Here is a 57,671-nt window from a genome sequence, read left to right on the forward strand (position 1 = left end):
ATGCAAAGAGCATAATGGGGATTATGAGCTTAGCAATCGGAACTGGCAGCATAATAACAATTACAACAGAAGGTTCAGATGCAGAAGGGGCTTTAGAAGCATTAGCTGCATATGTACAATAAAACTGCTATCGCATATGTGCGATAGCTTTTTTGTTTTTTGCTGTTTGCTGGGCAGTAAGATCCCGACCTCAAAATTCAGCGGAAGCAAGAAGTCAGGTGGGGGTATGTAGGGGGGCGTGCTTGTCGAGAATTGTCGGTAAGTCGATATGTTGTGTCGAACCGTCGATATAATTAAAAAATCGCCGATATAATTTGAGTTACGGTCGATATATTTGAAAAATCGCTGATATATCCAGGTAGGTACCGGGAGGGGTATATTCGTGCGGAAATCTAACCAGAAAAAAGCGCCCTGTAATAGGGCGCTTCCGCTTTTTGTTATATCCAGCTCCAGCGGCTAGAATGTTCGGTGGCTTCGCTTCTTCCGCCGAGGTAAAAAGCACCTCTTTGTCAGAAGCTCCATCCTCCTCACATTCTGAACGAGCCGCTTCCGCTTTTAGTTATTAACGATTTGTAAAGATTTTATCGATTAAGCCGTATTCTAGAGCTCTTTCTGCTGTCATGAAGTTGTCGCGGTCTGTGTCGCGTTGTAGAACTTCAAGTGGTTGACCTGTACGGTCAGCAAGAATTTGGTTTAATTTTTCACGTAAGAATAGGATACGTTTTGCAGCGATTTCGATTTCAGTCGCTTGACCTTGTGCACCGCCAAGTGGTTGGTGGATCATTACTTCACTGTTAGGAAGCGCGAAACGTTTTCCTTTTTCACCTGCTGCTAGTAAGAATGCACCCATAGATGCCGCCATACCGATACAGATTGTTGATACTTGCGGTTTAATAAACTGCATTGTATCGTAGATTGCCATACCTGCTGTGATAGAACCACCAGGGCTGTTAATGTAGATATGAATATCTTTTTCTGGATCTTGAGATTCCAAGAATAAAAGCTGGGAAACGATTGAGTTTGCTACGTTGTCATCAATTGCACTACCAAGCATAATGATGCGGTCTTTTAATAGTCGAGAGTAAATATCGTAAGCGCGTTCTCCACGATTTGTTTGTTCAATTACTGTAGGAATTAAATTCATCTGTTATTTCCTCCTTCTAAAGCTTTCTTAGTCTTATAATACAATTATGGTCAATAAAGGTCAAACGAAACCACTTTAAATCAAAAAAATATGTAGTTGTACCAAGAATTATTCGCTATGTTTTTGAAATTCCCTGCTTATGTATCTTCAACATCTTAACCGAATTAAATAAATTTAAACGTTATGAAAGCTTTAGAAAAAAAGAAAAGAACGCTATTTTACTGAAGCGTTCTTTCGATATTTATGGGCAGTAAGACTCCCGCCTCAAAATTCGGCTGGAGCAAAGAAGTTAGGTGGGAGATTAACTGCCCGTAAATGCCCGATTGGTGAGGGCTAATAATATGCCCCCCACTGATTAAAGTTTTACTTTATTCTTTTAAAAGATAGGTTACTTTATTTAAAATCTTTTCAACTTGTTTCGCGTTTTTACTGTACATTTCACTTGCTGATTTCGATTTTGTTTCTAAAGAAAATAATTCAAGATCAGCATGACATTTTTTTAAAGATGCCAATAGTAAAGGTTTGTTTTGAGGAGAAGGCATTTGAAGTTTATCATTATAAATGTCGATAGTCAGTTGCCCATACGAATCAACTTGACCAAGAAAGACGTTTTCGATAACGACACCGAGTTTTTCTAGTTCTGAATGTAACCAAGCGCGGTTATGTCCGCTAGAGGAAAGTGGTTCATCTAGTACATTTCCATCCATAATAACGGTTTGTGGTTCTTTTTCATTCGGGACTTTTAAACTGATGTCTTTCGCTGTAAGTGGTTGACGATCTTTCTTCAATAATACATTTAACTCCCCGCTAGGTTCTAGTACGGCAAATTCTACATCAGCTATGTTGAATGCACTTTTTCCTCGGAGAAGCTCGAGCAATTCGTCGCTTGTATACTTTTCTTTCTTTAAGTTATCTTCAAGTATTTTTCCATCTTTTATTAATACGGTAGATTTCCCTTCAAAAAAATCTCGAGCTGTTTTGTTCTTTAAGGAGAGGATTCCTGTGAAAAAAGGTACCACAGCAAAAATGAGTATCGCAAAGACGCCGTGGAAAAATTTTGAATCGAGCCCTGTAGATACTTGGGCAGCAATATCACCAATTGTCATTCCAGCTATGTATTCGAAAAAGGAGAGCTGGGAGATTTGTCTTTTCCCTAGCCATTTTGTAATAGCAAATAGCATGATTAGTATGAATACAGAGCGGAGAATGACGAGTGTCCATTCGGGTAGGTGAGACATAGTCAATTTCCTCCAGTTTACTTAAAACCCTTTATATTGAGGTTCTTCACGTTCTAATAGTGAAACTCTATCTTTTAGATCAGTGATGACACTGTCCATTTCTAACATGCATTCATGAAAGACGCGTTTTGATTCTTCATCTGCGGAATTTAAAGAAAGGGAGCTTAAACTTGCTTGAGCGCCCCTTAAACTAGCAAGACACGTTTTTACGCTAGCGATAACAGTCATACAAACACCTCTTATCCTTTTGGTTTAAATAGTAATGCACCGATGAAGCCGAAAATGATAGCTGCTGATACACCAGCGCTCGTTACTTTAAACATGCCAGTAATGACGCCAACGATTCCGTGCTTTGCAGCTTCTTCCATCGCGCCATGAACGAGGGCGTTTCCGAAACTTGTAATCGGTACAGTTGCTCCAGCCCCAGCGAAATCAATTAATGGTTCATATAGATTGAATCCATCTAATATAGCCCCAGCGACAACGAGTGTTGCCATTGTATGGGCAGGAGTAAGTTTACCCACATCAAACATAAGTTGACCAATTACACATATAAGTCCACCGATGACAAAAGCCCAGAAAAAAATCATTGTGTTGCACCTCCAAATTCAATCGAAACGGCGTGAGCGATACATGGAATCGTTTCTTCTTGTTGGAATGTAATCGGAGATAGTAAAGCGCCTGTCGCAACGACAAGTATTTTATTAAATTCTCCTCTTTTCATTCGATTTAATAAATGCCCGTACACGACTGTTGCTGAACAGCCTGGGCCACTTCCGCCGGCTATTACAGGTTGACCTTCTCTGTAAATGAGTAGTCCGCAATCTTGAAATTGTTCATTTGTTACTTTTGTCCCATGTTTATGTAGTAAGTCATAAGCAATTTCGCGTCCAACATGTCCGAGGTCGCCTGTTACGATTAAATCGTAGTGAGACGCATCGAGATTTCTTTCTCTTAAATGAGCTTCAATTGTATCGACAGCAGCGGGAGCCATCGCGCCTCCCATGTTAAATGGATCCGTTAATCCCATATCAACAACTCGCCCGATTGTTGCAGATGTTACCCTAGGGCCATGTCCAGTATCGCTCAAAATAGCGGCTCCTGCTCCGGTAACTGTCCACTGGGCGGTAGGAGGTTTTTGGCCCCCATATTCAGTTGGATAGCGGAATTGTTTTTCTACGGCAGTATTATGGCTTGAAGCACCAGTTAATAAATATTTCGCGCCTTTCGCATTTACGATACTTGCACCAAGTGCTAAGCCTTCCATAGAAGTAGAGCAGGCACCGAATAAACCAAGATAAGGCGTGCCAAGTGTGCGGCATGCAAAGCTAGTAGGTGTAATTTGGTTAATTAAATCTCCAGCGAGAACGAATTGAATATCATCTTTCCGAAGTTTCGCTTTTTCTGTAGCACGGCTACAAGCTTCTTCAAACAAAATTTTATGTGCTTTTTCATAGGAATCTTGTCCGAGCCATAAATCTTCATGAAGGGTATCGAAGTCTTCAGGGATTTTTCCCTTTGCCTCAAATGGGCCACCGACTACACCTGTTGAGATGATAACTGGTTTGTTTTCGAATACCCATGTTCGGTGTCCTTGTAACATTTATAGCCCTCCCCATTGAAAGAGAATCGTTTTAATAAGAGCGATGACAAAAGCTGAAAATACGCCAAATAAGATAACCGATCCTGCTAGTTTAAACATGTTACCACCAACACCGAGAACGAATCCTTCTGTACGGTGTTCAATACATGCGGCAATAACAGAGTTTCCAAATCCAGTAACGGGAACAGCGGTACCAGCACCAGCAAATTGCCCAAGGCGATCGTAGACGCCAAACCCCGTTAGTAGCATAGAGATAAAAATAAGAGTTGCAACTGTAGGATTCCCGGCAGAGCGTTCAGTGAAATCAAAATAAGTAATATAAAAGGTAGAAATTAGTTGGCCTATTAGACAAATTAATCCCCCGACGAAAAAAGCTTTTATACAATTTTTTAAGACGGGGCGCTTTGGTTCGCGTTCTTGCGCGAATTTTTTATATTCCTGTTGCACAGGTGTTAAATTTTTATCTTTACTAGACATTTGAATCCTTCCTTCTCTTTTAGAAAGCTTAAATATTAGATCCCATTTCTGATTGGATGAGTTTCAATTGATCTTTAATGCCATCCTTGCTTACTTCCTTTTTCTTAATCTTGTTTTCAAGATCTTTTATAAGCATAAAAATCTTTTTGTCTGTACTTACACGAATATCGAAAGTAGGGTTTTCATCACTTAGCTTCTTTTTTAATTTACTTCGCAATGGCTTTAAACCAAATCTTTCGTGATGTTCAGGTTTGACGGCTATGTAAAGATCTAAATTCGTATTCACTGCGGTAGCTTCTATAATTCCCTCCATAGCGAGAGCCTTTTTTTTAGCTTCTTGCGATATAGATTGATTAAAGGATTCTGTACTCATTTTTGTTAACTTAGGACCCTTGTCTTCTTCCGTTCGTTTAGCTTCTTCTTTTTTTACCTTTTTATCTAATGGGCTATTATCACATCCGGTAAGTGAACCGAATAGGAGCATAAATAACGCGGTTATGATTCCGAGTTTTCGCATTATAATCATTCCATTTCTATTGCAGTATGTAATGTGATAGAAAAAGGATGACTGCAAATCATCCCTTTTCTATTTCGCTATATAAGCGATTTGTTATTGCTGTGAGTATTGCGGTTCTTCTTGTTGGACTTCTTCAACGCGCGGGTTTAAAGAATCGATAATTGTTTGAGTTTGCTGCGCAGCTGTTTGGAAAAGTTGCTTTGCTTGTTGGTTATCCGTATCAAGAGCGAATCCCTCTAAGCTAGCTTGTGCACTTTTTAATCCAGAAACAGTTTGCTTTAGTTTTGTAATTACAGTCATTGAATGAAGCCCCCTTTGGAATATCAATTCAAAAGTTATAATTTGTGAATTGGGGTGAATTTATGATTGGAAAATTTAGGGGAGAGCGATTTACTTATATACTCTTAGCTAAGGGGTATAAAGGATTAAGGGGATATTTTTATTGATTTAGATGGATTTTATTGCTATTATTATGAGAAGAAAATGAAGTGTTTTTTATAATCATGCGCCCATAGCTCAGTCGGATAGAGCGGTGGTTTCCGGTACCACGTCTGCCGGGGGTTCGAATCCCTCTGGGCGCGTAAAAAGGTCTGAACTTACAAATGTAAGTTCAGACCTTTTTTTATTATACCTTGTTATATCTGGTGATAAGATTTACTATTAGTATGTGGTAATAATTTTGTGCGTTATTATTTTCTTTCAATATTATTCGTTTTTCGGTTGTAAGATGTAAATCTGATTAATACATATAAATTAATAATATTTTGGAATGGGTGTCTGTGATAGCATTCTCCTTTTACCAAACTTATTGTACAATAGAAACAAGGGGGAGATTAGTTTGAAGGCAAGTCTTTTACAAGAACAAAGCTTACGTTTGGCAATGACACAAGAGTTAAGGCAAGCGATTACAATGCTCCAGTATAATGTACAAGAATTATCGGAGTTTTTGTATGAGCAATCGTTAGAGAATCCCCTTATTGAGTTAGGTGGTTTTGAGAGGGAGAAGAAAAAGAGCTCTAACACAAGTAAAAGTACCGGCAAACAAGTCGAGAATCAAATGGAAATCTACAGTGTGGATTCTACAACGATTCAGCAACATTTATTAAATCAAATACAGTATTATAAAATAGATGAGGAAGAGCGAAAAGCGGCTTCTTTCATTATTATGAACATGGATGGAAATGGCTATTTACAAGAAACGAATGAAGAGTTAGCAGAGCTTCTTTCCGCACCAATGGATGTAGTAGACCGTTCTGTGGAGCTTGTCCAATCACTTGAGCCAGCAGGGGTAGGGGCACGTGATATTCAGGAATGTCTAACCTTGCAATTGAAGCGCTTACAAAGACGGAATGGTTTAGCTGAGGAAGTTATAGAGGAGCAATTTGCTTATTTCGTGAAGAAAGATTGGCGAAAGCTCGTTCAAGTGTTGAAGTGTAGTAATGAGGAATTACAGGATGCGGTAAATTGTATAACGTCATTACAACCAAAACCAGGTCTTGCATTTTCTTCCGATAAACCACTTTATATCGTGCCTGATATGGCTGTGAAAAAAGATGGGGATCATCTCGTTTTACAGATGAATGAGAGAAATATGCCGAGAATTGAAATTCACTCTGAGTATAGTGCGCTTCTAAATAATAGTGAAAGTGAAGTTGCTTCTTACGTATCCGAGAAGTATCAGCATGTACAATGGATTATGCGCAGTTTGAAACAAAGAAAACAAACACTCTTACAAGTAATGGGCATTATAATGGAAAAACAACGTGATTTCTTCTGGAAAGGTCCAGAATATTTAAAACCACTTGCTTTAAAAGAGGTAGCAGAAGAGCTAAGTGTGCATGAATCTACAATTAGTCGTGCAACGCGTAATAAATATGTGCAAACGCCACATGGCTTGTTTGAAATGAAAGCATTCTTTAGTACAGCTGTTTCGACGACGGAGGATGAAGCTATTTCGACGAAGCGGGTGAAACAATTGATTCAAACACTTGTGGAAGCGGAGAATAAGAAAAAGCCACTTTCGGATCAAAAGATTTCAAAATTGTTAGAAGAAGAGCATGAAATCGTTATTTCTCGAAGAACAGTTGCGAAATATAGAGAACAAATGCATATTCCAGCTTCGTCTCTAAGAAAAACAATTGGATAGGTGAAAAAGATGAAAGTTGTACTATATACAAAAAAAGATTGTGGTCTTTGCGTGAAGGCGAAACAAGTTTTAAAGGAAGTACAATGTGAATATTCTTTTCAAATTGAGGAAATAGATATATATGAAGATAATGACCTTTTAGAAAAATATCACTTAATGATTCCGGTTGTAGAAATAGGCGGAAAACAGGTGGAATATGGGAACATTCACAAAGGTTTCATAATAAACTATATAAACAATTCAGTTAAGAGTTGAATAAGTTTCTATCTCCTGTTACAATAATACACGTAGCAGGGATTATTTTTTTAACTTATGTGGGACACAAAATGTCACTACGGGACATAAAATGACCACGAAGAAAATTGAACCAATGTAGTGAGGAGAAAAGATATGCGCTCATGGATTCAGAACACAAAAAAATTATTACCTGATCTGCTACCTGTTATGCAAACGAGAATGCAAGTACTTCAGTACATTAGGCTTATGCAGCCGATTGGAAGAAGAAACTTATCAGCAAGTCTCGGTATGACAGAACGAGTATTGCGAAGTGAAGTTCAAGTTTTGAAAGAACAAAACTTAGTTCACGTCGCTTCTTCTGGAATGACTTTGACAGAAGAAGGAACAACTTTAGTTCTTGCTTTGGAAGACTTTATGAAAGAAATTTCCGGGTTAAAGGTTTTAGAGAAACAACTTAAGGAAACATTAGACTTGGATGAAGTTTTCGTTGTCCCTGGTGATAGTGATGAATCACCTTGGGTCAAACTGGAGATGGGCCGTGCTTGTGTGACTTGTATAAAAGACCGTTTGACAGCGAATAATATCGTTGCTGTGGCTGGAGGAACTACGCTAGCTGCTGTTGCGGACATGATGCAGCTTGATTGCAAAGATTTACATATGCTATTTGTCCCAGCTCGTGGTGGAATTGGAGAAGGTGTTGAATTAGAAGCCAATACCATTTGTGCCAAGATGGCGCAAAATACGATGAGTAATTATCGCTTATTGTATGTTCCGGACCATGTAAGTAGCGAAGCATATGCGTCTATTGTGACAGAGCCTTCCGTGAAAGAAGTTCTTGAGTTGATTCGATCTTCCAATATCGTCATTCATGGAATAGGTGATGCGTTAACAATGGCACGTCGCAGAAATACTTCAGAAGCAGATTGGTTAAAGATTCAGGCAGGCGAAGCAGTGGGCGAAGCTTTCGGTTACTACTTTAATGAACAAGGCAATGTTGTTCATAAAGTAAGAACAGTTGGTATGCAACTAGAAGATTTACAAAATGTATCTCACGTTGTTGCAGTCGCTGGAGGTTCTTCAAAGGCAAAGGCAATACAGGCTGTAATTAAGCAAGGGCACACTTCAATTCTAATTACAGATGAAGGTGCAGCAAAACAATTAACAAAGGGTATTACCCTTTAATATAATCCCCCAAGGAGGAAATTCAAATGACTAAAATTGGTATTAATGGATTTGGACGTATCGGACGTAACGTATTCCGCGCAGCTCTTAACAACTCTGAGGTAGAAGTAGTAGCAATCAACGACTTAACAGATGCTAAAACATTAGCTCACCTTTTAAAATATGACACAGTTCACGGAACTTTAAATGCAGAAGTATCTGCTAACGAAAACAGCATCGTTGTTAACGGTAAAGAAATTAAAGTTATCGCTGAGCGTGACCCAGCTCAATTACCATGGAGCGACTACGGAGTAGAAGTAGTAGTAGAATCTACTGGCCGTTTCACTAAAAAATCAGACGCTGAAAAACACTTAGGTGGATCAGTTAAGAAAGTTATCATCTCAGCTCCAGCTTCTGACGAAGATATCACTGTAGTTATGGGTGTTAACCACGAACAATACGATGCAGCTAACCACAACGTAGTATCTAACGCTTCTTGTACTACAAACTGTCTAGCTCCATTCGCTAAAGTATTAAACGAAAAATTCGGCGTAAAACGCGGAATGATGACAACAATTCACTCTTACACTAACGACCAACAAATCTTAGACTTACCACACAAAGATTTACGTCGTGCTCGTGCAGCAGCTGAAAACATGATTCCAACATCTACTGGTGCTGCTAAAGCTGTAGCATTAGTATTACCAGAACTTAAAGGAAAATTAAACGGTGGAGCTGTACGTGTTCCAACTGCTAACGTTTCTCTTGTTGACTTAGTTGTTGAACTTGACAAAGAAGTAACAGTTGAAGAAGTAAACGCAGCATTCAAAGCAGCAGCTGAAGGCGAATTAAAAGGTATCCTTGGATACAGCGAAGAGCCATTAGTATCTATCGACTATAACGGATGTACAGCTTCTTCTACAATCGATGCATTATCTACAATGGTAATGGAAGGTAACATGGTTAAAGTACTTTCTTGGTACGATAACGAAACTGGTTACTCTAACCGCGTAGTAGACTTAGCAGCATACATGACTTCTAAAGGTCTTTAATTCTTAATAATATAAGTAATCAATGACAAAACGAGGGAGAGGGTTTGTTCCCTCTCTCTCTTCTTTAATTTTAGAAGCAAATGTGTTAAGCTTTTGAATGGGTTTTGTCAATCCTAACTAGTAGTCGGAGGGAAATCCAATGAACAAAAAATCAATTCGTGATGTAGATTTAAAAGGTAAGCGTGTATTTTGCCGCGTTGATTTCAACGTACCTATGAAAGAAGGCAAAATTACAGATGAAACTCGTATCCGTGCAGCTCTTCCTACAATTCAATATTTAGTAGAGCAAGGTGCGAAAGTTATTTTAGCAAGCCACTTAGGTCGTCCAAAAGGTCAAGCAGTAGAAGAATTACGTCTTACTCCAGTAGCAGCACGTTTAGGCGAGCTTCTTGGTAAAGATGTTAAGAAAGCGGACGAAGCATTCGGACCAGTTGCACAAGAAATGGTTGCAGCAATGAACGAAGGCGACGTATTAGTTCTTGAAAACGTACGTTTCTATGCGGGCGAAGAAAAGAACGATGCAGAACTTGCGAAACAATTTGCAGCTCTTGCTGATATCTTCGTAAACGATGCATTCGGTGCAGCTCACCGTGCTCACGCTTCTACAGCAGGAATCGCAGACTATCTACCAGCAGTATCTGGTTTATTAATGGAAAAAGAGTTAGATGTATTAGGTAAAGCACTTTCTAACCCAGAACGTCCATTCACAGCTATCATCGGTGGTGCGAAAGTAAAAGATAAAATCGGTGTAATTCGTCATCTATTAGACAAAGTAGATAACTTAATCATCGGTGGTGGACTTGCTTACACATTCGTTAAAGCTTTAGGTCATGAAATTGGTCAATCTCTATGTGAAGACGACAAGATTGAACTAGCTAAAGAATTTATGCAACTTGCAAAAGAAAAAGGCGTAAACTTCTATATGCCAGTTGATGTTGTAATCACTGAGGAATTCTCTGAAACTGCAACGACTCAAATCGTTGGTATCGACTCTATTCCTTCTACATGGGAAGGCGTGGATATCGGTCCTAAAACATGTGAAATTTATGCAGATGTAATTAAAAACTCTAAGCTTGTTGTATGGAATGGACCAATGGGTGTATTCGAAATGACTCCATTCGCAGAAGGTACAAAAGCAGTAGGACAAGCATTAGCAGATGCAGAAGATACATACTCTGTTATCGGCGGTGGTGACTCTGCAGCAGCTGTTGAAAAATTCGGTATGGCTGATAAAATGAGCCACATTTCTACTGGCGGCGGTGCGTCATTAGAATTCATGGAAGGTAAAGAACTTCCAGGTGTAGTTTGTCTTAACGACAAATAAGTAGCAGCCAAAGAAAAAGGACGGTGCAAAGCATGCGTAAACCAATTATCGCAGGTAACTGGAAAATGAATAAAACTCTATCTGAAGCAGTTAGCTTCGTAGAGGAAGTTAAAGGTCAAATCCCAGCAGCTTCAGCTGTTGATGCAGTAGTTTGCTCTCCAGCTCTATTTTTAGAGCGTCTTGTAGCAGCAACTGAAGGAACTGACTTACAAGTAGGTGCACAAAACATGCACTTCGAAAAAAATGGTGCATTCACTGGCGAAATTAGCCCAGTAGCACTTAGCGACTTAAAAGTAGGCTACGTAGTACTTGGCCACTCTGAGCGTCGTGAAATGTTTGCTGAAACAGATGAGTCAGTAAACAAAAAGACTCTTGCAGCATTTGAACATGGTTTAACACCAATCGTTTGTTGTGGTGAGACTTTAGAAGAGCGCGAAAGCGGAAAAACATTTGATCTAGTAGCAGGTCAAGTGACAAAAGCACTTGCAGGTTTAACAGAAGAGCAAGTTAAAGCAACTGTTATCGCTTATGAGCCAATCTGGGCTATCGGTACAGGTAAATCTTCTTCTTCTGCAGATGCAAACGAAGTATGTGCGCACATCCGTAAAGTTGTTGCAGAAGCTGTTTCTCCAGAAGCTGCAGAAGCTGTTCGTATTCAATACGGCGGTAGCGTAAAACCAGAAAACATTAAAGAGTATATGGCACAATCTGACATCGACGGCGCTTTAGTTGGCGGTGCTAGCTTAGAGCCTGCTTCGTTCTTAGGTCTTCTGGGGGCGGTAAAATGAGAAAGCCAACAGCTTTAATCATTCTTGATGGTTTCGGACTACGTGAAGAAACTTACGGGAATGCTGTAGCACAAGCTAAGAAACCTAATTTTGATGGTTACTGGAACAAATTCCCTCACACAACGCTTACAGCTTGTGGTGAGGCAGTAGGTCTTCCAGAAGGTCAAATGGGTAACTCTGAGGTTGGTCACTTAAACATCGGTGCTGGCCGCGTAGTATATCAAAGCTTAACACGTGTAAACGTTGCAATTCGTGAAGGTGAGTTCGACAAGAACGAAACATTCCAAAATGCAATTAAAAGCGTAAAAGAAAAAGGTACTGCTCTTCATTTATTCGGTTTACTTTCTGATGGTGGTGTGCACAGTCACATGAACCACATGTTTGCTCTTCTTCGCTTAGCAGCAAAAGAAGGCGTGGAGAAAGTTTATATCCATGCATTCTTAGATGGCCGCGATGTTGGACCACAAACAGCAAAAGGTTATATCGATGCAACAAATGAAGTAATTAAAGAAACAGGAGTAGGACAATTCGCGACTATCTCTGGTCGTTATTACTCCATGGACCGTGACAAGCGTTGGGATCGCGTAGAAAAATGTTACCGTGCTATGGTGAATGGTGAAGGCCCTACTTATAAATCAGCAGAAGAGTGTATAGAAGACTCTTATGCAAATGGTATCTACGATGAATTCGTATTGCCGTCTGTAATTGTTAACGAAGATGACACGCCAGTTGCAACAATCAATAATGATGATGCAGTTATCTTCTATAACTTCCGTCCAGACCGTGCAATTCAAATTGCTCGTGTATTTACAAACGAAGACTTCCGTGAGTTTGATCGTGGTGAAAAAGTACCTCACATTCCTGAATTCGTTTGTATGACACATTTCAGTGAAACTGTAGATGGTTACGTGGCATTCAAGCCAATGAACCTTGATAACACTTTAGGTGAAGTTGTTGCGCAAGCGGGATTAAAGCAACTTCGCATCGCGGAAACTGAAAAGTATCCGCACGTTACATTCTTCTTTAGCGGTGGTCGTGAGGCTGAATTCCCAGGAGAAGAGCGCATTTTAATTAACTCACCGAAGGTTGCAACGTATGATTTGAAACCTGAAATGAGCATTTACGAAGTAACGGACGCTTTAGTAAATGAAATCGAAAATGATAAACATGATGTTATCATTCTTAACTTTGCGAACTGTGATATGGTTGGCCATTCTGGGATGATGGAACCAACAATTAAAGCAGTAGAAGCAACTGACGAATGTTTAGGAAAAGTTGTAGAAGCGATTCTTGCAAAAGATGGTGTAGCACTTATTACTGCTGACCATGGTAATGCTGATCAGGAGTTAACTGCTGATGGTGGACCAATGACAGCTCATACAACTAACCCGGTTCCTTTCATCGTTACAAAAAATGATGTAGAGCTTCGTGAAGGTGGTATTTTGGGAGATATCGCTCCAACAATGCTTACACTTTTAAATGTGGAACAACCGAAAGAAATGACAGGTAAAACAATCATTAAATAATTTGCTTATATAAAAAGGAGAGAATTTATTATGTCAACAATTATTGATGTTTATGCTCGCGAAGTCCTTGACTCTCGTGGTAACCCAACTGTAGAAGTTGAAGTTTACACAGAAAGCGGCGCTTTCGGACGCGCTATCGTACCAAGTGGTGCATCTACTGGTGAGCACGAAGCAGTAGAATTACGTGACGGTGACAAATCTCGTTACCTTGGTAAAGGTGTTATGAACGCAGTAAACAACGTTAACGAAGCAATCGCTCCAGAAATCGTTGGTTTCGACGTAACTGACCAAGCTGGTATCGACCGTGCTATGATCGAATTAGATGGCACTCCAAACAAAGGTAAACTAGGCGCTAACGCTATCCTTGGTGTATCTATGGCAGTAGCTCACGCAGCAGCTGACTTCGTAGGTCTTCCATTATACCGTTACCTTGGTGGATTCAATGCAAAACAATTACCAACTCCAATGATGAACATCATCAACGGTGGTTCTCACGCTGATAACAACGTAGACTTCCAAGAGTTCATGATCTTACCAGTTGGTGCTCCAACATTCAAAGAATCAATCCGTATGGGTGCTGAAGTATTCCATGCACTTAAAGCTGTATTACATGACAAAGGTCTTAACACTGCAGTAGGTGACGAAGGTGGATTCGCTCCAAACCTTGGTTCTAACCGTGAAGCTCTAGAAGTAATCATCGAAGCTATCGAAAAAGCTGGTTACAAAGCTGGCGAGAACGTATTCTTAGGAATGGACGTTGCTTCTTCTGAGTTCTACAACAAAGAAACTGGTAAATATGACCTTGCAGGCGAAGGCCGTACTGGCTTAACTTCTGCAGAAATGGTTGATTTCTACGAAGAGCTTTGCAAAGACTTCCCAATCATCTCTATCGAAGATGGTTTAGACGAAAACGACTGGGATGGTCACAAATTATTAACTGAGCGTATCGGTGATAAAGTACAATTAGTTGGTGACGACTTATTCGTAACTAACACTCAAAAACTTGCTGAAGGTATCGAAAAAGGTATCTCTAACTCAATCTTAATTAAAGTTAACCAAATTGGTACTTTAACTGAGACTTTCGAAGCTATCGAAATGGCTAAACGTGCTGGTTACACAGCAGTTGTATCTCACCGTTCTGGTGAAACTGAAGATGCTACAATCGCTGACATCGCAGTTGCAACTAATGCTGGCCAAATCAAAACTGGTTCTATGAGCCGTACTGACCGTATTGCTAAGTACAACCAATTATTACGCATCGAAGACGAACTAGGCGAAATCGCTGTTTACGATGGTTTAAAATCTTTCTACAATATCAAACGATAATTGTAGAAAATAACGACAGACCGTGAGAAATCACGGTCTGTTTTTTTTGCTAAAATTTTTCACCTGTCATAAGCGACATAAAATGTTTAAAGAAGCGGTTATAATCAAAATCAATTGCGATTTGATGACTCGGCAAATCAATAAATGGCTTTGGCTGCACTAAAGAGCGAAATTCTCCTATAGTTGCTCCCTGTGCATAAGATTCTGTCATGACAACAATCGGTGACTGGTGATAAGTGAACATAGAGTTATCAAATAAAGCGAGTATTGGTATTGTGTCATGAAATGGGCTTCCCTTTAAATGCGGCAGGGTACCTTTATAATATCCGTAGTAATAGTGATCGAAAAGAGGTTTGACGAGGGGGGCTTTGCCTTTTGCTTCAATGTATTTAGCCATGTCAGGTGTAACGATGGAATACTGCGTTACATTTAACGGGTATATGTACATGTTAGATGCGGATTGTAATACAATGTTAGCCGCGATTGGATCGCCATAAAAATTTGCTTCCGATATTGGAGTAACATTACCTGGATGTAAAAAGGAACCGCCCATTATGTAATAAGACTGGATTTGCTGCATTAAGTTTTTACATAAAATAAATAAAATAGCTAGGGAAGTAAGGCGCCCTAAACTAACGATGACTAGTTCGTCTTTATATTGTTCAATAAGAGGAATAACTTCAAAGAAATTCTCCATTTCTCCGTTTTGTAACTTTTCATTTGGGATGATTGGTCCTAATCCTTCTTTACCGTGAACATCGGTAAAAAAAGCGGGCGGACTTCCATTGAGAGGACGTTCTGAACCACCAAATATTTTTATATCTCGATTTTTTGATTTCTGTTTAAGAAAATGAGCATTTTGTACGGCCATTTCTTTTGGGACATTGCCGTAATCAGCGACAATCCCAACGATTTCAATTTCATCGATAAAGAATGCGAGTAGGAGGGCTATCGTATCGTCGATTCCAGGATCACAAAAAATGAGAACTTTTTTAGACATATGTTCACCACCTATTCTTATATGTATGTGTGCGAGAGGGAAGGTAGAATATAAACAAAAGGATTTGTTTTATTAAAATAGTAACGTTTAAAATTCAGAAAATATAAACTTTACATAATAGGTCAAGGTTTTTGACGTAAAATTTGTTCGGAAACGTAGTCATATCAAGGGTGTAAGCGCATAATGTGATGCATTTTTGCTGTCAAGTTGATAAATTGCAGCTTTTTACAATTTATACTATGATAAAGATATTAATAGAAGATCGTATAAATATGAGGGATGATGAACATGAAATTTACAAAGATTCTTGTCCAAATTGCTGCTCTTTATGTGCTTTATATGGTTGGAAATTGGGTGCAAGAGATGGTGAATCTTCCGATTCCAGGAAGTTTGATTGGGATGTTTCTCTTACTTGTTTTACTTAGCCTAAAAGTACTTCCAGTGAAATGGTTTGATTTAGGAGCAGAAACACTCGTTGCTATTATGCCGTTTTTATTAATTCCGCCAACGCTCGGCCTAATGAATTACGGTGCTTTTTTGATGAATAAAGGAATTTCTCTTTTTATTACAATTATAGCGAGTACATTTTTAATTATTATTGCCGCAGGACATACAGGACAATATCTTGCGAATAGAAAGGAAAAAGAGACACAATGAGCCAAATATTAATCGGAATTGGTTGGGTTCTTTTTACGATGCTATTATATCAATTATCTAAAAAAATCTATAAATTATTTCCAACACCATTTACTATTCCAATGCTTGTAGCGACGGGGTTAATGGCTTTCTTATTTATAGTACTTGATATACCTTATCAAAATTATATGGAAAGCGGTGGTGGTTGGATTGCGGAATTACTTGGACCAGGTGTTGTAGCATTCGCAATCCCGCTCTATAAACAACGCCATGTTCTGCAAAAATACGTTGTACCAATTGCTGGCGGTGTAATTGTTGGAACGACAGTTGCGATTGCAAGTGATATGGTTATCGCAACACTTATGGGAACAGATAAAAGCTTAATTTTATCTTCTTTACCAAAGTCAGTGACAATGCCAGTTGCGATGAGTGTATCAGAACAAGTGGGTGGTGTCCCGTCCTTAACAGCGGCTTTCGTCGTTATCGCAGGGATTACTGGAACGATTACGGGACCAATTTTGTTAAAATGGAGCCGCGTTACAAACTCGGTTGGTAAAGGGATTGGCTTTGGATGTGCGTCTCATATTATGGGTGTTATGAGAGCGATGAAAAATAATGAGCATGAAGGTGTTATTGGATCGGTAACAATGACATTAACAGCAATTTTAACATGTGTGCTCGGACCATTATTTGCAATGATGTTTATGTAATAGAAGAAAAGCGAGAGCGACCCTATAGCTCTCGCTTTTCTATAGGATTTGTGCTACAGTTAAAATAACTGAATCTTTGTAGGAGGTACGCCAAGTGCATACGTTATTATCCGTTTTACTTATTATTGTATCGATTTTAATAATTGTTATGGTACTTATGCAGTCTAGTAATAGCTCAGGCCTTTCAGGTGCTATTTCAGGCGGTGCAGAGCAATTATTTGGTAAGCAAAAAGCACGTGGGATTGAAGCGGTATTAAACCGTATTACAGTTGTTTTAGCTGTATTGTTCTTTACACTAACAATTGCTGTTACGTACTTAAACTTATAAAATTAAAAGAAGAAGCGTTAGCGGATTATGCTAATGGTTCTTCTTTTTTTAATTTGTTATTCGAAAAAAGTTTCTAATTAGATTATAGAATTATAAATATGGTACACTAAGAATAGAAAGAATACGACTAGATTACAGAAGAGAAAGAGGAGAAGTACATGATGAAATTAGCATCTCCAAAACCATTTACATTTGAAGGTGGAGACCGCGCTGTTTTATTATTACATGGATTCACAGGGAACTCAGCTGACGTACGCATGCTTGGACGTTTTTTAGAGAAGAAAGGCTATACTTGTCATGCGCCAATTTATAAAGGACACGGTGTACCACCAGAGCAGCTTGTTCATACAGGTCCTGAAGATTGGTGGAAAGATGTAATGAATGCCTACCAGCATTTAAAAGATCAAGGTTACGAGAAAATAGCTGCGGTTGGATTATCATTAGGTGGAGTATTTTCATTAAAACTTGCTTATACATTACCGATTTTAGGTGTTGTACCAATGTGTGCACCTATGTACATTAAAAGTGAAGAAATTATGTACCAAGGTATATTGGCATATGCCCGCGAATATAAAAAGCGTGAACAAAAATCATCAGAGCGAATTGAGCAGGAAATGTTCGAATTTAAACAGACACCGATGAATACATTAAAAGCATTACAAGAGTTGATTCGTGACGTACGCAATAATGTTGATATGATTTATGCTCCAACATTCGTTGTACAAGCACGCCATGATGAGATGATCAATACAGATAGTGCTAACATTATTTATAACGGTGTAGAATCTACGTTAAAAGACATTAAATGGTATGAAGACTCTACGCATGTCATTACACTTGATAAAGAACGTGATGTGCTACATGAGGATGTATATAACTTCTTGGAGCAACTAGATTGGTAAGGTCTAGTTGCCTCTTTTTTTCATAAGGGAATTTATTAGCCCGATTGGTGTGGGCTAATAATCAGTGGGGGATGGATACCCCACTGATGAAAGTTTCACTTTATGAAAACTGTAAAAAAATCATTGGGAGATGATTGAAGTTTCACTTTATACATCCCCCATCTTTCGGATACACTAAATAATATAAGGGTTTAAAGGAGGTATTTTTGCTTGGAAGAAATCATACAAGAACATATTGATAAGTTGTTATTATTTATGAGAGAAGAAGCGTATAAACCGTTAACGATACAAGAATTAGAAGCTGCATTTGGAATCAAAGGCTCTGAGGGCTTTAAAGATTTCGTAAAGGCACTTGTAATGATGGAGGAAAAGGGGCTTGTTATTCGCACACGTAGTAATCGCTACGGTCTTCCGGAAAAAATGAACTTAGTGCGCGGGAAACTAATTGGGCACGCACGTGGTTTTGCGTTCGTTGTTCCAGAAGAGAAGAAAACCGGAGATGATGATCTTTTCATCCCGCCCACGGAATTAAATGGCGCACTTCATGGTGATACAGTATTAGCGCGTGTTAGCTCACAATCAAGTGGATCACGCCAAGAAGGCGCGATTGTTCGTATTTTAGAGCGTGGAACGAAGGAACTAGTTGGTACATATACAGAATCGAAGAACTTTGGGTTTGTTATCCCTGATAATAAACGCTGGACAAGTGACATTTTCATCTTGAAAAGTGCATCTATGGGCGCTGTAGAAGGCCATAAAGTAGTTGTGAAAATTACGAGCTATCCAGAGAACCGTTTAAGTGCGGAAGGTGAAGTTATTCAAATTCTAGGTCATAAAAATGATCCGGGAGTAGATATTTTATCTGTTATTCATAAACATCATTTACCTTTAGCGTTCCCTGAAGAAGTGATGGAGCATGCAAACAGTGTACCAGAAACGATTTCAGAAGAAGATTTAAAAGATCGCCGTGATTTACGTGACCAAATGATTGTTACAATTGACGGTGCCGACGCGAAAGATTTAGATGACGCTGTTACAGTGACGAAGCTTGAGAACGGTAATTACAAGCTGGGTGTTCATATTGCGGATGTAAGTCATTACGTTCAAGAAGGTTCTCCGATTGATGTTGAAGCAGCGGAAAGAGCGACGAGTGTATATCTTGTTGACCGTGTAATTCCGATGATTCCGCATCGTCTATCTAACGGTATTTGCTCATTAAATCCGAAAGTAGACCGTCTGACACTATCTTGTGAAATGGAAATCAACAATTTAGGTGATGTTGTAAAGCATGAGATTTTCCAAAGTGTTATTAAAACGACAGAGCGTATGACGTATGCTGACGTAAGAAGCATTTTAGAAGATGAGGACGAAGAGTTAATTAAGCGCTATGAGCCGCTAGTGCCGATGTTTAAAGAGATGGGCCAATTGGCACAAATTTTACGTGAAAAACGTATGCGCCGCGGTGCAATTGACTTTGACTTTAAAGAGGCGAAAGTACTAGTAGATGAAGAAGGAAAACCGACTGATGTTGTAATGCGTGATCGTTCTGTATCAGAGAAGTTAATTGAAGAGTTTATGCTTGTTGCGAACGAAACAGTAGCAGAGCACTTCCACTGGATGAACGTACCATTCATGTACCGTGTCCATGAAGATCCGAAAGAAGATAAGCTTGAGCGTTTCTTCGAGTTTGTAACGAACTTCGGATACGCAGTAAAAGGTCGTGCGAATGAAATACATCCACGTGCGTTGCAGCAAATTCTTGAAATGGTTCAAGGGCAACCAGAAGAAGTAGTAATCTCAACAGTTATGCTTCGTTCAATGAAGCAAGCACGTTACGATTCGGATAGCTTAGGACATTTCGGTTTATCAACGGAGTTCTATACGCACTTCACATCACCAATTCGTCGTTACCCAGATACGATTGTTCATAGATTGATTCGTGAATACATCATTAACGGTAAAGTCGACAACGAAACACAAGCAAAATGGCGTGAAAACTTGCCTGAGATTGCAGAGCACTCTTCTAATATGGAGCGCCGTGCTGTTGAAGCAGAGCGTGAAACAGACGAAATGAAAAAAGCAGAGTACATGGTTGATAAGATCGGCGAAGAGTATGATGGTATGATTAGCTCTGTAACAAACTTCGGTTTATTCGTAGAGCTGCCAAATACAATTGAAGGTCTTGTACACGTTAGCTACTTAACGGATGATTACTACCGTTATGACGAGCAGCATTTCGCAATGATTGGAGAACGTACAGGTAACGTATTCCGCATCGGTGACGAAATTACAATTCGTGTTATTAACGTAAACAAAGACGAGCGCGCAATCGACTTTGAAATCGTTGGCATGAAAGGTACACCTCGTCGTAAGTTTAAAGATCGTCCAGTCGTTATCGAACAGCCAAGAACAGGCAGAAAGAAACGCGGTGGACGTAGCGAGCGTAGTAACGAGCGCGGTGGCGAACGCGGCACAGGAAGAAAGTTTGATCGTGGCAGCAAAGGTAAAGGAAAAGGACCAGGATCAGCCTCTGCTTCAGCTTCCTCAAGTCAGCCAGGGAAAAAAGATGGTAATGGCAAGAAGAAAAAAGGATTCTTCGAAAATGTACCAGGATTCAAGAAGAAAAAGAAAAAGCGTAAGTAAGAAGAGGGTGGCTTCGCTTTGATGAAAAGCGAGGCCGTTTTTCTTTTTATGGAATCCAGCTACAGTGGCTAGAATCTATCGGCCATTTCACTCCCTCGGACGAAGCAAAAAACGCTTCTCTGTCGGGAGTTCCAATGTCCAAAGATTCTGAGCGAGCCACTTTCGCTTTTTATTAACATTTGTTACAATAGTAAAAATAGAGGAGGGACGTTGTATGCCAAAAGGTACAGGTAAGGTTATTGCACAAAATAAAAAAGCATTTCATGATTATTTCATCGAAGAAACATATGAAGCAGGGCTTGTCCTTCAAGGAACGGAAATTAAGTCGATTCGCGCTGGACGCGTAAACTTGAAAGATGCGTTTGCACGTGTACATAATGGTGAAGTATGGGTTCATAATATGCATATTAATACATACGAGCAAGGGAATCGTTTCAACCATGATCCACTTCGTACGAGAAAATTACTTCTTCATAAAAAAGAAATTGATAAGCTAGCGGGAGCTGCAAAAGAAACAGGTTACGCATTAGTTCCACTTAAAATCTATTTGAAAAATGGATTTGCAAAGATGGCACTTGGTTTAGCAAAAGGTAAGAAGCAATACGATAAACGTCACGATTTAAAAGAGAAAGAAGCTAAACGTGAAATTGCACGCGCGTTCCGCGATCGTCAAAAGATGTAATACAGATATTTACATTTGTAAAACGGCGCGCGTATGATATAATAACTTATGTAAGGTTGTTGCACATTGAAAAACAGCTCTTAGTAGCTATCACGATATTTCTTCGTATGCTCCATTTCTATCATGGGGACGTTACGGATTCGACAGGGATAGTTCGAGCTTAGGTTGCGAGTCGAGGGGATCGGCCTCGTTAAAACGTCAAAGCCTATAATTGGCAAACAAAACAATCTTTCTTTAGCTGCTTAATTGCACTAAAGGTTCCTCCCTCCATCGTCCATGTGGTAGGGTAAGGGACTCAAACTAAGTGGACTACGCCGGAGTTCGCCGTCTGAGGACAAAGGAAGAGAACAACCAGACTAGCAACTTGGAAGCCTGTCGATAGGCCGAAGAGTTCGCGAAATGCTAATATATCGACTACACTCGTAGAAGCTTAAGTGCCGATATTTTTGGACGTGGGTTCGACTCCCACCGTCTCCACCAATACATATTTGGTGGTTTTTTTATTTTGTATAACAAGAAGCATAAGTTGGCCGTTTTGGTCAACTTATGCTTCTTTTAGTTTGCGGCCAACTTATGCTTCTAATATGTATACAACAAAAATAACAACTAGCCCCTCGTAAGAGGTACTAGTTGACGTAAAATCCGTTATTAGAAAGTGTATGGAATTACCCTGTTTACAGAAAAAAGAGTCTGGATCCAGACTCTTTTTTGTTTATTTTTGATTAAAGAGGAATTTTGCTGTTAGAAATGCTGTAATTAGATTAATTACAAGAGCAACAATATTTAAAAAATCGGTTGTTGGCATAAGCACAATAATCAATGATGTTACTGATACAAATAATGGAATTAATTTATTTGTATTTGTGACTAGTTGCTGCTTATGAAAATGTCTTAATATGAAATAAATACCAACTAAAATTGGTGTAGTAAAGAATATTCCTAAATATCCTACTGCATCTTCAATAAACCAAGGGAAAAAACGCATGCGTGAAGTGAAAATAAACAGGTTTAGTATGATAGTTCCTAATAATATGCTATTTAATATAATGACTTTCTTTTTTTTATCCATTGTAATTGTTCCTTGCTCCTTTGAAATTTAATTATTCATTAACTAATTCATGAAAATGCTTCATAACTTCGCCTTCTTCAAACGTGCTATACCATCTATAATCATTATCATCTAAAATACGAAAATGTTGACTGATCACATTTTGTTGTACTCGAAATTTACCTTTTTTTGCAATCTCATTCCAAAACATTTTTCCTCCTAATGTTTTTACTTTTGGAGTATCCATACTATCGTGAGCTAGGATTTCGATTACTTCAAATGGTTCTTCTCCTAAACTGTGTTTTAGAATTTGACTATCTTTAAATAAGGCACAAACTACGACTGCATTTGTCCAACCAATTGATGTTCTTTCTTTTTCAACTTGAACTAGTGTCTTTTTAGAAATCCCTAGAACAGTAGCCATTTTTTCTTGAGAATATCCTTTTTCAAGACGAATTAGTCGAACATTTTTAGAAATTAAATTAATTACCGTTTCTTTATCCAAATCATATCACCTTCACAAATGAGTGTTTAATTCTACTAATAGTGTAATTTTACACTATTAGTTACCTTTTGTAAATAGGGGGAGATTGATTCACTATACATAGTTATTAAGCTAACAAATAAAAGTCCTCCAGATTGTTTAACTGGAGGACTTTCTTGTTCACATACTAATTGCATTAATTAAGAGATTTAGTGCACTACTTCTTGGAAGTTGATCTTGTAGCGCTCTTTCTCGTAATTCACTATGTTTTCCAAAGAAAATAGTGAAAGGCAAGGTGATGAATACATTTACAAAATGACAAAACTGTAAGAATACACGAATGTTTGTAAGAAAGTTCGATGTTTTCCTTTTTCATTTTTTATTATAGTGAAAAAGAAGAACGAAATATTCTCTTATGTAGGAAAGGAAGATAATAATGATTGATCTATTAAATAAATGGATGTTAGAAAGTACAGGCAATTTCAATATCGTTGTAGGACTTACAGCACTTCTATTTTTGGGTTCAGTAATTGCACTTATTATTATTTACAAAAAAATTGGTAAACCAGATGAAAGAACAAATCCTATTTATTTTAAAATTATTTCTTGTATGTTTACTACTCAAATTCTAATGAATTGTATATTTATTTCTTTAGTTGGTAAAGATATCGAGAATTTCCGTCAAATCTTTATATTATTTGAAGCCTTTGTATTCTTCGTTGGAGCTATTTATTCGTTTAAATTATATAGACAAGAATTTAAATAATTTACTTGTAAGAAACAATAAAAAACAGTAGTGATTTTATACACTACTGTTTTTTATTGTTCATTTTTAGTTAATTGTATATTCTATACATATGAGGTTAACATAACGTCCCATTATCAGAAGTTCTCCTTATCAATAATCCCGACTTAACAACATTCTGTGAAACATCCTCTTTACCTACTTATGCAGTTTCTTATTCATCCCATTATATCAGTGGTTAAAAGCAATCATTATCTTTATTTCTTTTACTCCATATGTATAAAATTTCGCATAAACTAACGGCCAGCTTATGCTTCCGACTCCGTTGAATAATTAGATAATCATCTACAAAAAGAAGTGTTTTTTTGCCAATTTATGCTTTTAACTGTGCCCAACTTATGGGTAAAGTGATATTGTATGATATGAACCATAACTCTGCCAGATTGGCGAGGTTATGGTTCTTTTTGTTTGCAGGAAAATAGGATTTTCATGTTTTGCTGGTAGTGGGTTTCGGGTGGTATGCTGTTTTGGGAGGTGGAGTGATGTCGTGTTTTGTCGAGCGATCGATATTCTATGTCGAATCGCCGATATAATTGAAGTTGCGGTCGATATAATGAAAAAATCGCCGATATATTTCTAGAGGAGTGATAAAATGATTGTGAAAGAACGGAGAATGCCGATTTATTTACGTCAACTAGAAGCGCTACTCAGAAGATTGCCTGTTCATCATCCAAAACGGAATATAATCACTGAAAATATAGCGAAATATAAGGCAGGTTATAAAGGGGAACGAGCTATTGATTATCCATTAAGTTTTCTCCCCGAGCGAGATTATAGCATTTTACATGACATTCGTTTATTTGATCAAAATCATTACTTTCAAATTGATACCATCATCATTTCCTCGCGTTTTCTTCTATTTCTAGAAATAAAGAATATAGTAGGTACACTACTTTTTGACTCAACATTTAATCAGCTCATTCGAATATCCGAAGAAAAGTCAGAAGGGTTTCCAGATCCAATTTTGCAAATGAAAAGACAGGAATTACAGCTTCAGAAATGGTTAAGGTTATACGGATTTTCTCAATTCCCAATTGAATCCTTCGTTGTTATTAGTACGCCGCGTACCGTTATTAAATCTTCAGATGATAACCTCTCTAATAAAATCATTCATAGTGCTAATTTACCTCATAAAATAAAGTGGCTAGAAAGTAAATATAAGAAAAAAACTATACATAATATAAATGAACTTATTCAGCGAATGATGATGGAGCATTCACCATTGCAACAAAATGTCCTTGAGAAATATCAAATAAAAAAAGAAGAATTGTTAAAGGGGATACTGTGTGAGGAATGTACCTCTATACCAATGGTTAAAGTGAAAAAAGGGTGGCATTGCTCGAAAGGTAATACCTTATCTAAGGATGCACATAAGTGTGCTTTACAAGATTATGCACTTCTTATTGAAACCGTGGCTACCAATAGTAAGTTGAAAGAATTTCTAAATATCCAATCAAGTTCAATTATGAAACGCATACTTCAATTACTTGAAATCCCGTATGTCGGTGAGAATAAAGGGAGGAAGTATGATTTAACAATGTATCAGTAAGCAATGGAAAAGGATCATCAATAAAGTGATGATCCTTTTAAAAATTTATTTTACACCTAGTTTTTCTTTTGTTTTTTTATTGTTAGTTAACTTGTTACAATTACATTATAGGAGATCGACCTTAAACTCTATTAAATTCAGTCTTAAGAACATCTTAAAATAAGAAGGATACTTTTTTTGTTTTGGAGCTTTTATAAAATGCTTAAGTTGGTGGGTATGGGCGTTATCCCTGAAACAGAAAATGAAGAAATAGTTATTGACGATAAGCAGGTAGATACTATAGCTACCCCTTAATGATTAAATAATATTTATCCCGCTATTTGCCGGGCAGTAAAACTCCCACCTCAAAATTCGGCTGAAGCAAAGAAGTTAGGTGGAAGCCCTGTTGCTCGTAAACGCCCGATTGGTAAGTGGTTATTAAAATTTCACTTTATTTAAATTTTCATATATTTTGTATTTTCACCCATATCTATTGTAAGATTATATAGAGTTCTCCTAATAAGCTGTTATAATGGTTTTTTTAGGGATTTAATATTTATAAATTTCAAATTATTTTTTCGGGATAATTTTTTTATCTAAATAAGTTATATTGAAGTAGAGGTGAACCATCGGTGAAGCAGGTGTTGGTGATTAAAAATGAACGGTCTTCAGCAAAGAAAATCGTAAGCGGTCTAACGCAAGAAGGCTATTTCATTTTAAAACTTCACAATGAAAACCAAGGTTTAAATATAATATATGAACAAGATTGGGATATTATCATATTGGATTGGGATTCATTAAGTATATCCGGACCAGAAATTTGCAGACAAATACGATTTGTTAAAACGACACCGATAATTATTGTGACCGACAATATTTCTAGCAAGGATTGCATAGCAGGGTTACAAGCGGGAGCGGATGATTATATAAGAAAACCATTTGTGAAAGAAGAATTAGTAGCAAGGGTTCAAGCAATTTTAAGGAGAAGCGATTGTATCCAGCAAAATGAGACAAACTTTTTTCAGTTTAAAGATCTCTTTGTTGATGCATCTAGCAATATCGTAAAAAAAAATGGTGAAAATCTCGCACTTACTAAGCGCGAGTACGATTTACTTGTATTTTTAATCAAGAATAAAAATACAATATTGAGCCGTGAAATGCTTTTGAACCAGGTTTGGGGACATAACGTAGTAGTAAATCCAAATGTAGTGGATTTATATATTGGGTATGTAAGAAAAAAATTAAAGTGCGAGAAGAAAGACCGATATATTCAAACGATACATGGCAGGGGCTATTCAATGATTGAATGATAAAAATAAGATAATAGGTAAAGTACAGTTTATCATAATAATCAATATCTAGAATAATAGAAAAAACGAGTAAAACTGTTTTAGTTTTACTCGTTTTTTTCTATTAAATTTGCTAATCAAATAGTTTCTGAGAAATATGAAAGAGATGGAAAACATAAACAGAATACTTCTCTCATGTACTCTCTAAAGGTTAATCAACAAGCCAGACGGCATATATTCCTTTTTGAATACAAATTATGCTTAATTCTATTAACTCACACCATTCACAAGATTTTCACAGAATTAATGATTATACTAATTAACAGGATATTCAAATGAAAATGATTATCAATATTGATTTGGATGAATAGTAGTTACTATCTAATTCAATCTAGGGACGGCATCATTTTCGAAATAAATCACATTATAAGGAGTATATGTATGAAAAAATCTATGCTTTTAAAATTGTTGAGTATTCTAGCAATTTTCACTTTAATGTTAGTAGCTTGCTCAGATTCAGGTAAAGAAACTTCGAAGGCTACTAAAGGTAATAGTAGTGATAAGCCAAAAACGATTGAAATCACTGATGCACATGGAACGGTTAAAGTTCCTGTAAATCCAAAGAGTGTAGTTGCTTTGGATAATAGAACGTTTGAAACTTTAGCTGATTGGGGAGTTAAATTAGCGGCTGCTCCGAAGGATATAATGCCTGCAGATTCAGCATATAAAAAGGACGATTCAGTTCAAAATATTGGAAATCATCGCGAACCAAATCTTGAAATTATTGCAGCTGCAAACCCTGACCTTGTAATCGTTGGTCAAAGATTTGCTGATCATTACGAAGAAATCAAAAAATTAGTACCAAATGCAGCTGTTATTGATCTTAATGTTGATGTTTCTGAGAAAGCTACTAAGCCTGGAGAAAACTTAGTAAAAGGACTTAAAGATTCTACAATGACTTTAGGAAAAATCTTTGATAAAGATAAGGAAGCTAAACAATTAGTAGCTGATTTTGATAAATCTATTGAAAATGCAAAATCTGCTTATAACGGAAAAGATAAAGTTATGAGTGTTATCGTTACTGGTGGGAATATTGGTTTTGCTGCTCCACATTCTGGTCGTGTTTGGGGACCAATGTATGAAATTTTCGGTTGGGTTCCAGCATTAGAAGTTTCGAATTCTACTGCAGGTCATAAAGGTGACGACGTTTCTGTTGAAGCTATTGCACAAACAAATCCTGATTGGCTGTTCGTATTAGATCGTGATGCTGCAACATCTGATGCAGCTACTTCAACACCTGCTAAGGATGTTATTTCTAAATCACCTGCTCTTCAAAACACAACTGCTGTTTCTAAAAATCAGGTTATTTATGCACCAGAAGATACTTACACAAATGAATCAATTCAGACTTATATAGAGTTATTTGGAAATCTTGCAAAAACTTTAGCTAAGTAGTGTAAAGGAGTACGAAACAGTGTCAAAAAATATAATTTCTAGGGTTGAGAATATTTCTCAACCCCAGTTTTATAATCACAATAAATTATGGACAAAACCTTTTATAATAGCGATTATAGTTGTAATAATTTTAGGGATTATATCACTGTTTACTGGAGTTTATGATATACGTGGACAAGAGGACGGAATAGAGATGTTTTTCATAACTCGTGTTCCGAGAACAGCTGCATTAATGCTTACTGGAGCTGCGATGGCGATGGCAGGACTCGTCATGCAACTAATTACACAGAATCGCTTTGTTGAACCTACTACAACGGGTACTATTGAATGGTCAGGCTTAGGCCTGCTTTTTGTGTATTTATTATTTCCTGCCCCGACTTTAGTTCAAAGAATGACTGGTGCAATCATTTTTTCTTTTATAGGAACTATGATTTTCTTTCTATTTTTAAGAAGAGTTAAGCTTCGTTCGTCTTTAATTGTCCCGATTATTGGATTGATGCTTGGAGCAGTTATTTCTGCAGTGTCTACTTTTATGGGACTTCTTTTTCAAATGACGCAAAGTATTGAAACTTGGTTTGTAGGTTCATTTGCTAACATTCAGGTGGGAAGATATGAATATTTATGGCTGATTGTTATCATTACTTTGCTTATTTTTATGTATGCCAATAGATTGACTTTAGCTGGACTAGGAGAAGATGTCGCAACAAGCCTTGGAGTTAATTACAATAGAATTGTTCTTTTTGGAACTGCTCTTATCTCTGTTGCAGTTGGAATTGTTGCAGCTGTTATTGGACACTTACCTTTCTTGGGATTAATTGTGCCAAATATTGTTTCCATGTTTAGAGGTGATGATCTTAGGAGTAATTTACCTTGGGTTTGTGTGATCGGAATGGGGACAATAACTGCCTGTGACATCATTTCTCGAACAATTATAAAGCCTTTTGAAGTACCTGTTTCTTTAATACTTGCAACAGTGGGAGCAGTCGTGTTTATTACTATATTATTGAGACAAAGAAAACCAAGGAGGCTACGATGATCACATTAGAATATAAAAATAAAGAAAATGTCGAAATCGATTCTAGCCTTCATAATGAAAGTAGATCAGCTAGTGCTTTTCGTTCTAAGAAGGAAGCAAGACGTTATTGGATTTTACTGATCACATTGATTGGTTTAGGCCTTCTTTCTTCATATGGACTTTTAGTTTATAACAATCCAGTTCCGATAGATTCGCCTTCTTTTATCCCAGTTGTTAAGAGAAGGATAGTAGCTATTGTTGCAATGATTATTGCAGCTGTTTGTCATAGCTTGTCGACTGTAGCTTTCCAATCTATTACGAATAATAAAATTATTACGCCTTCGCTTTTAGGTTTCGAATCACTTTATTCAGCGATTCAAACGAGTACAATATTCTTCTTTGGTGCTAGTGCATTACTAAATTTTAATGGAATCGGATCATTTTTATTCCAAGTTGTTGTTATGGTTTTCATGAGTTTGATACTTTATGGATGGTTACTTTCCGGTAAATACGGGAATTTACAACTTATGCTTTTAGTTGGAATTATTATTGGTACCGGGCTAAATTCTGTGTCAACTTTCATGAGAAAACTACTTGCGCCTTCAGAATTTGATATTTTACAAGCAAGATTATTTGGCTCTGTTAATCATGCAGATCCTGCATATTTTCCTATTGTAATTCCTATGATCATAATTGTAGCAGTATTAATTTTTACTCACTCTAAGAAGTTGAATATTTTATCACTAGGAAAGGATGTTGCTACTTCTTTTGGAGTTAAATATCAACCTAGTGTAATTTATACGCTTGTATTAGTGGCTATTTTGATGTCCATCTCAACGGCTCTAATTGGACCACTTACTTTCTACGGATTTTTAGTAGCAACTTTGAGTTATCAGGCGGCGTCAACGTATGATCATAGATATATTTTTCCAATGGCTTTTGCAATAGGATTTTTGATACTGACGAGTGCATACTTTTTAATGTATCATGTATTCCATGCTCAAGGTGTAGTTTCAGTTATTATTGAATTATTTGGTGGAATCACATTTTTAATTATAGTTTTAAGGAAGAGGGCTTTATGATAAAAATTGATAATGTTAAAAAGTTCTATACTGATAAGGTAAAAATAGGACCTTTGGATATTGAAATACCAAAAGCGGGCTTTACTTCTTTAATTGGACCAAATGGCGCTGGAAAGTCTACGACACTTTTGATGATTGGAAGACTTTTAGATATGGATGAAGGTCAAATTCAGGTAGCGAATATGGATGTTTCTGAATCCAAATCAAAAGACTTAGCAAAAGTTTTGACTATATTGCGACAAGAAAATCATTTTGTAACTAGGCTTACTATTAGACAACTAGTTGGATTTGGGCGCTTTCCTTATTCAAAGGGAAGATTAACTAAAGAGGATGAGGTTATTATTTCTAAGTATATCGATTTTCTAGATTTAACTAGTTTAGAGAATAGATATTTAGATGAGCTTTCTGGTGGTCAAAGACAAAGGGCATATGTAGCGATGGTATTGTGCCAAGAGACGGAATATGTACTTTTGGACGAGCCTCTGAACAACCTTGATGTTGCTCGTTCTGTTCAAATGATGGAGCATTTGAGACGTGCGGCTAATGAATTTGGAAGAACAATTTTGACTGTTATGCATGACATAAATTTTGCAGCTAAATACTCTGACAAAATTTGTGCTATGAAAGACGGACAAATTGCTGCTTTTGGGACAGTAGAAGAAGTTATGGATCCAACACTTTTGACTGATATTTTTGAAACAAAAATAGAAATTATCGATGGTCCTTATGGTCCAATCGCTGTTTATTAGTTACAACATGTATACTGTAGCTGCTGTCTGTATTTTATAGGCAGCAGCTTTTTTAAAACCTTGCAATTTCCACTCTCTTTTTCCTTAATCACTGACAGGTGCATAAAACTCACGAATGCTGTTGTTCAGTCTGTTTTTAACTTCTTCTGTCATACGCTCATTCACTTTATTGATATGTTCGAATTCATGAGCATTATTTTCGCTTAAAATTACGATCATATTTGATTTAACACTTCTGTAAGTATAATTTTGCTATAATAAATACGTACTTATACGAAGGGGAGTTTAATGAGAAAATGAAATCATTCAATATTGATCATTTTATCGCGAGTGTTTTACAATGGATATTAAACATAGCACTAATCATACTATCCATTGTCTTATCTATCTTTTTAATTAATGAGACAATCACATTTATTCAATACATATTTTCAGCGAAGAAATATACATCGTATAAATTAGTGGAAAGTATCATTGTCTACTTCTTATACTTCGAGTTCATCGCATTAATTATTAAGTATTTTAAATCGAATTACCATTTTCCGTTACGCTATTTTATTTATATCGGGATTACGGCTTTGATTCGATTAATTATTGTATCTCATGAGGAACCGATGGAGACGTTATTATATGCGGGATCCATTCTTGTATTAGTCATTGCTTTATACATATCAAATATGAGAGATTTGAGAAAAGAGTAGTAGTGTAAACTTTCGTTTGCACTATTTTTTTACGTCTTGACCTTCAAGTTACTTGAAAGTTTACAATGTAAGTAGGGCGTTTGAAATCGAAAAAAATTGAGAAATTAAGTGAAGAGGTTTCTTTTACTTGGAGGTTATAGAAATGAGTCAGGAATTGAAGTTACGTCCTTTAGAACGGGAAGATTTAAAGTTTGTACATGAACTTAATAATAATGCACATATTATGTCGTATTGGTTTGAAGAGCCGTATGAGGCATTTGTGGAGCTACAAGATTTATACGATAAACATATACATGATCAAAGTGAACGCCGATTTATCGTTGAGAAAGATAATGAGATGGTTGGATTGGTTGAGTTAGTAGAAATCGATTATATTCACCGTAGAACTGAATTCCAAATTATTATTGATCCTAATTATCAAGGTTACGGTTATGCAGCTGATGCAACGCGTTTAGCGATGGATTACGCTTTTTCTGTATTAAATATGCATAAAATATATTTAGTTGTCGATAAAGAGAATGAAAAAGCTGTGCACGTTTATAAAAAGGTTGGGTTTATAGTAGAAGGTGAGCTACAAGATGAATTCTTCGTTGATGGTACGTATCATAATGCGATAAGAATGTGCATGTTTCAGAAACAATATTTAGAAAAAAAGCGTTTATAAAGTATTAACTTTATAAACGCTTTTTTATTTTTAAGGATATAAATTTATTGTAAAACGATAAATTTATATTGACTTGTAATGCCTATTTCGTTATTATGATGGTAGTTAGCGAAGGAGAATTTTACGTATAGAGGAGAATATATTATGAAAAAATATGTATTATCCATGATGTTAATCGTGCTAGGATTTATTTTCTTATCGATACATGGTGCAAATAGTAATGTAGCGGAGAATGGTATGCTAATGGAGCCTTACTTTTTCTTAGTACCGGTAAGCTATGTATTATTCCTTATGGGTATAGGAATGAGTGTATTTACGTTTATTCAATCGAGATTAAAAGTGAATAAGTAAGTCATATATAAGCGGCAAGTAATCATATTTGCCGTTTTTTGTATTTTTATTTGGGAGGTTAGTTTTAGATTGTCAGCCTGGTGATATTTTAGAGTATCAAAAGGAAGAGTTGTAGTGAAGTTACGTATGAGAACAAAAAACATATGATATAGGTGAAGTGTAATTATATGTAAAAAGTGAGTTGAATAATGATGAATCATTATTTTCACACTGGAAGACAAGTAGGGCCGGCTATTACACTGGCTGGGGCACAGGAGACAATTCAGGCAGTGCATCAGGCTATTCAGATGCAACAACAAGCACAGGTAGAGCAAATGATGCAGAGTCAGTATATGCCGTATACACAGCCTCCGATGCAAATCGTACATTATAATGTATATCCAGCTGGTTTATTTTCAATTCCTTATGGCGCAACATACTTTTTATGAAAGAAAGCGACTGATAAGAGTCGCTTTCTTTTTTATATTCCGCCTAATTTCATCCCAAGGAATGCGAATGTGATACCAATTATATAAGTAGTGCTTAAATATAGAAGTAGTACGCGATAGTTTTTACGGTTGAAAAGCTGAATGGATTCTAATTTAAACGTTGAGAATGTAGTAAAGGCACCCATGAATCCAGTACCTAATAATAGTTGCCAACTTGTAGTTATCCCTTTGCCAATTATATATCCGAGTAAAAAAGCCCCTGTTATATTAATGAGGAATGTAGCAAGTGGAAATGAAGTTTTATTTCTTTCTTTAAACCAATTGCTAATTGCAAAGCGTGTAATCGCACCGAGGAATCCTCCAGTTGCTACTAATAAAGCTTCCATCATGAGTAATCACCTTCCGTAAGACGTTTCTTAATTAAGAAATCACCTAGTGTATAGCCAAGGCCAGACATAATGAGGCCACCAAGTATGCTACATGATACATATAAGAAAGCAGTGCTCCATTCAGAATGATGGAGTAATTGCACGGTTTCTACACTGAATGTTGAAAACGTCGTAAAGGAACCAATGAATCCAGTCCCGATGCCTGTAATAACCTCTGAAGGTAAGATGTTTAGCCTGGCGATATAAGTAGTTAGCCATGCTAATAAGAAGCAGCCGGCTAAGTTAATAAGTAATGTAGCTAATGGAAATGAATGATGCCAAAATGTATGAATAGTAATTCCTAAATAATAACGGGACAGAGCTCCTAATATACCGGCTATGCCAACGATAATATAAATCAACTTCCTCACCTCTTTAAATAGTTTGTTCAAAAAAATAGACTCCTACCAGCAAGTATACTGGTAGGAGTCATTAGCTAAATAGCAGTTATGGCGAACTCCATCGCCTATGATTATTACATATAGTGTACTAAATCTTGCCGTTAAATTCCAATGAAAATTTCGAGGTGATTACAACTTATATAAATTGCTTAAAACCTAAATATAATGATGTGATTTTTTTAGTGTGGTAAAATATTTCTTGCGTTTGTCATTTTGTTATAATTAACTGAAAATAAAGAAGAATGAATTGTGTTTCTAGAAAAGGGGTCGTTTGTTTGAAGAAGTTTTTAAAAGCAATACTTATATTTATTTTAGTAGTAGCAGTCATTTTGGGTGGGTTTTTAGGATATATGACACTTACAAAAAAACAACCAGCCGATGTAATAAGTTTAAAAGTGGAAAATAATAAGGAGCGCGTATTAGAGCAAGGAAATGAATTTAAAGTTACGACATTCAATATTGGATATGCTGGATTAGATAAGGATCAAGACTTCTTTATGGACGGTGGAAAAGGTTCTGGTTCGAGTAGTAAGGAGCAAACTGAGACTAATTTAAAAAATATGCTTTCGTTTTTACAAAGTGAGAATAGCGATTTTACATTGTTACAAGAAGTTGATAAAAAATCTCTTCGCTCATTTGACATAAATGAGCATGAATTTTTGAAACAAGGATTATCAGAGTATGCTACAACATTTGGGAAGAATTATGATACAAAGTGGGTTCCTGTCCCGATCACAAAACCAATGGGATATGCTGAGGGAGGACTAAGTACATTTTCTAAATACGCAGTTCAAAAAGCAACGCGATTCCAATTACCAGGAATGGAGCCTTGGCCGAAGCGTTTATTCGATTTAGATCGAGCAATTGTCGAACATAAAATCCCAGTTAATAATGGGAAGTATGTTAGGCTCGTAAACGCACATTTATCTGCTTATGATGAAGGTGGAAAAATTAGAAAGCAACAAGTAGAGTATTTAAAAGAATATATGAACAAGTGTTATCAAAGTGGTGATTACGTAATAATAGGCGGGGATTGGAATCAATTACTTTCTGACGCTCAATTAAGCGATCCGAAGTTTGTGAAAGAGCGCCCGGAATGGTTAGTAGAGTTGCCGAAAGATTTTACTGACGGAGGATTCCAGTGGGCTGTAGACCCTTCTGTTATGACAGTGAGGGATGATGTGAAGAAATATGTAGAAGGCGAAAATTTTGTCACGATTATTGATGGTTTTGTCGTTTCACCGAATGTTGAGATTGTAAATGTACAAGGGAAAGACTTGAAGTTTGAAAATAGTGATCATAACCCAGTGAGTGCGGTATTTAAACTGAAGTAATCGAAACATAAAAGTGTAGGGACAAAGTAGCATAAAGGATGTTACATATAGTTAATCAGCAAGTGGGCTGTTGGAAAGTATTTTAGAAAAATAATTTCACTTTAAAAGAGCACAAATGATGTGCTCTTTTGCATTTAAGCGACTACTTGATAGGAATTTAATTGCTTTTCTCCGCATTTTCTGCCAAGCTTAAGGAGATAAAATACTTCAAAGAAAGAATTAGATAGGTGACTCATATGATTGAAGTTAAGACTTCTGAACTTAGTGATGGAGAATTTAATAGAGGTGTATTTGCAACTCGTGATATTAAAAAGGGTGAGTTGATACACTCAGCACCAGTTATCTCTTATCCGAATGAACAGCATGAACACATTGAGAAAACGTTACTTGCTGACTACGCATTTGAGTATGGGGTAAATCATACGGCATTCCTTTTAGGATACGGCATGTTATTTAATCATTCATATAAGCCGAATGCAACGTATGATATTGTCTTCGAGAACCATACGTTTAACTTCTTTGCTTATAAGGATATAAAAGCGGGAGAAGAGATTTTAATCAATTATAATGGTGAAGTTGATGATGACGAGCTGTTATGGTTTGATAAAGAAAAAGAAGAGAACGAAAAGTAAATTAAAGCGTATAGAAGGGCACAGTCTGTTGGATGTGCTCTTTTTTTATTGGAAGGAATAAAGTGAATGTTGCGGAAATAACACTTTATTTTTATATGGTATAGTAAGATATGGAGGGATAGTATTTTGTAGAAGTTATATATTTTACAAATTGTTGTCTTTCTGGTTACATGTCAAGTTTAGTAGCCTATTTGGGTTGCTTTATTATGCGATATATATTTTAATATGAGTGGCACCTCTTATTATTTAAGAGGTTTATAGGTGTCTCGAATTGATTTTAGGTACACTGTATCCACCACTTTCAGTTTCATATATGTGGGGATATTATGAGCCCGTATAACGGGATAAAAAGATTATAGAAATAGAGGAATCGTAAAATGAATATGCAAGAGGTTTATAAATATTTAAGTACGGTATTGCCTGAAGGTCATGTGAAGAAAGATGAAATGTTAAAGAATCATACGCACATTAAAGTTGGCGGAAAAGCAGATGTATTTGTTGCGCCTACAAATTATGATGAAATTCAAGAAGTTATTAAGTATGCAAATCAACACAATATTCCAGTTACGTTTTTAGGAAACGGATCGAATGTTATTATTAAAGACGGTGGTCTTCGCGGGATTACAGTAAGTTTAATTCATATTACAGGTGTTACTGTATCAGGAACAACGATTGTAGCACAATGTGGTGCAGCAATTATTGATGTATCACGTATTGCATTAGATCATAATTTAACAGGTCTTGAGTTTGCTTGTGGTATTCCAGGTTCAGTTGGCGGAGCATTATATATGAATGCTGGTGCATACGGTGGTGAAGTATCGTTTGTATTAACAGAAGCTGTCGTAATGACAGGTGACGGAGACTTACGTACTTTAACGAAAGATGAATTTGAATTTGGATATCGTAAGAGTGTGTTTGCGGACAATCATTACATTATTCTTGAAGCGAAGTTTGAACTTGAAGAAGGTGTGCGTGAAGAAATTAAAGAAAAAATGGATGATTTAACGTTTAAGCGTGAATCAAAACAACCGTTAGAATATCCTTCATGTGGTAGTGTATTTAAGCGTCCACCAAATAATTTTGCGGGTAAGTTGATTCAAGAATCAGGACTGCAAGGTAAGCGAATTGGCGGAGTGGAAGTTTCTTTAAAACACGCTGGATTTATGGTGAATGTTGATAACGGAACTGCACAAGATTATATCGATTTAATTCATTTCGTACAAAAAACTGTTGAAGAAAAATTCAGTGTAAAATTAGAGCGAGAAGTAAGGATTATTGGAGAAGACCTACAATAATCTTTGAATAAAAAGCGTATAAAAGTATGAATTATTTCGAAATAACATTTGGGTATTGTTGACAATTTGTCTTTTATTCAATATAATGGCTAATAATTTAACAAATAATATACGTTGAAAGAGCCCAGTAGCAGTTTGTCACTGTTATCAAAGAGAGCTAGGGGTTGCTGGAACCTAGCACAAACAAACTTGCGAATTACACTCTGGAGTATCTTAGGTAACGCTAAGCGGACTAGCAATCGATATTATTGCTAAGAGTGGTATGAGTAGCTATGCTATTTATGCAAACTGGGTGGTAACACGGTGAATAATCGTCCCTATGTCTATCGTAGACATAGGGGCTTTTTTGTTTTTAAAAAATAAAGGGGATGAAAAAAGATGAATATTATTGATGAATTAGAATGGCGCGGTGCTGTGAATCAACAGACAGATGAAGAAGGTTTACGTAAGCTAGTAGAAGAGAAAAAGATTTCACTATACTGCGGAGTGGATCCGACTGGTGATAGTATGCATATCGGACATTTGATTCCGTTTATGATGATGAAGAGATTCCAATTAGCTGGCCATCATCCTGTTATTCTAATTGGCGGAGCAACTGGAACAATTGGTGATCCGAGTGGACGTCAGTCAGAGCGTCAACTGCAAACGTTAGAAGTAGTTCAGCATAATGTAGATGCGTTAACAGCGCAAATGAAAAAGCTATTTGATTTCGGCGGAAATAGCGAAGTGAAGATGGTAAATAACTACGACTGGACACATGAAATAAACATTATCGAGTTTTTACGTGATTACGGAAAAAACTTTAGCATTAATAGTATGTTAGCGAAGGATATTGTAGCGAGTCGTTTAGATACGGGAATTTCTTTCACTGAATTTACGTACCAAATCTTGCAGGCGATGGATTTCCATCATTTATACACGAAAGAAGATGTTCAACTACAAATTGGTGGTAGTGACCAATGGGGAAATATTACGAGCGGATTAGATTTAATTCGTAAGTTAGAAGGTCATGAGGCGAAAGTATTTGGGTTAACAATTCCGTTATTATTAAAATCAGATGGTACGAAGTTTGGTAAATCAGCAGGCGGTGCAGTTTGGCTTGATCCTGAAAAAACAACACCGTTTGAATTTTACCAGTTCTGGGTGAATACAGATGACCGTGATGTAGTTAAATACTTGAAATACTTTACGTTCTTAACGAAAGAGCGCATTGATGAATTAGCAGCGAAGGTAGAAACAGAGCCGCATAAACGTGAGGCGCAAAAAGTATTAGCGGAAGAAATGACGAAATTCGTTCATGGAGAAGAGGCGTTCCTGCAAGCTGTGAAAATTACAGCAGCGTTATTTAGCGGAGATATTAAATCGCTAACAGCTGATGAAATTGAACAAGGCTTTAAAGAAATGCCGACATTTGAGTCTTCAAAAGAGACAAAAAATATTGTAGAGTGGCTAGTTGATTTAGGGATTGAACCATCTAGAAGACAAGCACGTGAGGATATTAATAACGGTGCGATTTCTATGAATGGTGAAAAAGTAACAGATGTAGCTACGGATGTGACTGTAGAAAATTCATTTGATGGAAGATTTATTATTATCCGTAAAGGGAAGAAGAACTACAGCCTTGTGAAGTTAGGATAACGAATACAATCGAAAAATTATATCAGCGATTTTTCGAATATATCGACCGTAACTTGAATTATATCGGCGATTTTTAAAATATATCGACCGTAACTCGAATTATATCAGCGATGTTCCCGATATATCGATTTACCGACAAAAAATGACAATAGAAGCTGTTCCAAACGGGACAGCTTCTACTAAAAAAGAGTCAGTATATTTTGATAATTATAGAGGATTATATTATTCTTCTGCCGAATAAATAAGTTAGAGAAAATTACGGATAAAAAATAGCCCGAACCATGCAGGGCATGATTCGGGCTTATATTCAGATTAGTAAGCTAAGCTGAATAGACCTTTAATGTGTGATAAGTAACGAACGTTACTTGCTTCTTTCATTAATGATGCTGGTAAGCCTTTAAGTGGAGTATTGCTTGCTCCGATTGTAGCAACAGCATCTTTACGTCCTAGACTAGCAAGTGTTCCAGAGTTTACAGGTGCGAACTCTTCGAATGCTTTGCCTTCTAGTGCTGCGTATAAGTTGTATCCAATTAACTCACCCATTTGCCAAGCGATCTGTGCAGTTGGTGGGTATGGACGTCCGTCTGGAGCGAAGACAACAGCGCTGTCTCCAGCAACGAATACGTCTTTGTGAGAAGTAGATTGTAGGTGTGCATCAACTGTTGCACGGCCACGGTTTACTTCAAGACCTGATTCACCGATTAATGGGTTACCTTGTACGCCGCCTGTCCAAACGAATGTGTTAGCAACAAGTTTTTGACCGTCTTTTAAGTCGATTTCATTGCCAGCAACGTTTGTTACAGGAAGACCAGTTAAGAATGTAACGCCGCGTGCTTCTAAGCTAGTAGTTGCACGTTCGATTAAGTGGTCTGGTAATACTGGAAGGATTTTTGGACCTGCTTCAACAAGAAGAAGTTTAACTTCTTTTGGATTTACGCCGTGGCTTTTTGCAAGTTTAGGCATAATGTCAGCAAGCTCACCAACTAGCTCAACGCCAGTTAATCCGCCACCACCGATTACGATTGTAGCATCAGCTTCGTTTTTCGTTTTCGCGTATTCACGAATACGGTCTTCAACGTGTTTGTAGATTTTGTTTGCATCAGCAGCAGATTTTAATACCATGCTGTTTTCTTCTAGTCCTGGAATACCGAAGTAAGCAGTTTTACTTCCTAAAGCAACTACAAGTGCATCGTAAGATAAAGTAGTGCCACCAGCTAGTTTGATTTCTTTGCTATCAACTGAGAATGACTCAACTGTTGCAATTTTAAGATCGATGTCTTTACCTTTGAAAAGCTTTGTAAGTGGCATTGCAATTGCTTGCTCAGCAACGTTACCAGCTGCAAGGCGGTGTAGTTCAGTGATGATTTGGTGCGTTGGGTATTGGTTAATCACTGTAACTTGTGCTTCTGATTTGCTGTAATATTTACGTACGTTTAAAGCGGCAAGAAGACCGCCATAACCAGCGCCTAAGATGACAATTTGTTTTGACATAGTATGATATCCCCCGTCTTTACTAATTGTTGTTATAAGTTAAATTATTTATTGTTACGTTCTGCACTAATTTGAAGGTATGCGTTCACAAAGCGGAACATTTTTTGTGCTTGTGGATCTTTTAGTAATTTTAATAGACCGAATAAGCCGATAACTTCAGTGCTTTCGTCAGCACGATCTTTTGCTTCGATTGCAGTTGCAGCCACGCTTTTCACTGTATCTTTTACAGGTTCTACAAGCTCTGTGATTGCACCAACAGTGTCGCTTTTTAATACTTCATCAGTAGCAACAGTTTGAGCGAAGTCATAAGACTTAGTTAAAATGTTAACAAGCTCAGTTAATTTTGGAAGCTGTTCCACTAGTGTTGTTAATGATTCTTGTACCTCAGGTTTTAACAACTGATCAAGTACATCAAGTTGTCCTTGGCTAGCAGAAATTTGTACAGTTTCTTGTTCTGGCTTTGTTTGAGTCATAGTTTCTGGCATCTCCAATTCTCCTTTACGATAGCAATACTCTTATTTTTGATAAGTAAGATAGTAATCGTTTACGAAACTTTATACAAAGTTTCACAAAGCACAATAAAATGCCTTTAAATTTATGACAGCAAGTAAGCTGCAAACATAAATCTAAAACCATAACGTCTTACCTATTATTTATGAACTGTCCGATACATGGCTTGTCCGCATAATGGAAAAGCTCCGTTACCGGAAAGTGTATATAATATATATCCTATATTATATACTATATACACCTATGTTAACATAAAAATGATTCCTAATTATTTGATATTAAGCGTGTAACCTAGTGCTGACAAGGCATGAAAGCGCATAAAATATTTTGTTTGAGTTAGAAATGTACATATATATAAAGAAAAAAAGGAAAAAATGAACAAATTACTGTTCTTTTTTTCCTTTTTTCCTATCATTCAGCTTCTGTAATGAGCATCGATGTGTTACCGCTTTTTTCAAGGTGGCATTCGCCCCAAGTACAAAGAGAATCAAGAATGGCTTCTAAAGACCATCCGTAGCCAGTAAGAGAATACTCTACTTTTGGTGGTACTTGATTGTATACTTTCCTTTGAATAACCCCGTCTACTTCTAACTCGCGTAATTGCTGAGTTAACATTTTTTGCGTAATACCAGGCATTAAACGTTTTAGTTCACTCGTTCTCTTAGTCCCTTTCTGTAAGTGGCAAAGAATAACGACTTTCCATTTTCCACCGATAACCTCTAAAGTGGCCTCTACAGGAATATTGTATTTTTTCATATAAAATCTCCTTTGATGAATATGGATTTCAATTTTTCAACGAAAGAAGCTAAATAGTGTAAATGTTACTTTTTAGTACCTATAGCACTTTAAAGTACGTACTTTTTATCATGTTGAATATGTTTCATAATAGCATAAGTAAGAAGCAAATGAGTAGTACGGCACTAAAAAGTACCTATGTTACTTTTTGGTGCCTATCGTACTTTAAAGTGCGTTCTTTCAAAAAGGAATGAAACCATTCATAATAGCATTTGTAGAGATTAAATATATTTTTTAGAAGATAAAAAGGCCTTTTTATCGCACTATTATGATTGGATTTCTTGTAATAAGGAGGAATTCAATTGAGTTCATATGCAGTAGCTTCTTCAGCAACAGAGACAAATAGAAGGAGTATGTTCGCTTTGTTAGCACTAGCGATTAGTGCATTTGGAATAGGAACGACTGAATTTATTAGCGTTGGTTTATTACCATCTATTTCGGAAGATTTACATGTTTCTGTTACAACAGCGGGTTTAACCGTTTCTTTATATGCGCTAGGAGTAGCGTTTGGTGCCCCAGTGTTAACGTCGTTAACAGCTAGTATGTCGCGAAAGACGTTATTAATGTGGATTATGATTATTTTCATTATCGGTAATGGAATTGCAGCTATGGCAACAAGTTTCACTGTTTTACTTATCGCGAGGGTTGTATCTGCTTTTGCACATGGCGTTTTTATGTCAATCGGATCCACAATTGCAGCCGCACTTGTACCAGAGAATAAACGAGCTAGCGCAATTGCTTTTATGTTTACTGGTTTAACGGTTGCGACGATTACAGGTGTACCGATTGGAACTTTTATTGGTCAGCAATTTGGCTGGAGAGCTTCCTTTATGGTAATTGTTGCAATTGGAATTGTTGCTCTAATTGCAAATAGTATATTAGTCCCGTCTAATTTGAAAAAAGGTACATCCGTATCATTTCGCGATCAATTCAAATTGATTACGAACGGAAGGTTATTACTTGTTTTCGTTATTACTGCATTGGGGTACGGGGGGACATTCGTAACATTTACGTATTTATCACCGCTATTACAAGAAGTAACCGGATTTAAAGCAAGTACAGTTACAATCATTTTGTTAGTGTACGGGGTTGCAATTGCAATTGGGAATATGATTGGCGGTAAGTTATCAAATCATAATCCAATTCGAGCGTTATTTTATATGTTTTTCATTCAAGCAATTGTATTGTTCGTGCTAACATTTACAGCACCATTTAAAGTAGTGGGGCTCATTACGATTATTTTCATGGGACTATTCGCATTTATGAATGTTCCTGGATTACAAGTATATGTCGTTATATTAGCTGAACGATTCGTACCGAGTGCTGTCGATGTAGCATCAGCAATGAATATTGCAGCATTTAACGCTGGAATCGCTCTCGGTGCTTATTTAGGCGGTATTGTAACGAACTCGTTAGGGTTACTTCATACAGCTTGGGTAGGTGGCATTATGGTAGCGGGTGCTGTTATTTTAACGGCGTGGAGCATGGCATTAGAAAAAAGAGATCAAGTGAAATAAAAGGAGAGAGAATAAAATGAAAAACTTACAAAGTACAACAACATTGCATAACGGTGTAGAAATGCCTTGGTTCGGTTTAGGTGTATTTAAAGTAGAAGATGGACCGGAACTTGTAGAGGCTGTAAAATCGGCTATTAAAGCAGGATACCGCAGCATCGATACAGCTGCAATTTACGGAAATGAAAAAGCGGTAGGTGAAGGAATTCGCGCAGGTATAAAAGAAGCTGGAATTTCTCGCGAAGATTTATTTATTACTTCAAAAGTGTGGAATGCGGATCAAGGATATGAAACGACACTTGCTGCATATGAAGAGAGCTTAAAAAAATTAGAGCTAGATTATTTAGATTTATATCTTGTTCATTGGCCTGTAGAAGGAAAATATAAAGATACATGGAGAGCGTTAGAAACACTTTATAAAGAAAAGCGCGTACGTGCAATTGGCGTAAGTAATTTCCAAATTCATCACCTGCAAGATGTATTGGAAGATGCAGAAATTAAACCGATGATTAATCAAGTTGAGTATCATCCGCGTTTGACACAAAAGGAACTACAAGCTTTCTGTAAAGAACAAGGTATTCAAATGGAAGCATGGTCACCGCTTATGCAAGGTCAGTTATTAGATAATGAAACATTACAAGAAATTGCAGACAAACACGAAAAAACAACAGCGCAAGTTATTTTACGCTGGGATCTACAAAATGGAGTTGTGACGATTCCAAAATCAACGAAAGAACAACGTATTGTTGCAAATGCGGATATATTTAACTTCGAATTAACAAAAGAAGATATGGAAAAAATTGATGCTTTAAATGAAAACCACCGCGTCGGTCCAGATCCGGATAACTTTGATTTCTAATAGAGGAAAGTAAAAAGAGTGCAAAAAAGTTTGCACTCTTTTTTATTTTGTCTATGCATAAAAAAATGTTCTAACTAAATAATAAACAGTATTAAATTTGTTATTTTATAAGGGGTTGTAGACATGAATATAAAACGATCGTTCAAGCTAATGGCCGCTTTTTTGAGTGTTTTATTTGTATTTGCGAACTTATTATTCCCACTTCAAAAAGCATTCGCAGAAGTTATGGATCATACAAAGTATCAAATGGATTGGAGTTACAGTAGGTCAAAGAAGAAACCAATTCGAACAGAGCTTATTAAAACGGCAGATGGAAAAATCGCCTTTTGCTTAAATGTAGATTTGAAATCGCCAAGCGGCCAAGACTTACCTGAAATGGGTAAAGTGGACATTAACGTGTATCGCGTACTATTAAACGGATACCCACAAAAGAGCCCACAAGAATTAGGGGTTTCTGACTGGAGAGATGCACATTATGCAACGCAGCTTGCGGTGTGGAATGCATTAAAACAAATTGATATTAATGATTTAGATTTCCGTAATAAAAATGTAGAAAAAGTAACGAAAGATATAGTTGCAAAAGCAAGTGCTAGTGAGGAAATACAAGAAATTACGATGAGCGTAACTCCTACAGAAGAACAAGAAGCGGTATTAAAAGATGAGTTTTTTGAAACTGGTTTATATACAGTAGAAACAAACGCGAAAAGTGGAACGTATAAAGTACAAGCAACTGGTGCACCACAGGGCGCGAAGTTCGTAAATGAAAAAGGCGAGGCAAAAACAGAATTTAATGTAGAAGAGAAGTTCCGTATTTTAATCCCGAAACAAACGCCAGCGGGTGGATTTAGCTTTAAAGTATCAGGCAATTTAACGAAATTACAAGGGATTGCCCATAAAGGAACACCAACGATTCAAAATGCGGTCGTATTATTAGAGCGTAGTGAAGAGAAAACAAGTCCAGAATTAGCTGTAAGCTGGAAAAAGGCAAATGGTCATGATAATAAACCAAATAAACCCTATACACCAAATGAACCACATAAACCGAATCAAAAGAGATAAAGAAAAAGCATTGGCATGTGCCAGTGCTTTTTTATGTGAAGGTTTAAATTATATTAGAAAAATTATGATATGGATGGAAGCACAGCAAGAAGTAACAGTGGTACCGCAAGAAGTAGTAATTGGAACAGATGCTGAAAAATTAGAAGCGAAAGACTTTGTTCAAGTGAAAGATGGAGAAGTAATCGGTTTTGTAGAAAAACCAGATACATCAAAAATCGGTAAACAAACAGCAAAAGTAGAAACGAAAGACCGTTTTGGAAATAAGAAAGTGACAGAAGTTCCAGTAGAAGTAACATATGGAGATAGTTTAGTATATCAGGGGCTAAGTAATAGTATTCGTTCGATTGTAACGTTTAATCATGACGAAAAGAAATTGCATGTAACATATACAAATGAACAAATTCATAGCTACTTTAACAATGAACTATATATGGGAATTACGTTATATGATGGAGAAGGAAAAGAGAAAAAACATGTAACGGCAGAGGGGCAAGAAACTTCAAAGAATTTTGCAGAGCAAGTAAATGGTACTTCATTCCAGTATGGGGATGTAGTGAAGGTATATCATGCAGAATCTGATCGTTTAAGTTGGTATAAAAATGGTGAGTTACTTGGAAAAGGAAGTGCGAAGAAATTTAAAGAGATTTCCTTCAAGATTACTCCAAATGGTTTAGAACAAGTGAAATAATAAAAAGCTCGTAAAACATTATGTTTTACGAGCTTTTTTTATTATTCAGCTTCTGAAACTACTGTGAAGCGTTCGTTTACGTGTTTTGGAGTTTCGATTTCATCAAGTGCTGCTACTGCGAAGTCTTCGTAACTTACGTAGCTATCACCTTTTGAGTTAACAAGAAGATTGTCTTTTCCAGCTGTATAAGAGCCAGTGCGTTTTCCTAATGCGAATAGTGCAGAAGGGCTGATGAATGTCCAAGTGATATCGTTTGTTTGCTTTAGAATTTCTAAGTTTTTACCTTGGTTTTGCGCAGTTGCAAGGTATTCATTTGGGAATCCTGGTGTATCAAATACACGTGTTGTTTTCTCTTCGTCTACAAATAAGCTACCAGCGCCGCCGACTACAAGTAATTTCGTATTAGGTGCACCTTTCATAGCTTCAATTAGTACATTTCCTGCATCTACATGAAGGTGTTCTTGTCCTGCTGGAGCGCCGAATGCATTTACAACTACATCAAATGCTCCTAGGTCGTTAGATGTAAGAGAGAATACATCTTTTTCTAAAACTTTTACATGTTCTTCTGTAATTTTTGTAGCATCTCTTACGATTGCAGTTACTTCATGTCCACGATCTAATGCTTCTTTTAAAATACGACTTCCTGCTTTGCCACTTGCTCCGATAATTCCGATTTTCATAATGAATCCCTCCAAAGTATTTTGTTAAAGTGTATATCTGAAAACGAATGAATTGTAATTGCATTTGTTACAACTTGATGTAACAATTATAGTTACACTATTAGGATTTTGTCAATGGTGCTGTTTATGAAATTATTTTTTGTTTTAGTATGTTTATTTGTTGAAAGGAGGAGTCATAGAACCTCTAATATTTGGAAGTCGGAAGTTGTCGAAAGATGTTGATTTTTAAGTATTTTTTAAATATAATTCGTTTTATGAATAAAAGGAGGGGGTTAATTGTATGAATATTTTAGATCAATTCGTTTCATCAACGAATACAATTCTTTGGTCATATATTCTTATTGCAATGTTAATTGGTTTAGGTCTTTATTTTTCTATTAAATTAAAATTCGTACAAATTACTCATTTAGGGGAAATGGTTCGATTAATGAGTGATGGATTAACTGGTAAGACGCGTAAAAAGGGTAGTGTATCTTCTTTCCAAGCGTTTTGTATGAGTTCAGCAGCTCGTATTGGAATCGGGAACTTAGCTGGTGTAGCGCTAGCTATTTCTATGGGAGGACCTGGAGCTGTATTTTGGATGTGGGTTATTGCAATTATCGGGGCGTCTTCAAGTTTCGTAGAAAGTACGCTTGCGCAAATTTATAAAATAAAAGATGGTAGTGGCTTCCGTGGTGGTCCTGCTTATTATATGGAAAAAGGTTTAAATAAACGTTGGATGGGGATTTGGTTCTCTATTCTAATCACAATTAGTTACGGTTTAATTTTCAACTCAGTACAAGCGAATACAGTTACATTAGCATTTGAAAATGCATTTGGTATTGAGCGTTATGTTGTTGGAATCGTATTAGCTGTATTAGTTGCAGTTATTATTTTTGGTGGTGTAAAAAGTATTGCGCGTATGTCAGAAATGATCGTTCCGCCAATGGCACTTCTTTATATTGCAGTGGCTATTTTCGTTGTTATTAAAAATTATTATTTAATACCGGATATGTTTACAGAAATCTTTAAAGGTGCATTCGGTTTAGATTCAGCTGTAGGTGGCGGTATTGGTGCTGCGATGAAATATGGTATTCAGCGCGGATTATTTGCGAACGAAGCAGGTATGGGTAGTGCGCCAAACGCGGCAGCAACTGCGGACGTAACGCATCCGGCAAAACAAGGGTTTATTCAAACAATCGGTGTTTTAGTAGATACATTTTTAGTATGTACATCAACAGCGTTTATCGTACTATGTTCTGGTGCATATAAAGCAACAAATTTAGAAGGTATTGAATTAACACAAGTAGCGTTAAGTTCACAGATCGGTTCGTGGGCAAGTAGCTTTTTAGCGATCATCATTTTCTTATTTGCTTTCAGTTCCTTACTAGGAAACTACTATTATGGTGAAACGAATATTGAATTTATTAAACAAAGTAAAACTTGGTTAACAATTTACCGTATTGCGGTAGTGGCAATGGTATTATTCGGTTCTGTTGCTACACTTCAAGTTGTGTGGAATATGGCAGACTTATTTATGGGGCTAATGGTAATTACAAACTTAATTGCGATTACGCTTCTTGGCCGATTTGCGTATGCTGCGTTGGCAGACTATGTGAAACAAAAGAAACAAGGGAAAGACCCAGTTTTCAGCGCAGACTCTATCCCTGGCTTAACAAACACAGAGTGTTGGGATAAGCCAGTGGTAGCGGATAAAGAAAAAGCAGTGTAATAAAAAGGCGAGCATCGAGATGAATTCGATGCTCGTTTTTTGTTGTAATAAAAGATGTAAAAAGCGCTCGTGTTAGGAATCCTTACATAGTTGTGTTAAAAAACCTTACATTTTTGTCGAAAATTCTTGATTGCTAAAAGTTTTTAGAATATAATTTTCTTATTGTAAGGAATAGGGGGCAATACAATTATGGATTTTTTAACTAATATAATTGGGGATATAAATAATGTCCTTTGGTCATATATCATTATTGCGATGTTAATTGGGTTAGGACTTTACTTTTCATTTCGTGTGAAATTTGTCCAAATTCGTTACTTCGGTGAAATGATTCGCTTACTTGGGGATGGGGCGAGTTCAAAGACAAGAAAAGCGCAAAAAGAAAAAAGTGGTGTATCATCATTCCAAGCATTTTGTATGAGTACAGCTTCTCGTGTAGGTACTGGTAACTTAGCTGGTGTAGCTATTGCAATTTCTATGGGAGGACCTGGAGCTGTATTTTGGATGTGGTTAATCGCGGTAATTGGGGGTGCTTCTGCATTTGTAGAGAGCACGTTAGCGCAAATTTATAAAGTAAAAGATGGGAATACATTCCGTGGGGGCCCAGCGTATTATATGGAAAAGGGTTTAAAGAAACGCTGGTTAGGTGTTGTTTTCTCTATTTTAATAACAGTTAGTTTCGGATTGATTTTTAATGCTGTGCAATCAAATACTGTAGCGGCAGCCTTTGATGAGGCATTTAAAACAGATGGCAGACTTGTTGGTGTTGTTATGGCTGGTTTACTTGCAATCATTATTTTTGGTGGGGTTAAGCGAATTGCACGTGCAGTTGAAATGATCGTTCCAGTAATGGCAATTATATATGTAGCAGTCGCATTATTCGTTGTTGTAACAAACATTACGGCAATTCCGCATGTATTTAAAGAGATTTTCTTACATGCTTTCGGAATTAAAGAAGTAGTTGGTGGGGGATTAGGAGCTGCGATTTTACTAGGAGTAAAACGTGGATTATTCTCAAATGAAGCTGGTATGGGTAGTGCGCCGAACGCAGCAGCGACTGCAAACGTAACGCACCCAGTTAAACAAGGTTTCATTCAAACTTTAGGGGTATTTACAGATACATTATTAATTTGTAGTTGTACAGCATTCATCATTTTATTATCTGATGTACCTGGTGCAGCTGATTTAAATGGAATTCAATTAACGCAACAAGCGTTAAGTCAACACATTGGACCGTGGGCATCTATATTTGTAGCAGTTGCAATCTTCTTGTTTGCATTCAGTTCATTAGTAGGTAACTACTACTATGGTGAGACAAATATTGAATTCTTAAATGGAAGTAAAGTTTTATTAAATGCTTATCGAATTGCTGTACTTGGTATGGTTATGTTAGGGTCTGTAGCAACAATTCAAATTGTTTGGGACTTAGCAGATCTATTCATGGGTATTATGGCTGTTATTAATTTAGTAGCAATTGTATTCCTTTCTAAGTATGCTTTCGCGGCATTATCAGATTACGTAAAGCAAAAGAAACAAGGAAAAGATCCAGTCTTTTATGCGGATTCTATTCCAGGTTTGAACAATACAGAGTGCTGGGATAAGCCAGTAGTAGCGGATAAAGAAAAAGCTGTATAATGAGGTGAGCATCAAGTGAAACTTGATGCTCATTTTTTTATTACATAATGAAAAAGACGAACATTCATGAGCGTTTTATAATAAAATGTAATTTTTTTTAGAAAAGGGAGGATATGAATTGGGATTTATGTTAGAATGGAAAATGCCTTTGGGACAAGAGATTATATGAATTTTTATATCCAATTGAAGGTTTTAGAGGAGAAATGGAAAGTTCGGATTATTTCTTGTTTTGAATGGTCAGACGTTCAACGTTAATGAAGAGTTAAATGGAGGATTTTATTCATGAAGTTTGTTATGTTTCTTGTAGGATTACTCGTTGTATTCGCACTCGGTTTTCTTATAAGTTCTGATCGAAAGAAGATTAAGTATAAACCAATCGCAATTATGCTTGTTATTCAGCTAGCGTTAACGTATTTCTTATTAAATACGCCAATTGGTTATATTTTAGTAAAAGGAATTTCAGATGGATTTGGAGCGCTTCTTGGATATGCGGAATCTGGAATCGTTTTCGTATTTGGTGGTCTTGTCAATAAAGGAGAAGTTTCATTCTTCTTAACAGCTTTATTACCAATCGTATTCTTTGCTGTTCTAATTGGAATTCTGCAACACTTTAAAATCTTACCGATATTTATTCGTGCTATTGGTACTTTGTTAAGCAAAGTAAATGGTCTAGGAAAACTAGAATCATATAACGCAGTAGCAGCTGCAATTGTTGGACAAGCAGAAGTATTTATTACAGTAAAAGATCAATTAAGTAAAATCCCAAAACACCGTTTATATACATTATGTGCATCTTCCATGTCGACAGTATCGATGTCAATCGTCGGTTCTTATATGAAAATGATCGAACCGAAATATGTAGTAACAGCACTTGTATTAAATTTATTTAGTGGTTTCATTATCATTCATATTATTAACCCGTACGATATTACAGAAGAAGAAGATACACTGCAGTTAGAAAATAAGAAGAAGCAATCATTCTTTGAAATGCTGAGCGAATATATTATGCTTGGTTTCACGATTGCAATTACGGTAGCAGCAATGTTACTTGGTTTCGTAGCATTAATTACAGCAATCAATAGCTTGTTTGATTCAATGTTCGGTATTACATTCCAAGCTATTTTAGGATACATTTTCTCACCATTAGCATTCGTAATGGGTATCCCGCAATCAGAGATGGTAACAGCGGGACAAATTATGGCAACGAAATTAGTATCAAACGAGTTCGTTGCGATGCTTGATCTAGGAAAAGTAGCTGGTGATTTATCAGCTCGTACAGTCGGTATTCTTTCTGTATTCCTTGTATCATTTGCGAACTTCTCATCTATCGGAATTATCGCAGGTGCAACGAAAGGGATCGATGAAAATCAATCAAATGTTGTATCATCATTCGGTCTACGCCTTGTATACGGAGCTACATTAGTAAGTATATTATCAGCGATTATCGTTGGTGTTATGTTATAAAAAGGGATGGTCCTAGCTCAAAGCTAGGGCTATTTTTTTATGGTAAATTTACATGAAAAAACCAATTAGTTAGGAATATATTAACATATGAAAATCTTTTAAAATTTATATTGCATTTCGATTAGATAACGCTTACAATTTGATTTGTAGGTGGTATCAATTTCAGACTTTCAAATATGGTAGGAGAGAAGAGGCTACCTTTTATAAATTGCAATTTATGTAAACGCTTACTGATTTTAGATAACAGTTGAATAGTATTTAGGGGTTTTAAATTTTTTTAACAACAATGGTCAGACGTCATTCGTTAGATGACTAATAACTCGTGGGAGAAGTGGAGGATTCACATATGAAAATAGTAATGTTTCTAGTCGGTTTACTTGTAGTATTTGTACTAGGTTTCCTTATAAGTTCAGATCGTAAGAAAATTAAATATAAACCAATTGCACTTATGCTTGTCATTCAATTGGTACTCGCGTATTTCTTACTAAATACAAAAATCGGATTTGTATTAGTTAAAGGAATTGCAGATGGATTTGGCGCTATTTTAAAATTTGCGGAAGCTGGGGTTAATTTCGTATTTGGTGGTCTAGCAAACGATGGACAAGCACCATTCTTCTTAACAGTATTATTACCGATTATTTTCTTAGCGGTATTAATCGGGATCCTGCAACACATTAAAATTTTACCGATTATCATTCGTGCAGTCGGTTTCCTATTAAGTAAAGTTAACGGTTTAGGAAAACTAGAATCATATAATGCAGTAGCAGCTGCAATTGTTGGTCAAGGGGAAGTATTTATTACAGTAAAAGATCAACTAAGCAAATTACCGAAAAATCGTTTATACACACTTTGTGCATCATCAATGTCAACAGTATCGATGTCAATCGTCGGTTCTTATATGAAAATGATTGATCCAAAATATGTAGTAACAGCACTTGTACTAAACTTATTCAGTGGATTCATTATCGTTCATATTATTAATCCATATGACGTAAAAGAAGAAGACGATATTTTAGAATTACAAGAAGATAAGAAACAAACATTCTTTGAAATGTTAGGCGAATATATTATGCTTGGTTTCTCTATCGCTGTAACAGTAGCGGCGATGTTAATCGGTTTCGTAGCATTAATTACAGCAATTAACGGTGTATTCGATTCTATTTTCGGAATCACATTCCAAAGCATTTTAGGTTACGTTTTCTCACCATTAGCATTCATAATGGGTATTCCAACATCAGAGATGCTACAAGCAGGACAAATTATGGCAACAAAATTAGTAACGAACGAATTCGTTGCAATGCTTGATTTAGGTAAAGTAGCTGGTGAGTTATCAACTCGTACAGTAGGTATTTTATCAATCTTCCTTGTATCATTTGCGAACTTCTCATCTATCGGAATTATCGCAGGTGCAACGAAGAGTATCGATGGCAAACAAGCAAACGTTGTATCATCATTCGGACTAAAACTTGTATACGGTGCAACGTTAGTAAGTATATTATCAGCGATTATCGTTGGGGTTATGCTTTAATAAATTAAGAAAAGCAATGAGCGTAGGCTCATTGCTTTTTTATTATTCAGCTGGAGGCGTAAATGTACGTTTCTCTAATTCAGCATCTAGCATAAATAGTGCATTTGAATCGTTTGTAATACGTTTTAATTTTTGGATGATGCTATCAAATGAAGCTTCTTCTTCTACTTGCTCGTCAACGAACCATTTTAAAAATGTAATTGTTGCGTGTTCACGTTCATCCCAAGCGATATCAGATAAGTTATAAATACGCTTCGTTACTTCACGCTCGTGTTCAAGTGCGACTTCAAAAGCATTTAGTACAGATTCGTATTCGTTGTTAGGATTATTAAATCCAGTAATAATAGCGCGCTCGCCGCGGTCATTAATGTAGTTGTAAAGTTTCATTGCGTGGAAACGCTCTTCTTCAGCTTGTACAAGGAAAAAGTTAGCGAATCCATCGTAGCTCTCGGCTGTACAGTAGGCAGCCATTGCCATATAAGCGTGGGCAGAGTAAAATTCAAAGTTCATTTGATCGTTTAGTGCGTCGTGCAATTTTTTAGATAACATAAAATCCCCCTTATTATTGTGACAAGAATATTATATCACAATTGATAATGTTCTCATTTAGATGTTTCGAACCTTTTCGAAAGCTTTGTGACGTGTGCTTCCATAATGTCCCGCAAGTCTAAATCATATTTTTGTGAAAGAACAACAAGATTAGATAGTACATCACCAAGTTCTTCTTTTAGTTCTTGTTTTAGCTCTTCTTCTGTTTTCGCATCTTCATCTGGGCGATTACGGCCGATTTCAATTGCGCGAACAACGCGTGAAACTTCCCCAACTTCCTCAGTTAAGAAATTTAAGCGAATAAAGGAGTTATACTGTGACCAGCTTCGTTTTTCATAAAATTCCTCTACCCATCTTTGAAATGCAACGATATCCATTTCTTCCTCATCTCCTCAATATGTTGTACAATGTCAATTGTATCATAACAATATATAGTTTCGGGGTGTAGGAATGAGAAAGATTTGTGTGTTTGCAGGTTCAAATTTAGGGGAGAGACCAGAGTTTAAAGAGCAAGCAATTGAATTAGGAAAAATGTTTGTTGAGAACGACTATGAGCTCGTATACGGTGGTTCATGCGTTGGATTAATGGGAGAAGTAGCAAACGAGGTTCTTCGTTTAGGCGGGCGTGTGACAGGTGTTATGCCGCGCGGTTTATTCCGTGGTGAAATCGTTCATACAGGACTAACGGAATTAATTGAAGTAGAAACGATGCATGAGCGTAAAGCAAAAATGGCAGAGCTTGCGGATGCTTTCATTGCACTACCAGGCGGATATGGAACATTTGAAGAACTATTTGAAGTTGTATGTTGGTCACAAATTGGTATACATAATAAGCCGGTTGGTTTATTAAATATAAAAGATTTTTACGGACCTATTTTGCAAATGGTTGAACGCGCAGCAGAAGAAGGATTTATGAATCCATCAAATAAAGAGTTAATTGTTGCAGCTGAGACGGCAGATGAATTAATTCATAAAATACAAAATTACGAGCGTCCTGTTTTAGGAACGAAGTGGAAGCAGCTATCATAATACAATTTTATAGAGATTTTTGGAAACACGTGTCATTTTAATTGAAAATGGCATGTGTTTTTAATTTGGTTAAATATGTTAACGTTGAGATATAATGTTTTTCAGAAAAGGAGAAATAGATGGAGGAGTTTGTGTATTTACGTCCTGTTTTTAAATGTGTTTTAGCAGCATCTGTTCTTGTTATGCTAATCGTTTTAAGACAGAAAAAAGAGCTAATTAATGAATTTTCGCTTTGGTTTATTTCGGTTATATGTATCGGTGTTTCGGCGATAACACTGTTTATGTCTGGATTTATTGTTGATGAGTATAATCTAGGTGGCGATGTGCAGTCTTTTAATATGTTTATTGGGATTGGTGTGATCAGTGGTCTAAATTTCATTATTTACTATAGACGGAAATAACAAGGAAGGCATTCCATATTACTTTGGAATGCCTTTATCACTTTTATTAGTTTGTTTTTTATACAGGTACCAGCCACCCCAGCCGCCACCAATTGCTACAACAACGAGGAAAGCATAGTCTTTAACCTCGACACGTATATTGAAAATAGTAGCTATAAGTAAGACAATCCCAACTGTTATTAACGCAAAAAATGCTCTAATTAAGTAGTCTTTCAACTGAACCACTCCCGCCATTTAAGTAGTAAATGATGAATTTGGAAAAGCTTTTTGGATCTAATTACTAAAGGGTGTTTCCTATATTTTAACATAAAAGGGATTGTAATATATTGATAAAAGTAGGAGAGAGGAGTGCTAATATTGTCGTATTTTGTTGGTAAATCGATATTCTTTGTCGAATCGTTGATATATTGTGAGTTGTGATCGATATAATGAAAAAATCGTTGATATATTGCGAGTTATGATCGATATATTTGAAAAATCGTTAATATAATTTCATGTACCGTTACATGGGAACACCCAATAGAAAAAAGCGACTCTGAACAAGCCGCTTCCGCTTTTAAGTAATATCCAGCTCCAGCGGCTAGAACAGTCGGTTGTTTCACTCCTTCATTCGAGGCAAAAAGCGCCTCGTAATCAGGAGTTCCAACACCCTCCTGTTCTGAACAAGCCGCTTCCGCATTTAATGATATCCAGCTCCAGCGGCTAGAATCTCCGGTCATTTCGCTCTCTCGCTCGAAGCAAAAAGCGCTTCAAGGTCGAGAGCTCCAATGCCCTGCGACTCTGAACGAGCCGCTTCCGCATTTAAGTCTATTATTGATTCAAGAACGCACGTAGCATCCAAACATGTTTTTCTAGTTCTGTGTAGATGCCTAGTAGTAGGTCAGATGTCATTTCGTCATCAGAATTTTGAGCGATTTCCATGCCTTTTTTCAGTTCGACTAGCATCATTTCATAGTCTTTCATGATTGCTTCGACCATCCCTTCTGCAGTTTCTCCGTAAGCTGCTTCTTGAATAGAAGATATTTCTAGGTATTCTTTCATTGTTGCTACTGGTTTGCCGCCAATTGCTAAAATACGTTCTGCAATTTCATCGATGTGAGTAGCTGATTCTGTGTAAAGTTCTTCAAATTTCTCGTGTAATGTGAAGAATTGAGGTCCTTTTACGTACCAATGGAAGTTGTGTAGTTTTGTAAATAAAACGCTCCAGTCTGCTACTTGTTTGTTTAATACTTCGATTACTTGTTTATTCATTATGATCAATCTCCCTTTGAGTTGTTATGTTATATCGATTACTAATTTATAATTATTATAATCTAGTAATTTGTATAAATCAACCCTTTTGCTGGAATTAATTTGAACAAATTATGAAATGTTGTAAATAAAAATCCCTATTACTGTGAAGTAATAGGGATTTTGTTTGATATTCAGTTTCTGTTCTAAGCGAGCCGCTTCCACTTTTAATTATTACACAGCCTGTTTCTTTTCTTCTACATCCTGTACATCCCAGCACTCTGTATTCTTTAAGCCAGGGATAGAACTTGCAACGAAAACAGGATCTTTTCCTTGTTTCTTTTGCTTTATATAGTCTGCTAATGCTGCGTAGGCGAATTTGCTAAGGAATGAGATGGCAATTAAGTTTGTAAATACCATTAGTCCCATGAATAAATCAGCTAAACTCCAAACAGTTTGAAGGGCAGCAATTGATCCGAAGAACACCATTCCGACAACTGCAACGCGATAAATCATTAACCATGTTTTGCTTTCTTTAATGAATGCGATATTTGTTTCACCATAATAGTAGTTTCCTAGTAGGGAACTGAAAGCAAATAGGAAGATGATAATCGCTAAGAAAGTGCTGGCCCACGATCCAATTTGTGAACTTAATGCTTGTTGTGTTAATTCAATTCCTTGTAAATTAGATCCTTTGTAAAGTCCAGAACATAATACGATAAATGCTGTTGATGTACATACTAAGAATGTATCTACGAAAACACCTAATGCTTGAACAAGTCCTTGTTTTGCAGGGTGAGATACATCTGATGTTGCGGCTGCGTTAGGAGAGCTACCCATACCTGCTTCTGTTGCGAATAAACCGCGCTGAATTCCGAACTTGATTGCTGCACCAATACCACCAGCGATGGCTTGGTCTAGACCGAATGCACTGTTGAATATTTCCATAAAAATGCTTGGTAACATATCGAAGTTTTTAATAACAACAAAAACAGCCACACCAATATAAACGATTGCCATTGGAGGAACAATCATTTCTGTAATACGTGAAATGCTTTTAATACCGCCAAAAATAATAACTGCAACTAATACAGCTAATAGAGCTCCTACGATCGTTCGCTCTAGTCCAAAAGCATTTTCAAACGCTATTGTTACTGTATTTGCTTGAACTGAATTGAAGATTAATCCGTACGTAACTGTAATAAGAAGTGAGAACCAAACGCCCATCCAACGTTTGTTTAATCCTTTTTCCATGTAATATGCTGGGCCACCACGGAACCTGCTTCCATCTTTCACTTTATAAATTTGTGCAAGTGTACATTCTACAAAACTAGTAGCTGCACCGATAATTGCGATAAACCACATCCAAAATATTGCACCAGGTCCGCCCATTGAAATGGCTAAAGCTACACCAGCTAAGTTTCCGATGCCAATACGAGCTGCTGCGCTTAAGCAAAATGCTTGGAATGGGGAGACGCTATCTTTTTTCTTTTCTTTTCGATTAAATCCTTTACTAATTAAACTGACCATCTCACCGAAATGAGTAATTTGGACAAATTTTAATTTAAAAGAGAAATAAAGACCAAAGCCGATTAGCATTGCAATAAGAATATATGACCATAAAATATTATTCGTTACCTCAAGGAATCTGCTAAAGATATCAACCATATAATACACTTCCTTTTTTTTCGTAATAAGAAAATTATATGCAAAAAATATACTAGAATCAATTTTTCTAAAAAATTATGTTACTTAAATATGTTT

Annotated in this window: 62 protein-coding genes, 1 tRNA gene, 1 other RNA gene, 2 pseudogenes, 1 riboswitch and 1 other annotated feature (1 of these 68 only partly in view); of the genes and pseudogenes, 42 read left to right on the forward strand and 24 right to left on the reverse strand. The window is 36.6% G+C overall.

Features of this window, described 5'->3' with window-relative positions; translation table 11 throughout:
* Positions 1-122, forward strand: the 3' portion of a protein-coding gene (locus COC96_RS23770; RefSeq protein ID WP_097904162.1) for an HPr family phosphocarrier protein. 127 nt of this gene lie to the left of the window's left edge; only the last 122 of its 249 coding nucleotides appear in the window; its start codon lies off the left edge, out of view; its stop codon occupies positions 120-122.
* A gap of 440 nt (positions 123-562) precedes the next feature.
* Here COC96_RS23770 and clpP read toward each other — a convergent pair whose 3' ends face one another.
* From clpP to COC96_RS23810, 8 genes are all read right to left on the reverse strand, one after another.
* Positions 563-1,144, reverse strand: coding sequence for an ATP-dependent Clp endopeptidase proteolytic subunit ClpP (clpP, locus tag COC96_RS23775; RefSeq protein WP_001049156.1), 582 nt, complete (start codon positions 1,142-1,144; stop codon positions 563-565).
* 368 nt (positions 1,145-1,512) lie between these two features.
* Entirely contained in the window at positions 1,513-2,382 is an 870-nt protein-coding gene (locus COC96_RS23780) for a DUF421 domain-containing protein (protein WP_098769506.1), read from the reverse strand.
* Between the two features lie 21 nt (positions 2,383-2,403).
* The gene (locus tag COC96_RS23785) at positions 2,404-2,610 is read right to left on the reverse strand and encodes a DUF1657 domain-containing protein (protein WP_097904164.1); all 207 of its coding nucleotides are present in this window, start codon (positions 2,608-2,610) and stop codon (positions 2,404-2,406) included.
* 11 nt (positions 2,611-2,621) lie between these two features.
* Positions 2,622-2,972 carry a stage V sporulation protein AE gene (gene spoVAE / locus COC96_RS23790; RefSeq protein ID WP_000575919.1) on the reverse strand — a complete coding sequence of 117 codons (351 nt, stop codon included), beginning with the start codon at positions 2,970-2,972 and terminating at the stop codon, positions 2,622-2,624.
* Entirely contained in the window at positions 2,969-3,985 is a 1,017-nt protein-coding gene (spoVAD, locus tag COC96_RS23795; protein WP_098268280.1) for a stage V sporulation protein AD, read from the reverse strand. The genes spoVAE and spoVAD overlap by 4 nt, the downstream gene beginning before the upstream one ends.
* Positions 3,986-4,462, reverse strand: a complete 477-nt coding sequence (gene spoVAC / locus COC96_RS23800; RefSeq protein ID WP_098268281.1) for a stage V sporulation protein AC — start codon at positions 4,460-4,462, stop codon at positions 3,986-3,988. It abuts the gene before it with no gap.
* A 28-nt stretch (positions 4,463-4,490) separates the two neighbouring features.
* A complete protein-coding gene (locus tag COC96_RS23805) occupies positions 4,491-4,979 on the reverse strand; it encodes a YhcN/YlaJ family sporulation lipoprotein (protein WP_098769508.1) in 489 nt (162 codons plus the stop codon).
* A gap of 93 nt (positions 4,980-5,072) precedes the next feature.
* Positions 5,073-5,279 (reverse strand): DUF1657 domain-containing protein, encoded by a 207-nt coding sequence (locus tag COC96_RS23810; RefSeq protein ID WP_000216166.1) that lies wholly within the window; start codon positions 5,277-5,279, stop codon positions 5,073-5,075.
* A 205-nt stretch (positions 5,280-5,484) separates the two neighbouring features.
* Here COC96_RS23810 and COC96_RS23815 point away from each other — a divergent pair.
* From COC96_RS23815 to eno, 9 genes are all read left to right on the forward strand, one after another.
* Positions 5,485-5,560: transfer RNA gene (locus tag COC96_RS23815), tRNA-Arg, on the forward strand.
* Positions 5,561-5,817: 257 nt separating this feature from the next.
* Complete coding sequence (gene rpoN, locus COC96_RS23820) at positions 5,818-7,125, forward strand: RNA polymerase factor sigma-54 (RefSeq protein WP_098769510.1); 1,308 nt, start codon at positions 5,818-5,820, stop codon at positions 7,123-7,125.
* 9 nt (positions 7,126-7,134) lie between these two features.
* Positions 7,135-7,380 carry a glutaredoxin family protein gene (locus COC96_RS23825; RefSeq protein ID WP_098268284.1) on the forward strand — a complete coding sequence of 82 codons (246 nt, stop codon included), beginning with the start codon at positions 7,135-7,137 and terminating at the stop codon, positions 7,378-7,380.
* A 135-nt stretch (positions 7,381-7,515) separates the two neighbouring features.
* Positions 7,516-8,544, forward strand: a complete 1,029-nt coding sequence (cggR, locus tag COC96_RS23830) for a gapA transcriptional regulator CggR (RefSeq protein ID WP_098268285.1) — start codon at positions 7,516-7,518, stop codon at positions 8,542-8,544.
* A 26-nt stretch (positions 8,545-8,570) separates the two neighbouring features.
* Positions 8,571-9,575, forward strand: a complete 1,005-nt coding sequence (gene gap, locus COC96_RS23835; protein WP_000161236.1) for a type I glyceraldehyde-3-phosphate dehydrogenase — start codon at positions 8,571-8,573, stop codon at positions 9,573-9,575.
* A 139-nt stretch (positions 9,576-9,714) separates the two neighbouring features.
* Positions 9,715-10,899, forward strand: a complete 1,185-nt coding sequence (locus COC96_RS23840; RefSeq protein ID WP_098268286.1) for a phosphoglycerate kinase — start codon at positions 9,715-9,717, stop codon at positions 10,897-10,899.
* A 32-nt stretch (positions 10,900-10,931) separates the two neighbouring features.
* Positions 10,932-11,687 (forward strand): triose-phosphate isomerase, encoded by a 756-nt coding sequence (gene tpiA, locus COC96_RS23845; RefSeq protein ID WP_001231042.1) that lies wholly within the window; start codon positions 10,932-10,934, stop codon positions 11,685-11,687.
* Positions 11,684-13,213, forward strand: coding sequence for a 2,3-bisphosphoglycerate-independent phosphoglycerate mutase (gene gpmI, locus COC96_RS23850; RefSeq protein WP_098769512.1), 1,530 nt, complete (start codon positions 11,684-11,686; stop codon positions 13,211-13,213). The genes tpiA and gpmI overlap by 4 nt, the downstream gene beginning before the upstream one ends.
* Before the next feature lie 30 nt (positions 13,214-13,243).
* Positions 13,244-14,539: a phosphopyruvate hydratase gene (gene eno / locus COC96_RS23855; RefSeq protein WP_002124088.1), complete on the forward strand. Its 1,296-nt coding sequence runs from the start codon at positions 13,244-13,246 to the stop codon at positions 14,537-14,539.
* A gap of 49 nt (positions 14,540-14,588) precedes the next feature.
* Here the strand turns inward: eno and COC96_RS23860 are convergent, their stop codons facing one another.
* Positions 14,589-15,539, reverse strand: a complete 951-nt coding sequence (locus tag COC96_RS23860; protein WP_098769514.1) for a nucleoside hydrolase — start codon at positions 15,537-15,539, stop codon at positions 14,589-14,591.
* Between the two features lie 279 nt (positions 15,540-15,818).
* On the opposite strand from COC96_RS23860, the gene COC96_RS23865 reads away from it, so the two are divergent.
* The 7 genes from COC96_RS23865 to ssrA all read left to right on the forward strand — a co-directional run bounded on the left by COC96_RS23865 (position 15,819) and on the right by ssrA (position 21,920).
* Positions 15,819-16,196 carry a CidA/LrgA family holin-like protein gene (locus tag COC96_RS23865; RefSeq protein WP_176538778.1) on the forward strand — a complete coding sequence of 126 codons (378 nt, stop codon included), beginning with the start codon at positions 15,819-15,821 and terminating at the stop codon, positions 16,194-16,196.
* A complete protein-coding gene (locus tag COC96_RS23870) occupies positions 16,193-16,885 on the forward strand; it encodes an LrgB family protein (protein ID WP_098268289.1) in 693 nt (230 codons plus the stop codon). Before COC96_RS23865 ends, COC96_RS23870 begins: the two co-directional genes overlap by 4 nt.
* A 94-nt stretch (positions 16,886-16,979) precedes the next feature.
* Positions 16,980-17,213, forward strand: coding sequence for a preprotein translocase subunit SecG (gene secG / locus COC96_RS23875; RefSeq protein WP_088232038.1), 234 nt, complete (start codon positions 16,980-16,982; stop codon positions 17,211-17,213).
* Positions 17,214-17,374: 161 nt separating this feature from the next.
* Positions 17,375-18,115: an alpha/beta hydrolase gene (locus COC96_RS23880; RefSeq protein WP_180234969.1), complete on the forward strand. Its 741-nt coding sequence runs from the start codon at positions 17,375-17,377 to the stop codon at positions 18,113-18,115.
* 210 nt (positions 18,116-18,325) lie between these two features.
* Positions 18,326-20,758, forward strand: a complete 2,433-nt coding sequence (gene rnr, locus COC96_RS23885) for a ribonuclease R (protein WP_098769517.1) — start codon at positions 18,326-18,328, stop codon at positions 20,756-20,758.
* 214 nt (positions 20,759-20,972) lie between these two features.
* On the forward strand, positions 20,973-21,440 hold the full coding sequence (gene smpB, locus COC96_RS23890) for an SsrA-binding protein (protein WP_098769518.1): 468 nt from the start codon (positions 20,973-20,975) through the stop codon (positions 21,438-21,440).
* A gap of 125 nt (positions 21,441-21,565) precedes the next feature.
* Positions 21,566-21,920, forward strand: a transfer-messenger RNA (tmRNA) gene (gene ssrA / locus COC96_RS23895).
* A 232-nt stretch (positions 21,921-22,152) separates the two neighbouring features.
* Here the strand turns inward: ssrA and COC96_RS23900 are convergent.
* The 3 genes and pseudogenes from COC96_RS23900 to COC96_RS28610 all read right to left on the reverse strand — a co-directional run.
* Positions 22,153-22,509: a hypothetical protein gene (locus COC96_RS23900; RefSeq protein ID WP_098769519.1), complete on the reverse strand. Its 357-nt coding sequence runs from the start codon at positions 22,507-22,509 to the stop codon at positions 22,153-22,155.
* Positions 22,510-22,540: 31 nt separating this feature from the next.
* Positions 22,541-22,993: a helix-turn-helix transcriptional regulator gene (locus COC96_RS23905; RefSeq protein ID WP_098769520.1), complete on the reverse strand. Its 453-nt coding sequence runs from the start codon at positions 22,991-22,993 to the stop codon at positions 22,541-22,543.
* A 162-nt stretch (positions 22,994-23,155) separates the two neighbouring features.
* Positions 23,156-23,254 (reverse strand): annotated as a pseudogene (locus COC96_RS28610) (transposase); the annotation flags it as partial.
* Positions 23,255-23,408: 154 nt separating this feature from the next.
* Here COC96_RS28610 and COC96_RS23915 point away from each other — a divergent pair.
* The 11 genes from COC96_RS23915 to COC96_RS23970 all read left to right on the forward strand — a co-directional run bounded on the left by COC96_RS23915 (position 23,409) and on the right by COC96_RS23970 (position 33,039).
* Positions 23,409-23,738, forward strand: a complete 330-nt coding sequence (locus tag COC96_RS23915; protein WP_000566283.1) for a hypothetical protein — start codon at positions 23,409-23,411, stop codon at positions 23,736-23,738.
* A 631-nt stretch (positions 23,739-24,369) separates the two neighbouring features.
* Positions 24,370-25,326, forward strand: coding sequence for a nuclease-related domain-containing protein (locus COC96_RS23920; protein ID WP_098769522.1), 957 nt, complete (start codon positions 24,370-24,372; stop codon positions 25,324-25,326).
* 611 nt (positions 25,327-25,937) lie between these two features.
* Positions 25,938-26,615 carry a response regulator transcription factor gene (locus tag COC96_RS23925; protein WP_098769524.1) on the forward strand — a complete coding sequence of 226 codons (678 nt, stop codon included), beginning with the start codon at positions 25,938-25,940 and terminating at the stop codon, positions 26,613-26,615.
* Positions 26,616-27,035: 420 nt separating this feature from the next.
* On the forward strand, positions 27,036-28,049 hold the full coding sequence (locus tag COC96_RS23930; RefSeq protein WP_098769526.1) for a siderophore ABC transporter substrate-binding protein: 1,014 nt from the start codon (positions 27,036-27,038) through the stop codon (positions 28,047-28,049).
* Between the two features lie 19 nt (positions 28,050-28,068).
* Positions 28,069-29,085 (forward strand): ABC transporter permease, encoded by a 1,017-nt coding sequence (locus COC96_RS23935; RefSeq protein WP_088232045.1) that lies wholly within the window; start codon positions 28,069-28,071, stop codon positions 29,083-29,085.
* Positions 29,082-30,146 (forward strand): iron chelate uptake ABC transporter family permease subunit, encoded by a 1,065-nt coding sequence (locus COC96_RS23940; protein WP_098268295.1) that lies wholly within the window; start codon positions 29,082-29,084, stop codon positions 30,144-30,146. Before COC96_RS23935 ends, COC96_RS23940 begins: the two co-directional genes overlap by 4 nt.
* Complete coding sequence (locus COC96_RS23945; RefSeq protein WP_098253455.1) at positions 30,143-30,895, forward strand: iron ABC transporter ATP-binding protein; 753 nt, start codon at positions 30,143-30,145, stop codon at positions 30,893-30,895. The genes COC96_RS23940 and COC96_RS23945 overlap by 4 nt, the downstream gene beginning before the upstream one ends.
* Before the next feature lie 296 nt (positions 30,896-31,191).
* Entirely contained in the window at positions 31,192-31,596 is a 405-nt protein-coding gene (gene psiE / locus COC96_RS23955; RefSeq protein WP_098268296.1) for a phosphate-starvation-inducible protein PsiE, read from the forward strand.
* A gap of 142 nt (positions 31,597-31,738) precedes the next feature.
* Positions 31,739-32,260 (forward strand): spermidine N1-acetyltransferase, encoded by a 522-nt coding sequence (speG, locus tag COC96_RS23960; RefSeq protein WP_097904177.1) that lies wholly within the window; start codon positions 31,739-31,741, stop codon positions 32,258-32,260.
* Positions 32,261-32,404: 144 nt separating this feature from the next.
* Entirely contained in the window at positions 32,405-32,611 is a 207-nt protein-coding gene (locus tag COC96_RS23965; protein ID WP_098268298.1) for a DUF3955 domain-containing protein, read from the forward strand.
* Between the two features lie 188 nt (positions 32,612-32,799).
* Entirely contained in the window at positions 32,800-33,039 is a 240-nt protein-coding gene (locus COC96_RS23970) for a DUF3947 family protein (protein WP_098268299.1), read from the forward strand.
* 32 nt (positions 33,040-33,071) lie between these two features.
* On the opposite strand, the gene crcB (COC96_RS23975) is transcribed toward COC96_RS23970, so the two are convergent.
* Positions 33,072-33,428 carry a fluoride efflux transporter CrcB gene (crcB, locus tag COC96_RS23975; RefSeq protein WP_098268300.1) on the reverse strand — a complete coding sequence of 119 codons (357 nt, stop codon included), beginning with the start codon at positions 33,426-33,428 and terminating at the stop codon, positions 33,072-33,074.
* Complete coding sequence (gene crcB, locus COC96_RS23980; protein ID WP_141535975.1) at positions 33,425-33,829, reverse strand: fluoride efflux transporter CrcB; 405 nt, start codon at positions 33,827-33,829, stop codon at positions 33,425-33,427. Before crcB (COC96_RS23980) ends, crcB (COC96_RS23975) begins: the two co-directional genes overlap by 4 nt.
* A 54-nt stretch (positions 33,830-33,883) precedes the next feature.
* A riboswitch (Fluoride riboswitch) is annotated at positions 33,884-33,943 on the reverse strand.
* 200 nt (positions 33,944-34,143) lie between these two features.
* Between crcB (COC96_RS23980) and COC96_RS23985 the strand changes: the two genes are divergently transcribed.
* The 4 genes from COC96_RS23985 (at position 34,144) to tyrS (ending at position 38,767) form a co-directional block, all read left to right on the forward strand.
* Complete coding sequence (locus COC96_RS23985; protein ID WP_098769527.1) at positions 34,144-35,202, forward strand: endonuclease/exonuclease/phosphatase family protein; 1,059 nt, start codon at positions 34,144-34,146, stop codon at positions 35,200-35,202.
* A 236-nt stretch (positions 35,203-35,438) separates the two neighbouring features.
* A complete protein-coding gene (locus COC96_RS23990; RefSeq protein WP_000573656.1) occupies positions 35,439-35,834 on the forward strand; it encodes an SET domain-containing protein in 396 nt (131 codons plus the stop codon).
* 377 nt (positions 35,835-36,211) lie between these two features.
* Positions 36,212-37,129, forward strand: coding sequence for a UDP-N-acetylmuramate dehydrogenase (murB, locus tag COC96_RS23995; RefSeq protein ID WP_098268303.1), 918 nt, complete (start codon positions 36,212-36,214; stop codon positions 37,127-37,129).
* Positions 37,130-37,234: 105 nt separating this feature from the next.
* Positions 37,235-37,451 (forward strand) — a binding site (T-box leader).
* Positions 37,452-37,507: 56 nt separating this feature from the next.
* A complete protein-coding gene (gene tyrS, locus COC96_RS24000) occupies positions 37,508-38,767 on the forward strand; it encodes a tyrosine--tRNA ligase (protein WP_098769528.1) in 1,260 nt (419 codons plus the stop codon).
* A gap of 312 nt (positions 38,768-39,079) precedes the next feature.
* Here the strand turns inward: tyrS and COC96_RS24005 are convergent, their stop codons facing one another.
* From COC96_RS24005 to COC96_RS24015, 3 genes are all read right to left on the reverse strand, one after another.
* The gene (locus COC96_RS24005; protein WP_097904186.1) at positions 39,080-40,258 is read right to left on the reverse strand and encodes an NAD(P)/FAD-dependent oxidoreductase; all 1,179 of its coding nucleotides are present in this window, start codon (positions 40,256-40,258) and stop codon (positions 39,080-39,082) included.
* Positions 40,259-40,302: 44 nt separating this feature from the next.
* On the reverse strand, positions 40,303-40,743 hold the full coding sequence (locus tag COC96_RS24010; RefSeq protein ID WP_098268305.1) for a DUF1641 domain-containing protein: 441 nt from the start codon (positions 40,741-40,743) through the stop codon (positions 40,303-40,305).
* 436 nt (positions 40,744-41,179) lie between these two features.
* On the reverse strand, positions 41,180-41,524 hold the full coding sequence (locus COC96_RS24015; RefSeq protein WP_098268306.1) for a winged helix-turn-helix transcriptional regulator: 345 nt from the start codon (positions 41,522-41,524) through the stop codon (positions 41,180-41,182).
* A 392-nt stretch (positions 41,525-41,916) separates the two neighbouring features.
* Here COC96_RS24015 and COC96_RS24025 point away from each other — a divergent pair, with 392 nt between their 5' ends.
* The 4 genes and pseudogenes from COC96_RS24025 to COC96_RS24040 all read left to right on the forward strand — a co-directional run.
* On the forward strand, positions 41,917-43,080 hold the full coding sequence (locus COC96_RS24025) for an MFS transporter (protein WP_176538781.1): 1,164 nt from the start codon (positions 41,917-41,919) through the stop codon (positions 43,078-43,080).
* Between the two features lie 16 nt (positions 43,081-43,096).
* Positions 43,097-43,936 (forward strand): aldo/keto reductase, encoded by an 840-nt coding sequence (locus tag COC96_RS24030; RefSeq protein ID WP_098769532.1) that lies wholly within the window; start codon positions 43,097-43,099, stop codon positions 43,934-43,936.
* Between the two features lie 123 nt (positions 43,937-44,059).
* Positions 44,060-44,995, forward strand: a complete 936-nt coding sequence (locus COC96_RS24035) for a thioester domain-containing protein (protein WP_098769533.1) — start codon at positions 44,060-44,062, stop codon at positions 44,993-44,995.
* A gap of 73 nt (positions 44,996-45,068) precedes the next feature.
* A pseudogene (locus COC96_RS24040) lies at positions 45,069-45,683 on the forward strand (putative mucin/carbohydrate-binding domain-containing protein); the annotation flags it as partial.
* Positions 45,684-45,724: 41 nt separating this feature from the next.
* Here COC96_RS24040 and COC96_RS24045 read toward each other — a convergent pair.
* Positions 45,725-46,363 carry an NAD(P)-dependent oxidoreductase gene (locus COC96_RS24045; RefSeq protein ID WP_098769535.1) on the reverse strand — a complete coding sequence of 213 codons (639 nt, stop codon included), beginning with the start codon at positions 46,361-46,363 and terminating at the stop codon, positions 45,725-45,727.
* A gap of 280 nt (positions 46,364-46,643) precedes the next feature.
* Here COC96_RS24045 and COC96_RS24050 point away from each other — a divergent pair, with 280 nt between their 5' ends.
* The 4 genes from COC96_RS24050 to COC96_RS24065 all read left to right on the forward strand — a co-directional run bounded on the left by COC96_RS24050 (position 46,644) and on the right by COC96_RS24065 (position 52,698).
* A complete protein-coding gene (locus tag COC96_RS24050; protein ID WP_098268312.1) occupies positions 46,644-48,074 on the forward strand; it encodes an alanine/glycine:cation symporter family protein in 1,431 nt (476 codons plus the stop codon).
* Between the two features lie 189 nt (positions 48,075-48,263).
* On the forward strand, positions 48,264-49,706 hold the full coding sequence (locus COC96_RS24055; protein WP_098268313.1) for an alanine/glycine:cation symporter family protein: 1,443 nt from the start codon (positions 48,264-48,266) through the stop codon (positions 49,704-49,706).
* Between the two features lie 282 nt (positions 49,707-49,988).
* Entirely contained in the window at positions 49,989-51,170 is a 1,182-nt protein-coding gene (locus COC96_RS24060; protein ID WP_098268314.1) for a NupC/NupG family nucleoside CNT transporter, read from the forward strand.
* 346 nt (positions 51,171-51,516) lie between these two features.
* Positions 51,517-52,698, forward strand: coding sequence for a NupC/NupG family nucleoside CNT transporter (locus COC96_RS24065; RefSeq protein WP_088232068.1), 1,182 nt, complete (start codon positions 51,517-51,519; stop codon positions 52,696-52,698).
* Positions 52,699-52,740: 42 nt separating this feature from the next.
* Here the strand turns inward: COC96_RS24065 and COC96_RS24070 are convergent, their stop codons facing one another.
* Positions 52,741-53,247 carry a ferritin gene (locus COC96_RS24070; protein WP_098268315.1) on the reverse strand — a complete coding sequence of 169 codons (507 nt, stop codon included), beginning with the start codon at positions 53,245-53,247 and terminating at the stop codon, positions 52,741-52,743.
* Positions 53,248-53,300: 53 nt separating this feature from the next.
* Complete coding sequence (locus COC96_RS24075; protein ID WP_097904200.1) at positions 53,301-53,624, reverse strand: MazG nucleotide pyrophosphohydrolase domain-containing protein; 324 nt, start codon at positions 53,622-53,624, stop codon at positions 53,301-53,303.
* 88 nt (positions 53,625-53,712) lie between these two features.
* On the opposite strand from COC96_RS24075, the gene COC96_RS24080 reads away from it, so the two are divergent.
* Positions 53,713-54,276, forward strand: a complete 564-nt coding sequence (locus COC96_RS24080; RefSeq protein WP_179884717.1) for a TIGR00730 family Rossman fold protein — start codon at positions 53,713-53,715, stop codon at positions 54,274-54,276.
* A 119-nt stretch (positions 54,277-54,395) separates the two neighbouring features.
* Positions 54,396-54,677, forward strand: a complete 282-nt coding sequence (locus COC96_RS24085; protein WP_098357664.1) for a hypothetical protein — start codon at positions 54,396-54,398, stop codon at positions 54,675-54,677.
* 18 nt (positions 54,678-54,695) lie between these two features.
* On the opposite strand, the gene COC96_RS24090 is transcribed toward COC96_RS24085, so the two are convergent.
* The 4 genes from COC96_RS24090 to COC96_RS24110 all read right to left on the reverse strand — a co-directional run bounded on the left by COC96_RS24090 (position 54,696) and on the right by COC96_RS24110 (position 57,575).
* On the reverse strand, positions 54,696-54,893 hold the full coding sequence (locus COC96_RS24090) for a hypothetical protein (RefSeq protein ID WP_097904203.1): 198 nt from the start codon (positions 54,891-54,893) through the stop codon (positions 54,696-54,698).
* Between the two features lie 239 nt (positions 54,894-55,132).
* A complete protein-coding gene (locus tag COC96_RS24100) occupies positions 55,133-55,396 on the reverse strand; it encodes a hypothetical protein (protein WP_142340036.1) in 264 nt (87 codons plus the stop codon).
* A 91-nt stretch (positions 55,397-55,487) separates the two neighbouring features.
* The gene (locus tag COC96_RS24105) at positions 55,488-55,928 is read right to left on the reverse strand and encodes a Dps family protein (protein ID WP_098769537.1); all 441 of its coding nucleotides are present in this window, start codon (positions 55,926-55,928) and stop codon (positions 55,488-55,490) included.
* A 213-nt stretch (positions 55,929-56,141) separates the two neighbouring features.
* Positions 56,142-57,575, reverse strand: coding sequence for an alanine/glycine:cation symporter family protein (locus tag COC96_RS24110; protein WP_098268319.1), 1,434 nt, complete (start codon positions 57,573-57,575; stop codon positions 56,142-56,144).
* Between the last annotated feature and the right edge of the window lie 96 nt (positions 57,576-57,671).

The organism is Bacillus cereus (assembly GCF_002577405.1).
In the GTDB taxonomy this organism is placed as follows: domain Bacteria; phylum Bacillota; class Bacilli; order Bacillales; family Bacillaceae_G; genus Bacillus_A; species Bacillus_A cereus_AU.

Excerpts from the sequence above, each read along its gene's own strand:
- crcB (WP_098268300.1), bottom strand. The coding sequence starts at position 33,428 with ATGATGGAAGCTTTATTAGTAGCAACTGGAGGATTCCTCGGTGCGATT.
- COC96_RS24085 (WP_098357664.1), top strand. The coding sequence starts at position 54,396 with ATGGAGGAGTTTGTGTATTTACGTCCTGTTTTTAAATGTGTTTTAGCA.
- gap (WP_000161236.1), top strand. The coding sequence starts at position 8,571 with ATGACTAAAATTGGTATTAATGGATTTGGACGTATCGGACGTAACGTA.
- psiE (WP_098268296.1), top strand. The coding sequence starts at position 31,192 with ATGAAATCATTCAATATTGATCATTTTATCGCGAGTGTTTTACAATGG.
- COC96_RS24100 (WP_142340036.1), bottom strand. The coding sequence starts at position 55,396 with ATGACCGGAGATTCTAGCCGCTGGAGCTGGATATCATTAAATGCGGAA.
- COC96_RS24050 (WP_098268312.1), top strand. The coding sequence starts at position 46,644 with ATGAATATTTTAGATCAATTCGTTTCATCAACGAATACAATTCTTTGG.
- COC96_RS24075 (WP_097904200.1), bottom strand. The coding sequence starts at position 53,624 with ATGGATATCGTTGCATTTCAAAGATGGGTAGAGGAATTTTATGAAAAA.
- murB (WP_098268303.1), top strand. The coding sequence starts at position 36,212 with ATGAATATGCAAGAGGTTTATAAATATTTAAGTACGGTATTGCCTGAA.
- spoVAC (WP_098268281.1), bottom strand. The coding sequence starts at position 4,462 with ATGTCTAGTAAAGATAAAAATTTAACACCTGTGCAACAGGAATATAAA.
- tpiA (WP_001231042.1), top strand. The coding sequence starts at position 10,932 with ATGCGTAAACCAATTATCGCAGGTAACTGGAAAATGAATAAAACTCTA.
- COC96_RS23945 (WP_098253455.1), top strand. The coding sequence starts at position 30,143 with ATGATAAAAATTGATAATGTTAAAAAGTTCTATACTGATAAGGTAAAA.
- tyrS (WP_098769528.1), top strand. The coding sequence starts at position 37,508 with ATGAATATTATTGATGAATTAGAATGGCGCGGTGCTGTGAATCAACAG.
- COC96_RS23920 (WP_098769522.1), top strand. The coding sequence starts at position 24,370 with ATGATTGTGAAAGAACGGAGAATGCCGATTTATTTACGTCAACTAGAA.
- COC96_RS23785 (WP_097904164.1), bottom strand. The coding sequence starts at position 2,610 with ATGACTGTTATCGCTAGCGTAAAAACGTGTCTTGCTAGTTTAAGGGGC.
- COC96_RS24045 (WP_098769535.1), bottom strand. The coding sequence starts at position 46,363 with ATGAAAATCGGAATTATCGGAGCAAGTGGCAAAGCAGGAAGTCGTATT.
- COC96_RS23865 (WP_176538778.1), top strand. The coding sequence starts at position 15,819 with ATGATGAACATGAAATTTACAAAGATTCTTGTCCAAATTGCTGCTCTT.
- COC96_RS23915 (WP_000566283.1), top strand. The coding sequence starts at position 23,409 with ATGATTGATCTATTAAATAAATGGATGTTAGAAAGTACAGGCAATTTC.
- speG (WP_097904177.1), top strand. The coding sequence starts at position 31,739 with ATGAGTCAGGAATTGAAGTTACGTCCTTTAGAACGGGAAGATTTAAAG.
- COC96_RS23940 (WP_098268295.1), top strand. The coding sequence starts at position 29,082 with ATGATCACATTAGAATATAAAAATAAAGAAAATGTCGAAATCGATTCT.
- COC96_RS23965 (WP_098268298.1), top strand. The coding sequence starts at position 32,405 with ATGAAAAAATATGTATTATCCATGATGTTAATCGTGCTAGGATTTATT.
- COC96_RS24015 (WP_098268306.1), bottom strand. The coding sequence starts at position 41,524 with ATGAAAAAATACAATATTCCTGTAGAGGCCACTTTAGAGGTTATCGGT.
- COC96_RS23970 (WP_098268299.1), top strand. The coding sequence starts at position 32,800 with ATGATGAATCATTATTTTCACACTGGAAGACAAGTAGGGCCGGCTATT.
- COC96_RS24070 (WP_098268315.1), bottom strand. The coding sequence starts at position 53,247 with ATGTTATCTAAAAAATTGCACGACGCACTAAACGATCAAATGAACTTT.
- cggR (WP_098268285.1), top strand. The coding sequence starts at position 7,516 with ATGCGCTCATGGATTCAGAACACAAAAAAATTATTACCTGATCTGCTA.
- smpB (WP_098769518.1), top strand. The coding sequence starts at position 20,973 with ATGCCAAAAGGTACAGGTAAGGTTATTGCACAAAATAAAAAAGCATTT.
- COC96_RS23880 (WP_180234969.1), top strand. The coding sequence starts at position 17,375 with ATGAAATTAGCATCTCCAAAACCATTTACATTTGAAGGTGGAGACCGC.
- COC96_RS23990 (WP_000573656.1), top strand. The coding sequence starts at position 35,439 with ATGATTGAAGTTAAGACTTCTGAACTTAGTGATGGAGAATTTAATAGA.
- eno (WP_002124088.1), top strand. The coding sequence starts at position 13,244 with ATGTCAACAATTATTGATGTTTATGCTCGCGAAGTCCTTGACTCTCGT.
- spoVAD (WP_098268280.1), bottom strand. The coding sequence starts at position 3,985 with ATGTTACAAGGACACCGAACATGGGTATTCGAAAACAAACCAGTTATC.
- COC96_RS23840 (WP_098268286.1), top strand. The coding sequence starts at position 9,715 with ATGAACAAAAAATCAATTCGTGATGTAGATTTAAAAGGTAAGCGTGTA.
- COC96_RS24110 (WP_098268319.1), bottom strand. The coding sequence starts at position 57,575 with ATGGTTGATATCTTTAGCAGATTCCTTGAGGTAACGAATAATATTTTA.
- clpP (WP_001049156.1), bottom strand. The coding sequence starts at position 1,144 with ATGAATTTAATTCCTACAGTAATTGAACAAACAAATCGTGGAGAACGC.
- COC96_RS24105 (WP_098769537.1), bottom strand. The coding sequence starts at position 55,928 with ATGAATAAACAAGTAATCGAAGTATTAAACAAACAAGTAGCAGACTGG.
- COC96_RS24030 (WP_098769532.1), top strand. The coding sequence starts at position 43,097 with ATGAAAAACTTACAAAGTACAACAACATTGCATAACGGTGTAGAAATG.
- COC96_RS24025 (WP_176538781.1), top strand. The coding sequence starts at position 41,917 with ATGTTCGCTTTGTTAGCACTAGCGATTAGTGCATTTGGAATAGGAACG.
- spoVAE (WP_000575919.1), bottom strand. The coding sequence starts at position 2,972 with ATGATTTTTTTCTGGGCTTTTGTCATCGGTGGACTTATATGTGTAATT.
- COC96_RS24065 (WP_088232068.1), top strand. The coding sequence starts at position 51,517 with ATGAAAATAGTAATGTTTCTAGTCGGTTTACTTGTAGTATTTGTACTA.
- COC96_RS24035 (WP_098769533.1), top strand. The coding sequence starts at position 44,060 with ATGAATATAAAACGATCGTTCAAGCTAATGGCCGCTTTTTTGAGTGTT.
- gpmI (WP_098769512.1), top strand. The coding sequence starts at position 11,684 with ATGAGAAAGCCAACAGCTTTAATCATTCTTGATGGTTTCGGACTACGT.
- COC96_RS24005 (WP_097904186.1), bottom strand. The coding sequence starts at position 40,258 with ATGTCAAAACAAATTGTCATCTTAGGCGCTGGTTATGGCGGTCTTCTT.
- COC96_RS23900 (WP_098769519.1), bottom strand. The coding sequence starts at position 22,509 with ATGGATAAAAAAAAGAAAGTCATTATATTAAATAGCATATTATTAGGA.
- COC96_RS24010 (WP_098268305.1), bottom strand. The coding sequence starts at position 40,743 with ATGCCAGAAACTATGACTCAAACAAAGCCAGAACAAGAAACTGTACAA.
- COC96_RS23780 (WP_098769506.1), bottom strand. The coding sequence starts at position 2,382 with ATGTCTCACCTACCCGAATGGACACTCGTCATTCTCCGCTCTGTATTC.
- COC96_RS23930 (WP_098769526.1), top strand. The coding sequence starts at position 27,036 with ATGAAAAAATCTATGCTTTTAAAATTGTTGAGTATTCTAGCAATTTTC.
- COC96_RS23870 (WP_098268289.1), top strand. The coding sequence starts at position 16,193 with ATGAGCCAAATATTAATCGGAATTGGTTGGGTTCTTTTTACGATGCTA.
- COC96_RS24060 (WP_098268314.1), top strand. The coding sequence starts at position 49,989 with ATGAAGTTTGTTATGTTTCTTGTAGGATTACTCGTTGTATTCGCACTC.
- COC96_RS23805 (WP_098769508.1), bottom strand. The coding sequence starts at position 4,979 with ATGCGAAAACTCGGAATCATAACCGCGTTATTTATGCTCCTATTCGGT.
- COC96_RS23860 (WP_098769514.1), bottom strand. The coding sequence starts at position 15,539 with ATGTCTAAAAAAGTTCTCATTTTTTGTGATCCTGGAATCGACGATACG.
- COC96_RS24055 (WP_098268313.1), top strand. The coding sequence starts at position 48,264 with ATGGATTTTTTAACTAATATAATTGGGGATATAAATAATGTCCTTTGG.
- COC96_RS23810 (WP_000216166.1), bottom strand. The coding sequence starts at position 5,279 with ATGACTGTAATTACAAAACTAAAGCAAACTGTTTCTGGATTAAAAAGT.
- COC96_RS23825 (WP_098268284.1), top strand. The coding sequence starts at position 7,135 with ATGAAAGTTGTACTATATACAAAAAAAGATTGTGGTCTTTGCGTGAAG.